45 protein-coding genes and 2 pseudogenes (1 of these 47 only partly in view) are annotated in these 57,532 nt (G+C 72.1%); 27 read left to right on the forward strand and 20 right to left on the reverse strand.

Annotated elements, in window-relative coordinates; all coding sequences use genetic code 11:
* The 3 genes and pseudogenes from BCL76_RS15490 to BCL76_RS39780 form a co-directional block, all read right to left on the reverse strand.
* Positions 1 to 831, reverse strand: the 5' portion of a protein-coding gene (locus BCL76_RS15490) for a DNA repair helicase XPB (RefSeq protein ID WP_109780082.1). Its footprint begins 813 nt before the window's first position; only the first 831 of its 1,644 coding nucleotides appear in the window; its start codon is at positions 829 to 831; its stop codon lies off the left edge, out of view.
* A gap of 402 nt (positions 832 to 1,233) precedes the next feature.
* Positions 1,234 to 2,484 (reverse strand): LPXTG cell wall anchor domain-containing protein, encoded by a 1,251-nt coding sequence (locus BCL76_RS15495; protein WP_181382564.1) that lies wholly within the window; start codon positions 2,482 to 2,484, stop codon positions 1,234 to 1,236.
* 342 nt (positions 2,485 to 2,826) lie between these two features.
* Positions 2,827 to 2,989 (reverse strand): annotated as a pseudogene (locus BCL76_RS39780) (DUF4291 domain-containing protein); the annotation flags it as partial.
* Between the two features lie 25 nt (positions 2,990 to 3,014).
* On the opposite strand from BCL76_RS39780, the gene BCL76_RS15505 reads away from it, so the two are divergent.
* The 3 genes from BCL76_RS15505 (at position 3,015) to BCL76_RS15515 (ending at position 5,861) form a co-directional block, all read left to right on the forward strand.
* Positions 3,015 to 3,440: an AhpC/TSA family protein gene (locus BCL76_RS15505; protein WP_219933952.1), complete on the forward strand. Its 426-nt coding sequence runs from the start codon at positions 3,015 to 3,017 to the stop codon at positions 3,438 to 3,440.
* A 113-nt stretch (positions 3,441 to 3,553) separates the two neighbouring features.
* Positions 3,554 to 4,096, forward strand: a complete 543-nt coding sequence (locus BCL76_RS15510) for a DoxX family protein (protein WP_109780083.1) — start codon at positions 3,554 to 3,556, stop codon at positions 4,094 to 4,096.
* Between the two features lie 136 nt (positions 4,097 to 4,232).
* Positions 4,233 to 5,861, forward strand: coding sequence for an eCIS core domain-containing protein (locus BCL76_RS15515; protein WP_109780084.1), 1,629 nt, complete (start codon positions 4,233 to 4,235; stop codon positions 5,859 to 5,861).
* A 46-nt stretch (positions 5,862 to 5,907) separates the two neighbouring features.
* Here the strand turns inward: BCL76_RS15515 and BCL76_RS15520 are convergent, their stop codons facing one another.
* Entirely contained in the window at positions 5,908 to 8,394 is a 2,487-nt protein-coding gene (locus BCL76_RS15520) for a helicase-associated domain-containing protein (RefSeq protein WP_109780085.1), read from the reverse strand.
* 86 nt (positions 8,395 to 8,480) lie between these two features.
* On the opposite strand from BCL76_RS15520, the gene BCL76_RS15525 reads away from it, so the two are divergent.
* Together BCL76_RS15525 and BCL76_RS15530 are read left to right on the forward strand one after the other, a co-directional pair.
* On the forward strand, positions 8,481 to 9,515 hold the full coding sequence (locus BCL76_RS15525) for a hypothetical protein (protein WP_109780086.1): 1,035 nt from the start codon (positions 8,481 to 8,483) through the stop codon (positions 9,513 to 9,515).
* Positions 9,516 to 9,792: 277 nt separating this feature from the next.
* Complete coding sequence (locus BCL76_RS15530) at positions 9,793 to 10,410, forward strand: HAD family hydrolase (RefSeq protein ID WP_109780087.1); 618 nt, start codon at positions 9,793 to 9,795, stop codon at positions 10,408 to 10,410.
* A 13-nt stretch (positions 10,411 to 10,423) separates the two neighbouring features.
* Here BCL76_RS15530 and BCL76_RS15535 read toward each other — a convergent pair whose 3' ends face one another.
* A complete protein-coding gene (locus tag BCL76_RS15535) occupies positions 10,424 to 10,675 on the reverse strand; it encodes a hypothetical protein (RefSeq protein WP_030727717.1) in 252 nt (83 codons plus the stop codon).
* 178 nt (positions 10,676 to 10,853) lie between these two features.
* On the opposite strand from BCL76_RS15535, the gene BCL76_RS40325 reads away from it, so the two are divergent.
* Positions 10,854 to 11,237, forward strand: a complete 384-nt coding sequence (locus BCL76_RS40325) for a cold-shock protein (RefSeq protein WP_030012939.1) — start codon at positions 10,854 to 10,856, stop codon at positions 11,235 to 11,237.
* 75 nt (positions 11,238 to 11,312) lie between these two features.
* Here the strand turns inward: BCL76_RS40325 and BCL76_RS15545 are convergent, their stop codons facing one another.
* The 4 genes from BCL76_RS15545 to BCL76_RS15560 form a co-directional block, all read right to left on the reverse strand.
* Positions 11,313 to 12,176 carry a 1,4-dihydroxy-6-naphthoate synthase gene (locus BCL76_RS15545; protein ID WP_109780088.1) on the reverse strand — a complete coding sequence of 288 codons (864 nt, stop codon included), beginning with the start codon at positions 12,174 to 12,176 and terminating at the stop codon, positions 11,313 to 11,315.
* Positions 12,157 to 12,888, reverse strand: a complete 732-nt coding sequence (locus BCL76_RS15550) for a futalosine hydrolase (RefSeq protein ID WP_109780089.1) — start codon at positions 12,886 to 12,888, stop codon at positions 12,157 to 12,159. Before BCL76_RS15550 ends, BCL76_RS15545 begins: the two co-directional genes overlap by 20 nt.
* 13 nt (positions 12,889 to 12,901) lie before the next feature.
* On the reverse strand, positions 12,902 to 13,393 hold the full coding sequence (locus tag BCL76_RS15555) for a DUF2771 domain-containing protein (protein ID WP_109780090.1): 492 nt from the start codon (positions 13,391 to 13,393) through the stop codon (positions 12,902 to 12,904).
* Positions 13,394 to 13,574: 181 nt separating this feature from the next.
* Positions 13,575 to 14,933: an MFS transporter gene (locus BCL76_RS15560; RefSeq protein ID WP_109780091.1), complete on the reverse strand. Its 1,359-nt coding sequence runs from the start codon at positions 14,931 to 14,933 to the stop codon at positions 13,575 to 13,577.
* 328 nt (positions 14,934 to 15,261) lie between these two features.
* Between BCL76_RS15560 and BCL76_RS15570 the strand changes: the two genes are divergently transcribed.
* From BCL76_RS15570 to BCL76_RS15580, 3 genes are all read left to right on the forward strand, one after another.
* Positions 15,262 to 16,185 (forward strand): DUF3027 domain-containing protein, encoded by a 924-nt coding sequence (locus tag BCL76_RS15570; protein WP_109780092.1) that lies wholly within the window; start codon positions 15,262 to 15,264, stop codon positions 16,183 to 16,185.
* Between the two features lie 62 nt (positions 16,186 to 16,247).
* Positions 16,248 to 16,490: a hypothetical protein gene (locus BCL76_RS15575; RefSeq protein ID WP_181382565.1), complete on the forward strand. Its 243-nt coding sequence runs from the start codon at positions 16,248 to 16,250 to the stop codon at positions 16,488 to 16,490.
* Between the two features lie 127 nt (positions 16,491 to 16,617).
* Positions 16,618 to 18,075 carry an SPFH domain-containing protein gene (locus BCL76_RS15580; RefSeq protein ID WP_109780093.1) on the forward strand — a complete coding sequence of 486 codons (1,458 nt, stop codon included), beginning with the start codon at positions 16,618 to 16,620 and terminating at the stop codon, positions 18,073 to 18,075.
* A gap of 262 nt (positions 18,076 to 18,337) precedes the next feature.
* On the opposite strand, the gene BCL76_RS15585 is transcribed toward BCL76_RS15580, so the two are convergent.
* The gene (locus tag BCL76_RS15585; RefSeq protein WP_181382566.1) at positions 18,338 to 19,354 is read right to left on the reverse strand and encodes a WD40 repeat domain-containing protein; all 1,017 of its coding nucleotides are present in this window, start codon (positions 19,352 to 19,354) and stop codon (positions 18,338 to 18,340) included.
* A 76-nt stretch (positions 19,355 to 19,430) separates the two neighbouring features.
* Between BCL76_RS15585 and BCL76_RS15590 the strand changes: the two genes are divergently transcribed.
* Complete coding sequence (locus tag BCL76_RS15590; protein ID WP_109780094.1) at positions 19,431 to 20,123, forward strand: GDSL-type esterase/lipase family protein; 693 nt, start codon at positions 19,431 to 19,433, stop codon at positions 20,121 to 20,123.
* A 176-nt stretch (positions 20,124 to 20,299) separates the two neighbouring features.
* On the opposite strand, the pseudogene BCL76_RS15595 reads toward BCL76_RS15590, so the two are convergent.
* A pseudogene (locus BCL76_RS15595) lies at positions 20,300 to 20,542 on the reverse strand (aldo/keto reductase); the annotation flags it as partial.
* A 128-nt stretch (positions 20,543 to 20,670) separates the two neighbouring features.
* On the opposite strand from BCL76_RS15595, the gene BCL76_RS15600 reads away from it, so the two are divergent.
* The 3 genes from BCL76_RS15600 to BCL76_RS15615 all read left to right on the forward strand — a co-directional run bounded on the left by BCL76_RS15600 (position 20,671) and on the right by BCL76_RS15615 (position 25,758).
* Complete coding sequence (locus BCL76_RS15600; protein ID WP_109780095.1) at positions 20,671 to 22,314, forward strand: recombinase family protein; 1,644 nt, start codon at positions 20,671 to 20,673, stop codon at positions 22,312 to 22,314.
* A gap of 281 nt (positions 22,315 to 22,595) precedes the next feature.
* The gene (locus BCL76_RS15605) at positions 22,596 to 24,305 is read left to right on the forward strand and encodes an AIPR family protein (protein WP_109780096.1); all 1,710 of its coding nucleotides are present in this window, start codon (positions 22,596 to 22,598) and stop codon (positions 24,303 to 24,305) included.
* Positions 24,306 to 24,768: 463 nt separating this feature from the next.
* Positions 24,769 to 25,758, forward strand: a complete 990-nt coding sequence (locus tag BCL76_RS15615; RefSeq protein WP_109780098.1) for an aldo/keto reductase — start codon at positions 24,769 to 24,771, stop codon at positions 25,756 to 25,758.
* A gap of 181 nt (positions 25,759 to 25,939) precedes the next feature.
* Here the strand turns inward: BCL76_RS15615 and thpR are convergent, their stop codons facing one another.
* The 3 genes from thpR to BCL76_RS15630 form a co-directional block, all read right to left on the reverse strand.
* Positions 25,940 to 26,494 (reverse strand): RNA 2',3'-cyclic phosphodiesterase, encoded by a 555-nt coding sequence (thpR, locus tag BCL76_RS15620; protein WP_109780099.1) that lies wholly within the window; start codon positions 26,492 to 26,494, stop codon positions 25,940 to 25,942.
* Between the two features lie 105 nt (positions 26,495 to 26,599).
* Complete coding sequence (locus BCL76_RS15625) at positions 26,600 to 27,970, reverse strand: MFS transporter (protein ID WP_375137921.1); 1,371 nt, start codon at positions 27,968 to 27,970, stop codon at positions 26,600 to 26,602.
* A 26-nt stretch (positions 27,971 to 27,996) separates the two neighbouring features.
* Positions 27,997 to 28,434 carry a MarR family winged helix-turn-helix transcriptional regulator gene (locus tag BCL76_RS15630; protein ID WP_030010566.1) on the reverse strand — a complete coding sequence of 146 codons (438 nt, stop codon included), beginning with the start codon at positions 28,432 to 28,434 and terminating at the stop codon, positions 27,997 to 27,999.
* A 130-nt stretch (positions 28,435 to 28,564) separates the two neighbouring features.
* Between BCL76_RS15630 and BCL76_RS15635 the strand changes: the two genes are divergently transcribed.
* Positions 28,565 to 28,747: a hypothetical protein gene (locus BCL76_RS15635; RefSeq protein WP_030010567.1), complete on the forward strand. Its 183-nt coding sequence runs from the start codon at positions 28,565 to 28,567 to the stop codon at positions 28,745 to 28,747.
* 6 nt (positions 28,748 to 28,753) lie between these two features.
* Here the strand turns inward: BCL76_RS15635 and BCL76_RS15640 are convergent, their stop codons facing one another.
* Complete coding sequence (locus BCL76_RS15640; RefSeq protein ID WP_109780101.1) at positions 28,754 to 30,217, reverse strand: NCS2 family permease; 1,464 nt, start codon at positions 30,215 to 30,217, stop codon at positions 28,754 to 28,756.
* 128 nt (positions 30,218 to 30,345) lie between these two features.
* Here BCL76_RS15640 and BCL76_RS15645 point away from each other — a divergent pair, with 128 nt between their 5' ends.
* The gene (locus BCL76_RS15645; RefSeq protein WP_109780102.1) at positions 30,346 to 30,654 is read left to right on the forward strand and encodes a DUF2530 domain-containing protein; all 309 of its coding nucleotides are present in this window, start codon (positions 30,346 to 30,348) and stop codon (positions 30,652 to 30,654) included.
* A 248-nt stretch (positions 30,655 to 30,902) separates the two neighbouring features.
* Entirely contained in the window at positions 30,903 to 33,368 is a 2,466-nt protein-coding gene (locus BCL76_RS15650) for a cation-translocating P-type ATPase (RefSeq protein ID WP_109780103.1), read from the forward strand.
* 70 nt (positions 33,369 to 33,438) lie between these two features.
* Here the strand turns inward: BCL76_RS15650 and BCL76_RS15655 are convergent, their stop codons facing one another.
* Complete coding sequence (locus BCL76_RS15655) at positions 33,439 to 36,570, reverse strand: sacsin N-terminal ATP-binding-like domain-containing protein (protein WP_181382568.1); 3,132 nt, start codon at positions 36,568 to 36,570, stop codon at positions 33,439 to 33,441.
* A 152-nt stretch (positions 36,571 to 36,722) separates the two neighbouring features.
* On the reverse strand, positions 36,723 to 37,841 hold the full coding sequence (serC, locus tag BCL76_RS15660; protein ID WP_109780105.1) for a phosphoserine transaminase: 1,119 nt from the start codon (positions 37,839 to 37,841) through the stop codon (positions 36,723 to 36,725).
* Between the two features lie 84 nt (positions 37,842 to 37,925).
* Here serC and BCL76_RS15665 point away from each other — a divergent pair, with 84 nt between their 5' ends.
* Genes BCL76_RS15665 through BCL76_RS15675 form a run of 3 tightly spaced genes read left to right on the forward strand, consistent with a single transcriptional unit; the run spans position 37,926 to position 42,036 of the window.
* The gene (locus tag BCL76_RS15665) at positions 37,926 to 40,655 is read left to right on the forward strand and encodes an FAD-binding and (Fe-S)-binding domain-containing protein (protein ID WP_109780106.1); all 2,730 of its coding nucleotides are present in this window, start codon (positions 37,926 to 37,928) and stop codon (positions 40,653 to 40,655) included.
* A gap of 59 nt (positions 40,656 to 40,714) precedes the next feature.
* On the forward strand, positions 40,715 to 41,680 hold the full coding sequence (locus tag BCL76_RS15670; protein WP_109780107.1) for an EamA family transporter: 966 nt from the start codon (positions 40,715 to 40,717) through the stop codon (positions 41,678 to 41,680).
* Positions 41,680 to 42,036: an iron chaperone gene (locus BCL76_RS15675; protein ID WP_109780108.1), complete on the forward strand. Its 357-nt coding sequence runs from the start codon at positions 41,680 to 41,682 to the stop codon at positions 42,034 to 42,036. Before BCL76_RS15670 ends, BCL76_RS15675 begins: the two co-directional genes overlap by 1 nt.
* A 70-nt stretch (positions 42,037 to 42,106) precedes the next feature.
* Here BCL76_RS15675 and BCL76_RS15680 read toward each other — a convergent pair whose 3' ends face one another.
* Positions 42,107 to 43,744, reverse strand: coding sequence for an alpha/beta fold hydrolase (locus BCL76_RS15680; RefSeq protein WP_258309711.1), 1,638 nt, complete (start codon positions 43,742 to 43,744; stop codon positions 42,107 to 42,109).
* Positions 43,745 to 44,079: 335 nt separating this feature from the next.
* Between BCL76_RS15680 and BCL76_RS15685 the strand changes: the two genes are divergently transcribed.
* The 7 genes from BCL76_RS15685 (at position 44,080) to BCL76_RS15715 (ending at position 53,460) form a co-directional block, all read left to right on the forward strand.
* Positions 44,080 to 44,901 carry a TIGR03084 family metal-binding protein gene (locus BCL76_RS15685; RefSeq protein ID WP_109780110.1) on the forward strand — a complete coding sequence of 274 codons (822 nt, stop codon included), beginning with the start codon at positions 44,080 to 44,082 and terminating at the stop codon, positions 44,899 to 44,901.
* Between the two features lie 68 nt (positions 44,902 to 44,969).
* A complete protein-coding gene (locus BCL76_RS15690; RefSeq protein WP_375137930.1) occupies positions 44,970 to 46,847 on the forward strand; it encodes an acyclic terpene utilization AtuA family protein in 1,878 nt (625 codons plus the stop codon).
* On the forward strand, positions 46,844 to 48,442 hold the full coding sequence (locus tag BCL76_RS15695) for an acyl-CoA carboxylase subunit beta (protein WP_109780112.1): 1,599 nt from the start codon (positions 46,844 to 46,846) through the stop codon (positions 48,440 to 48,442). Before BCL76_RS15690 ends, BCL76_RS15695 begins: the two co-directional genes overlap by 4 nt.
* An 8-nt stretch (positions 48,443 to 48,450) precedes the next feature.
* On the forward strand, positions 48,451 to 50,361 hold the full coding sequence (locus tag BCL76_RS15700) for an acetyl/propionyl/methylcrotonyl-CoA carboxylase subunit alpha (protein WP_109780113.1): 1,911 nt from the start codon (positions 48,451 to 48,453) through the stop codon (positions 50,359 to 50,361).
* A complete protein-coding gene (locus tag BCL76_RS15705; protein ID WP_109780114.1) occupies positions 50,358 to 51,518 on the forward strand; it encodes an acyl-CoA dehydrogenase family protein in 1,161 nt (386 codons plus the stop codon). The genes BCL76_RS15700 and BCL76_RS15705 overlap by 4 nt, the downstream gene beginning before the upstream one ends.
* Positions 51,519 to 52,138: 620 nt before the next feature.
* Positions 52,139 to 52,885: an enoyl-CoA hydratase family protein gene (locus BCL76_RS15710; RefSeq protein ID WP_109780115.1), complete on the forward strand. Its 747-nt coding sequence runs from the start codon at positions 52,139 to 52,141 to the stop codon at positions 52,883 to 52,885.
* Positions 52,873 to 53,460, forward strand: coding sequence for a TetR/AcrR family transcriptional regulator (locus BCL76_RS15715; protein ID WP_030774040.1), 588 nt, complete (start codon positions 52,873 to 52,875; stop codon positions 53,458 to 53,460). The genes BCL76_RS15710 and BCL76_RS15715 overlap by 13 nt, the downstream gene beginning before the upstream one ends.
* A gap of 65 nt (positions 53,461 to 53,525) precedes the next feature.
* On the opposite strand, the gene BCL76_RS15720 is transcribed toward BCL76_RS15715, so the two are convergent.
* A complete protein-coding gene (locus BCL76_RS15720) occupies positions 53,526 to 54,632 on the reverse strand; it encodes a citrate synthase 2 (protein ID WP_030009579.1) in 1,107 nt (368 codons plus the stop codon).
* Between the two features lie 200 nt (positions 54,633 to 54,832).
* Between BCL76_RS15720 and pdxH the strand changes: the two genes are divergently transcribed.
* A complete protein-coding gene (pdxH, locus tag BCL76_RS15725) occupies positions 54,833 to 55,495 on the forward strand; it encodes a pyridoxamine 5'-phosphate oxidase (protein WP_030774043.1) in 663 nt (220 codons plus the stop codon).
* A gap of 174 nt (positions 55,496 to 55,669) precedes the next feature.
* On the opposite strand, the gene iscB is transcribed toward pdxH, so the two are convergent.
* A complete protein-coding gene (gene iscB, locus BCL76_RS15730; protein WP_258309713.1) occupies positions 55,670 to 57,079 on the reverse strand; it encodes an RNA-guided endonuclease IscB in 1,410 nt (469 codons plus the stop codon).
* Between the last annotated feature and the right edge of the window lie 453 nt (positions 57,080 to 57,532).

Raw genomic sequence — 57,532 nt, forward strand, 5'->3', positions numbered from 1 at the left:
CTTCCGCTTCGTCGTCAGGACCTGGTAGGTGGCGATGGTGACGGGCCGGATCTCCTTGCGGGTGCCGGAGTACTCGCCGATCTCGTCCTCGGTCAGCGAGGTCCGCTTGACCAGTTCGTGCTTCCACTGGCGGGCCGAGACGGTGTTGGTCACCAGGATCAGCGTCGTCGCCTTGGCCATCGCCATGGCTCCGGCGCCGACCAGCGTCTTGCCGGCGCCGCAGGGCAGGACGACCACACCGGAGCCGCCGTGCCAGAAGCCCTCGACGGCCTGCTGCTGGTACGGGCGCAGCGCCCAGCCGTCCTCGGCCAGGTCGATCGGGTGCGCCTCGCCGTCCACGTAACCGGCGAGGTCCTCGGCGGGCCAGCCCAGCTTGAGCAGGGTCTGCTTGATCTGTCCGCGCTCGGAGGGGTGGACGGCCACGGTGTCGGCGTCGAGCCGCGCGCCGACGAGCGGGGCGACCTTCTTGGAGCGCAGGATCTCCTCCAGCACCGGCCGGTCGGTGCTGGTCAGCACCAGGCCGTGCACGGGGTGCTTGGAGAGGGTCAGGCGGCCGTAGCGCGCCATGGTCTCGGCGACGTCGACGAGGAGCGCGTGCGGTACGGGGTAGCGGGAGAACTCGACGAGCGCGTCGACGACCTGCTCGGCGTCATGGCCGGCGGCCCGGGCGTTCCACAGGCCGAGCGGGGTGATCCGGTAGGTGTGGATGTGCTCGGGCGCCCGCTCCAGCTCGGCGAAGGGGGCGATGGCCCGCCGGGCGGCTCCGGCGAGCTCGTGGTCGACTTCGAGAAGGAGGGTCTTGTCGCTCTGGACGATGAGGGGCCCGTTCACGCACGTCCCTTTCGGCGCGGGAGGACCGCCCGGACGCGGGCGGCCAAACCTCCAGTCTGCCGTATCGCTCCGCGGGTGGGCAGTTCTGGGCGCGCGGGGGCTGCGGAGTGCGGCATCGGGTGCGGCGCCGCTGCCGGGGCTCCGCCCCGGACCTCGCGCCTCGAACTCCCCCGGCTACCGCTGGGAGGTGCCCCCTGGCGGGGCTGGATTTCGGCCGTGCCCCACACGTCGGCGGGGACGGGTTTGGCGAAGGCGAGGATCTCGGGGGCGGCCTCGCGCAGGGTCGGGAAGTGGCGGTGGGCGGGCGGCCGGCTGGGAACACCGTAGGGGAGACGGCGCGGGGGCCCGGCACATGGTGTGCCGGGCCCCCGCGCCGTCGTGTTCCCCGTCGTACCGGTGGTACTAGCCGCGGACGGCCTTGCGGCGGCGGGCGCCGAGCCAGGCGGCAGCGCCACCGAGGGCGATGAGCGCGCCGGCGAGGCCGGTGTACAGGCCGGTGTCGGAGTCCGAGCCGGTGTGCGCGAGGGAGCCGGTGGGGGCGGGGGCGTTCGCCGTGGTGGGGGCCGTCGTGGCCGGGGCCGGGGTGGTCGCCACGGGGGAGGTCGGGGCCGGGGAGGTGGGCGCGGGGGTGGTGGGGGCCGGGGAGGTCGGGGCCGGGGTCGTCGGCGTGGTGGCGGGGGTGAGCTGGAACTGGGTGTCGGCGCCGGCGAACTGGTAGGTGTTGCCCTCGGTCAGGCCGATCGTCGCCTGCAGCTTGACGGTGGTGGCCTTCTTGAAGTCCGTGTGCGGGCCGAAGCTGGTGCGCAGGTGCAGGACCCGCTCGCCGGCGGCGGCGCTGAAGCCCTTCGGGATCGTCGGCAGCATGACGTTGTAGGGGTCGGTGGTGCCGTAGCGCACCCACTTGCCGTCGACCAGCGCCTCCACCTGGAGGTCGGGGTGCTCGGCGTTCGAGTCGAAGCCCAGGTTCAGCTTGGTGGCGAGTGCCTCGCCGAACTCGCCGTCGCCGGTGAGCCGGTAGGTCAGGTCCATCTCCTTGCACTGGGGCGACGGGACCTTGCACGCGCCGACGTTCTTGAAGGAGCTCTCCAGCTTGCCGGTCTTGACCGCCGGGGCCGTCTTGAAGGTCAGGGAGGCCGCGTTGGCTTCCGAAATCTCAGCCGAGTGGCTCGACGCGCGCAGCGTGAAGTCGCCGTTGGTGGTCGGGTAGCTCTTGCCGAGGCCGATGGTGAGCTTCCAGGTCATCTTGCCGCCGGCCGGGATCTCGAAGCCCTCGGAGGGCTTGCCTGCCGGGTGGAACATGCCCTGCCATTCGCCGTCCTGCTGACCGATCTTGTACTCGGTCGCCGGTGCGCTCAGCGGCTCGACCTTGTAGACCACGTCGCTCTGCTGGAGCGGGCTGGCGCCCGTCGGGTCGAGGAGCATCCACGGGTGGTAGGAGGAGACCTTGTCCGTGGTGTTGGTGACCGTCAGCTCGAAGGTCTCGGCCGCACCGCCGCGGGTCAGGGGGCCGCTCGGCACCGGGGCGCTCATCGTGGTCTTCAGCGCCTCGGGGTTGCCCTCGGTGGCGTGCGCCGACAGGGGCATCAGGACCGTACCGGCGATGGCGACGACGGCGGCGGAGGCGGTGCGGAAGGTGGCGATGCGAGCGGACATGGTGGACTCCCCCAGGAATCTTCAGGATCAGACGACAGTGGCGGCCGAGGCCGAGAGGCAGAGCAGAGGTTGAGCGGCCGAGCGAGGTGGCCGGCGTCGGAACTCCGGCGTCAGAACGCCGGGCCGTTGGTGCTGTTCTCGCCGGCGGTCCGGTTTCTTTCCCCCCGGTCGCTGCTGCGATGAACTGATCTTCACATAGATCACATCGCCAATCCGTCGTCGAGATGTCACCGCCGTGCAACAGGCCCCGGACTCTCTTCCGTACCCTCTGACCTGCGAAAACGGAATGCCCTCGATCTGTTTCGTCGAGGTGTCCCGGGACGGTGGACGTGACACGGGCGGCTACGCGCCCAAGTGCTCCAGCGGCCCCGCCGGACAGGGCGTCTCCACCGGGAGGAGGGTCCGCGCCGCCTCCGGTTCACCGGACCCGGACCAGCGGGGTCACGTCGCGGATGGCGACCGTCCACTCGTCGGCGTAGGCCCGTGACGCCGTTCCGGACAGGCCCTGCCATCTGCACCTGCGCTCGATCGTGCGGCGGCACGCCGAGATAGAGGCCGCCGGGATCCGGGAGGTCGTGGTCTTCCACTCCGGCGCCGACGAGCTGCGCGAGCACGTGGCCGACCTGCCGTTCGCCGTCATAGCGGACCCGCGCAAGCGGCTGTACGCGGAGTTCGGCGTCGAGTCCTCCTACCGCGCCCTGCTGGCCGCGCGCGCCTGGCGGGCGATCGCCGTCGGCACCCTCGACATCCTGCGCGGCCGGGCCAAGCCGCCGACGCTCGTCCAGGACGGCGGGCGTCTGGGGCTGCCGGCGGACTTCCTGATCGCGCCGGACGGACGTGTCATGGCCGCCGGGTACGGGGCGCACGCGGACGACCAGTGGCCGGTGGACAAGCTGCTGAGCCTGGCGGCACAGGCACGTTCACGTGCTTCACGTGTTTCAGGGCCGAACGGGTAGACGCCAAAGGGCGAGGGGAGGCGCGGCCACGTTGCGCACCGGTCGTCATCGACGTGCCGCCTAGGGTGACAGGCCCCCACAGGCGCCCACAGGCGACGTCGGAACGGACCCTCATGACGCAAGCAAGCTGGGACCGCACGCTCTTCAGCACCTCCTCGGCTCCCGCCACCACCGTCACCCACGACACCGGCCTGCTCCTGCTCCGGCTCGTCGTCGGCCTGAGCATGGCCGGGCACGGCGCGATGAAACTCTTCGGCTGGTTCGGCGGTCCCGGCCTCACCGCCACCGGCAAGGGCTTCACGATGGCCGGCTACCCCGCCGGGGACGCCATGGCCGTCATCTCCGGCCTCTCCGAGACCCTGGGCGGCCTCGCCCTGGCCATCGGTCTGCTCACCCCGCTCGCCGGAGCGGCCCTGATCGGCGTCTTCGTCAACATCCTCGACGTCCGGGGCCTCGGCGCCTACTTCCCGCCCAAGGGCGTGGAGCTCGAAGTGGTGCTGTTCGCCGCGATCGTCGCCCTCACCCTCACCGGGCCGGGCCGCTTCGCCGTCGACCACCACCTTCCGGTGCTGCGCGAGTCCCGGCCCCGCTACTCCCTGCTGGCGGTGCTGGTGGGCCTCGTCGCGGGGTTCGTCGTCCTGATCATCCGGGACTGAACCGGCCGGGTCGGCACGGTAGGCCGTGGGACGCGGGGGCGGTCGGGCTGCCCCGGCGTTGCCCCCGCGGCCCTCTCGGGCGGTGGCCCCCACGTGTTAGGAGGGAAGGACCAGACCTCCACCACCGGGAGCCACCATGAAACGTGAACGCGAACAGCCGGAGCGACCGGCCCCCGCGCCCCGGGCGCCCCTGACCCGGCCGCAGGACCGGAGCGGGTCCCCGGCGCCCGGGAGCCCCGCGCCCGGGCCGGGCGCGCTCGCCGCGCTGCAACGCACCGCGGGCAACGCGGCGGTGGCGCGGATGGTGCAGCGTTCCTCCGTGCACCGGGTACTCGATGCGCGCGGAGAGCCGCTGGAGCCCTCGCTCCGCGGCGAGATGGAGGCCCGGCTGGGCGCGGACTTCTCCGACGTGCGCATCCACACCGGCAGTACGGCCCAGCGGTCCGCCGCCGAGATCGGGGCCCGGGCCTACACCTCCGGCAACCATGTCGTGGTGGGCCGTGGCGGAGGGGACAAGCACACGCTCGCCCATGAACTCACCCACGTCATCCAGCAGCGCACCGGCCCCGTGTCGGGCACCGACACCGGCGACGGCCTCAAGGTCAGCGACCCGTCCGACACGTTCGAACGTGCGGCCGAGGCCAACGCGGTCCGCGTGATGCGGGGCACGGCACCGGCACCGGCTTCGGCACCGGCCGCAGAGCCGGCGCACGGCCCGCACGCCGCCCACGGCCCGCACACCGCCCACGCCGAGCACGGCGCGGACCCGGCCCACGCGCCCCGGCAGGGCGGCGAGGCAGCCGTCCAGCGTGCCCTGCCGATGGGGCTCGCGCCGAAGACCCCCGTCGTCAAGCACGAGGACGACGGCGACAGCACGAAGCGCTACGAGATCTCCAAATTCAATTTCGGGTCCTATCTGATCGCCGAGACGGACGACCCGCAGGCGAAGAAGCTCCGCGTGTCCCCCAGCGCCAAGGAATGGGGAACCGTCGAAGGGCGCGAGGAGTCCCGTAGGAACTACGAGGCCGCTCGCCGGCAGGAGACGGATCCGGCGGTCGTCGCCGCCGAGCAGAAGCGCAAGGACCTCGACCTCGGCGAGAACTACCTCAGCGCGGACTACCGCCGGATCAATCCCCTGCTGGCGGCCTTCGCGCAGGTCGGCTTCGCCCCCGACGAGATCGCGGACCCCGCCTTCTCCTACCGGTCGAAGGAGGACGCGGTCCTGCGGGCGTGGCGCGAGCTGGCCGTCGCACGCGGCTATGCGGACGAGGCGGCCGCGGCGTCGTGGGACTCGGAGCACCTGCGGAACACCTACGAGATCTACGCCCGGATCAACGGCGTGTGGAGCGACTTCCCGGTCCCGTCCGCGAACGCGGACGGGAAGGTGATGCGCGGCGACAGCAAGCACCTGTACGAGTCGTTCGGCGGGATCCTGAGGCCCGATGAGCATCCGGACGGCGGCTACGTCACGGTCGGCAGGACGATCGTGTGGCCCGCGATCCTGTCGACCACCTTCGGCGATCCGCTGACCCACAGCTATGTGGCGGGAAAGGAGATCGTCTGGGAGTTCGGCCTGCCGGAGGGGCACAAGGGAAGGTCGCTCGGTGCGAACAACCAGTCCGAGCAGGAGATGACCTTCCCGCTCGGCACGAAGATCCGCGTCGACCGGATCCTGGTACGGACGGGTGAGCACCGGGAGGAACAGGCGGACAAGTTCGGCAAGAGCGCCGTCGTGGTCGTCTTCGCCGACATCCTGGACGCGTGAGCAGCCCGCGCCGGGGCGCCGGTTCGCCGTCCCGCCCCGTCCGCTCCTACACCTGGTCGTCCGCCAACTCCGCGACACCGGTGATCCGGTGCAGCGCGTACGTCCGTACCTCGTCCGCCGTGTGGTCGTACCCGGTGACGAAGCCGCCCTCCACCCGGACCGGCGCGATGACCCGCTGGCTCGCCGAGCCCTCCGCGTTCACGTAGCCGATCCACACCGCCGATCCGGTCAGCGCGGCCGCCTGCACCGTCGCCAGGGTCTCCGCCGCGCTCGTGCGCGGCAGTTCGCCCGGCACCCCGGCCGGCGAGGTCACCGCCGGTTCCTTGCGCACCGCCGTCGCCGCCACGTCGCCCGCGCGGATCGCCCGCACGGCCGCCGCGAGCAGCGTGGCGTCCGGCACCGGCGGGCCCTCCGGCACCGGTACGGGTGCCGAGCGGGCCGGCGTGCGGTGCGCGTCGGCCCGCGCCACCAGCACGTCGCCGGTACGGGACTCCGCGGCCGGCGCGTACCCCATCGCCCGTAGCCCCTCCAGCAGGACGGTCGGATCCGCCTGCGCCGCCAGCACCGTCGGCGCGAGGCGGCGCAGCCCCAGCCCGGCCGAACGCTTGTCCGCCAGGATCTCGCCCAGCATCGCGTCGTCGTCGCAGCGCACGTACGAGGAGGCCGCGCCGACCCGCAGGTGCCCGTGCCGGCGGGCCACGTCGTCGATCAGGTAGGCCAGCGGCTGCGGCACCGGGGTACGGCTGTGCTCCTTGAGGAAGGCGTGCAGGTCGGCGGCGGCGTGCCCGGCGTCCAGGGCCCGGCGCACCGAGCCGGGCGTGAACCGGTACACCGTCGCCCCGCCCTTGGACTCCACGTCCGCGAGCACGGCCAGGGTGTCGCCCAGCGGGCGGCGCAGCGGACCCGGGGCCACCGCCGTCAGGTCGGCCTGCAACAGCACGTGGTCCACCGGCTCCGGCAACAGCGGGGCCAGCAGCGGCGCCGGGTCGCGGCCCTCCAGCAGGGCCCGGCCGGGCCCGGACAGGGCGCCCCGGCCGGTCACCCCCAGGACCTCGGCCTCGGCCAGCGTCCAGCGCGCGAGCCGCGCCCGCAGATCGCTCGCCCCGCGTACGGGACGCTCCCAGGCGAGCCGCGCCAACAAGGTCTCCGGGTCGGGCGAGGCGCCCTCCGGCAGCTCACCGAGCAGTTCCAGCACCCGCCGGCGCACCTCGGGGGCGGCGGAGCGGTCGAGTTCGGGGCCGAGCGCGGACAGCGTGCGCCCCTTGGTGTCCTGCTCGCCGACCAGCGGGGCCGTGCGGGTGGCCGCCAGCCAGGCGGTCGCGAGGTGCGACCAGCGCTCGGCGGGCGGCAGTTCGACCCAGTCGTCGAAGGCCGGGGTGGGCGCGTATCTCTCGTCCGCCTCCCCGTCACCGGCCAGCAGCCCGGCCGCGTAGGCCAGTTCGGCCCAGAAGGCCGCCTGCTGCTCGGTCGTGTCCAGCAGGGCCGCGGTCCGCTTCAGGTCCCGTACGGAGAGCCCGCCCGCCCGCAGCACCGGCGGACCGGCGTGCTCCCAGGACTTCACCAGCTCCTCGACGGTGGCCGGCGCGGCCAGCGCCTGCCCGGCGGCGTTCGCGTCCACAAGCTGTGGACGGTGCTCGCGCAGCGCGGGCACGGGCGGCGCCACCGGCGCGGTGTCCCGGTGCGCGAGCCCGCCGCGCAGGTGCAGTGCCACCTCGCGGGGCAGCACCACGGTCCGGGCCGTCGCGGGCAGCAGCAGCCCCCGGTCGCGCAGCCAGCGCACCGGCGGCGTCGGATTCGGGGTCACCTCCCCGTACGGCGGCCCCCACACGAGCCGGCCCAGCACCTGATGGGCCTCCGCCGGAGCCTCGTCCAGCAACGCCGACATCCGCTCCGGGTCGGTGAACAGCCCGGTCAGCGCCGTCACCGCGGACACCGGGTCATGGGTGGCGGGCAGCCCGACGGCCGCCACGATCTCCTGCACCCGGGTCGGCGACATCCCGGCGGTGGCCTCGGCGACGGTGGGACCCAGCCCGGTGGGGGAGGGGCGGGAGGCGGAGGGGGCGAGCAGCTCGCGGGCCGTGCGGACCAGCCGCAGCCGGTCCTCGTCGCCCCACAGCAGGGCCTGGTCGCGCAGGGTGGCCACGGCTTCGGGGAGCGCGGCGCGGGCCCGTTCGTCCTCACCACCCGTCAGCAGCCCCTCCAGCACCGGGTACGGGCACGGGTCCGGGCCCACCGCGAGCGCCTCGGCGGTCTGCAGGGCGAACCGGTCCAGCCGGTCCAAGGCGCGCACCACCGAGGCCCGGGTACCCGCCCGGGTGGCCAGCTGCGTCACATCGCCCGGCACCGGGCCGAGCAGGTCCGGGCGGGCGCGCAACAGGGCCGCGAGCGCCGCGTCGTCACGGGCGCGCAGCGCCTCGGCGAGTGAGCGCGGGGAGCTTCCCGCCGGGCTCCCGCCGGCGGATCCCGCCGCAGTGCTTGCCTCGGGCACAGTCGCCTCCTGGTCGCGTCGGCCGGTCAGTCGGCCGGTCCCCATCCGGTCAACGGTATCCGCTGCGCCCGCAGCAGCTCCACGGGCGCACGCGCTACCTTCGGGACAGGCGGTAAGGGAGGAGCCTGGGCGTGGGGATCGAAAGCGACCATCTGGTCTACGAATATCTGAGCCGCGTCGGGGACTTGGCGCAACAGCGGCAGCTGTCCTCCGGCGACCGGATGCGGTTGGTGTCGGGGCTGCGGGACGAGATCGACCGTCGGCGCGCCAAGTACGACCCGGACACCCCGGCCGCCGTACGCCGCATCCTGGAGCGGATCGGCACGCCGGAGGAGGTCCTGGACACCCTCGGCACCCTCGGCGCCGCCGGGTCCCGGCACGGCGCGGCCCCGACCCCGACCCCGGCCCCGGCGGCGCCCGCCGACCCCGGCCTGTCGGTCCCCGTCCAGCGGGGTCCGGGCCGCCTGCGCGGCCGGACCACGCCCCCGGTGCGCGCCGCGGAACCGGAGAACGTGCCGCCGCACCTGGCCGGCCTGGACGACCTCGGCCCCTCCGGCGGGGCCGAGCCCGACTGGTGGCGGATGAGCCCGGGGACGCACGGGGCGGGCCCCCAGGTCGAGGGCTTCGCGGGCGGCATCGAGATCCCGGACCTGTTCAAGGAAGGCCTGGAGGAGGAGTCGGCGGAGGCCGGCAAGGGCGGGTCGGCTCCGCCCGCGGCGGACGAGAAGGGCGCGCAGAGCCTCGTACGGTTCCTGCGCGAGCGGCGGCGCGCCAAGAAGGAGGCGGCGGCAGCCGCCCCCGGAGCCGAGGCCGCCGTGGCCGTGGCGGGTCGGCCGCGGCCGAACGCCTTCCTGCTGCTGGCCGCGGCCGTACTCGTGGTCGGCGTGCTCACCGGCTACTGGCTGCTGCTCGTGGTGGGCTGGCTCCTTCCGTACGCCTCGCGCGTGCTGGGGCCCACCGAGCGGAAGTGGGCCGTCTTCGGCCCGCCCGGCGCGGTGCTGGCGGGGGCGGTGCTGTGGGTGTGGGGCCGGATGAACGGCAAGTGGGGTGAGACCCTGGCCGACGACCAGCTGAGCGGGGCGCTGCACGGGATGTGGCCGTGGGTGCTGCGGGGCGCGGCGCTGGCCTCTGCCGGGTACCTGGTGTGGCGGGCGCGACGTCGGTAGCCGAGTGCGGCGCCGTTGCCGGGGGCGCTGCCCCCGGACCCCCCGCGCCTCAAACGCCGGCGGGGCTGAAAGAGCGCCTCAAACGCCGGCGGGGCTGAGAGAGCGCCTCGAACGCCGGCGGGGCTGAGAGAGCGCCTCGAACGCCGGCGGGGCTGAGAGAGCGCCTCGAACGCCGGCGGGCCGAAAGAGCGGGCGTTCTCCTGATGTAGGCCCGCAGGTCGGCCCGTGGCCGGCCCTCGGTCGGTCTGCCGTCCGGCCGCCTCGGCACAATGGGGGCATGAACCTCACCGTCGGCTTCGACCTCGACATGACCCTCATCGACTCGCGCCCGGGTATCAAGGCCACCTACCAGGCCCTCGCCGCCGAGACGGGAACCTTCATCGATGCCGACGAGGCGGTCACCAGGCTGGGCCCGCCGCTGGAGGAGGAGCTCGCGCACTGGTTCCCCGAGGCCGAGATCCCGGCCATGACCGACCGCTACCGGGAGATCTACCCCACGTACGCCATCGCGCCCACCCCGGCGATGCCGGGCGCCCGTGAGGCGATCGAAGCCGTCCAGGCCCTGGGCGGCCGCGCGATCGTGGTCACCGCCAAGCACGAGCCCAACGCCCGCCTGCACCTGTCGCACCTCGGCATCGAGGCCGACGCGGTCGTCGGCTGGCTCTGGGCGGAGGCCAAGGCCGGTGCGCTGCGCGAGTACGGGGCGCAGGTCTACGTCGGCGACCACGTCGGCGACGTACGCGGCGCCCGGACCGCCGGCGCGCTGTCCGTGGTGGTGCCGACCGGCCCGTGCCCCGAGGAGGAACTGCGCGAGGCGGGCGCCGACGTGGTCCTGCCCGACCTCACCGCACTGCCGCAGTGGCTCGCCGGGTACCTCGCCGCGCAGCCCGTCTAGGCGGCGGCACGGCCTAGGCCTGCGAGGCCCGGGCCGCCCTGCGCTGCGCCGCGGCCGAGCGGAGCACGCCCGCCGCGGAGATGGCGAAGCCCACGCCCATGAGCATGCACACCGCCCATGCGTACGGCGGGAACGGGTCGACGTCGAGGAAGAGCGGAGCCATGGTCGCCAGCGTGGCCACGGCCCCGGCGATGAACACGATGCCGCCGGCCTTGACGAGTCCGTCACCGGGCCGCGCTTCGTCGGAATGAGGAGTAACAGTCACCTCACCAGGGTAGTTGCCTGGCCGAAGGCAGCCGACGGCGAAGGACCGGGGAACGTCTTGTCACCCGGCCCCTGACCATTAGCCTTGAGGTGGCGGGTCACACATGGCCCGCTGCGCTGTTGTCCGGAGCCGTTCACGGCCCTTCGGACCCCGACGAGCACAAGGACAGAGGACGGACGTGCCTACCGGCAAGGTCAAGTGGTTCAACAGTGAGAAGGGCTTCGGCTTTCTCTCCCGTGACGACGGCGGCGACGTCTTCGTCCACTCGTCGGTGCTCCCTGCCGGGGTGGACGCTCTCAAGCCCGGCCAGCGCGTCGAGTTCGGTGTCGTCGCGGGCCAGCGCGGTGACCAGGCGCTTTCTGTGACGGTACTCGACCCGGCACCCTCCGTCGCGGCGGCGCAGCGGCGCAAGCCCGACGAGCTCGCCTCGATCGTGCAGGACCTCACGACCCTGCTGGAGAACATCACTCCGATGCTGGAGCGCGGCCGCTACCCCGACAAGGTGCACGGCACGAAGATCGCCGGACTGCTGCGCGCGGTGGCCGACCAGCTCGACGTCTGAGCCTCACCGGCACGCGTCCACGACCGCGCCCCGCCACTCGCAAGAGCGGCGGGGCGCGGTCGTGCGTGCGGGGCATCAGCCCCGCGGGAAGTCCAGCGAGCCGGGCGCGATGGCCGGTACCAGTCCCTCGGCCGCCGCCCGGGTGAGCAGCCCGCGCACCGCCGCGTAGCCGGAGTCGCCGAGGTCGGCGGTGAACTCGTTGACGTAGAGCCCGATGTGCTGGTCGGCGACGGCCGGGTCCAGCTCCTGGGCGTGCGCGCGGACGTACGGGCGGGAGGCCTCCGGGTCGTCCCAGGCCATCCGGACCGACGTACGGGCCGACTCGGCCAGCGCGCGCAGCCGCTCCGCGCCCAGCGAGCGCCGGGCGATGATCGCGCCGAGCGGGATCGGCAGGCCGGTCGTGGACTCCCAGTGCTCACCCATGTCGGCCAGGCAGTGCAGCCCGTAGTCCTGATAGGTGAACCGGGCCTCGTGGATCACCAGACCGGCGTCCACCCGCCCGTCGCGGACCGCCGGCATGATCTCGTGGAACGGCAGGACGACGACCTTGCCGACGCCCTCCGGCAGCACGTCCGCCGCCCACAGCCGGAACAGCAGGTAGGCGGTGGAGCGTTCGCTCGGCACCGCGACCGTCCTCCCCGTCAGGTCGAGCCCCGGCTCGCGGGTCAGGACCAGCGGGCCGCAGCCGCGCCCCAGCGCCCCGCCGCAGGGCAGCAGCGCGTACTCCTCCAGCACCCACGGCAGCACGGCGTACGACACCTTCAGCACGTCCAGCTCACCGCGCTCGGCCATGCCGTTGGTGAGGTCGATGTCCGCGAAGGTGACGTCGAGGGCGGGCGCGCCCGGGACCCGACCGTGCGCCCACGCGTCGAAGACGAACGTGTCGTTCGGGCAGGGCGAATAGGCGATCCTCAGCGGTTCACCGGTGGTCGTGCTCATGGCGTTCTCCCCAGTTCGCGAGTACGGGCCCCAGCACGCGGAAGCCGTCGGCGAGCGCGGTGAGCGCCTCCCCGATCCGCCAGGCGGCACGGTCACGAGGGCCCACGGCGTTGGACACGGCGCGGATCTCCAGTACGGGCAGCCCGTGCGCGGCGGCCGCCTCCGCGACCCCGAACCCCTCCATGGCCTCGGCCCCGGCCATCGGGTGCCGGGCGGCGAGCGCGGCGGCCCGGGCGGCGGTCCCGGTCACGGTGGAGACGGTCAGCACGGGCGCGAGCAGCGCCCCGGTCGCCTCGGCGGCGCGCGCGGCGAGCTCGGCGGGCGGCAGGTGCACGCTGTGCCCGAAGCCGAGCTCCGTCACGTCGAGGAAGCCGTCGGGGGTCTCGGCCCCCAGATCGGCGGCGACGATCGCGTCGGCGACCACGAGGGAACCGAGCGGGGCGGCGGGCGCGAACCCGCCGCCGATACCGGCACAGACGACGAGCGCGTAGTCGGCGAGGGCCAGGGCGGTGGCGGTCCCGGCGGCGGCCGCCGCCGGACCGACGCCCCCGACGAGCACGTCGAAGGCGATGCCCGGAAGGTCCCGGCGGTCGATGAGGTAACTGCCGGGCAGCGTGCGCGGTTCAGGACCGAAGGCATCCGGATGAGGGGTCAGCCCGGTGGTGACGGAGTCTGCCTCCGCCGCCACCGCGGTCACGACGAGCGCGCGCACCTCTGCCGCCCGGTTACTTGAGCTTGAGGTTGAAGGACCAGACGGCGAGCGGCTTGCCGTCCTCGGCGATCTGCAGGAACGCCAGCTTCTTCGAGGAAGGCGCCTCACCCTCGCCGCCGGTCGCGAAGACGTCGGCGCCCGGGAAGCTGCGGTAGGTGTTCGAGGAGGGCTCGGTGATCGGCTGGCCGTCCAGGACCGCCGACCAGCGCCTGCCGTCCTCGACGACCTCCGGCTCGACCCCCAGACGCAGGGTGTCACCCCGGGCGTACTCGACGGTCTTGGGGTTCTTGATGTTGGTGAGGCACTCCTGGACCTGGTCCAAGGAGAGCTCCTTGCCGTCGTTGTGGCAGGAGGCTTCGGCGGACACCGACGAGGTGCCGACCGTCACGGTCGCCAGCGGCGTCGGCTTCTCGCCGCAGGCGGAGAGGAGGAGGAGGCCGGCGGACACGGCTCCGAGGGCCGCGACGCTGCGGCGGGCCCTACCCGAGAAAAGCGGTGCGGTCATGAGCCGAAGGCTATCGGGCCCCTGGGCTGCGCCGCTGCATGGGGTCCCGGTGGCCTGCGGCGCGGCGTTGCTCCGGTTGCGCGAAGCCGTCACCCGGGCTTCCCGGGGCTCCGCCCCGGACCCCGCGCCTCAAACGCCGGCGGGGCTGTCTTTCAGCCCGCCCGGCCCCCGCACGGGAAGGTCACGCCACGCGGGGCCGGGAGGTGCCCGCGTGTGGGCGGGGGGAGGTCAGGACGCCGCGCAGGGCCATCGTCGTACCCAGGGCCACGATCGCCGCGGCCACCGCCATGCCCAGTACGCCGTTCAGCGGCAGCACGATGCCGATCGCACCGCCCAGCACCCACGCCACCTGGAGCAGCGTCTCCGAACGGGCGAACGCCGAGGTCCGTACCGACTCCGGCACGTCCCGCTGGATCATCGCGTCCAGCGACAGCTTCGCCAACGCCTGGCAGAAGCCCGCCGTCGCGCCCAGCACGGCCATGAACACCCCGCTGAAGAACACCGCCGCGAGCACCGCCACCGCCAACGTCAGGCACAGCACCGCCGCGATGATCGCCTCCGGTGCCCGCGCCCGCAGCCACGCGCCCGCCGCCGTGCCACAGGCGTTGCCCACGCCCGCCGAGACGCCCACGATGCCCAGCGACACCGCCGCGCTCTGCCCCGCCAGCGGATGCTCGCGCAGCAGGAACGCCAGGAAGAAGATCAGGAACCCGGACAGCGCACGCATCGAGGCGTTCGCCAACAGCCCGCACAACACCGAACGGCTCACCGTCCGCAGGCCCGGACGCTTCGAATGCGCCTCGTGCGTGGACAACCGCGCCCGGCGCTCGCCCTTGGCCTCGTCCACCTTGTGCGGCAGCGTGAACGCCGCGACCGTGCCCCACACGAAGACCAGGCACGCCCCGTACAGCGGCCACTGCGGCCCGATCAGATTCAGCGCGGCACCCACCGGCGCCGCCACGCCCGTGGCCAGCAGACCGGCCAGCGTGACCCGCGAGTTCGCCTTGACGAGTGAGAATTTCGGCGGCAGCAGCCGGGGCACCACCGCACTGCGCACCACCCCGTACGACTTCGACGCCACCAGCACGCCGAGCGCCGCCGGATACAGCTGGATGCCCCCCGTGGCCACCGCCCCCGACATCAGCAGCGCCAGCAGCGCGCGGGCCAACATCGCGGCCGCCATCGAAGCCCGACGGCCGTGCGGCAACCGGTCCAGGAGCGGGCCGATCACCGGGGCCAGCACGGTGAAGGGAGCCATCGTGATGCCGAGGTACAGGGCCACCCGGCCCCGTGCCTCGTCCGTGGGAACGGAGAAGAACACCGTCGAGGCCAACGCCACCGTGATCAACATGTCGCCGGCGCCGTTGATGGCGTGCAGCTCGATCAGCTTGCCGAGGCCCGATTCACCGGCCCCGTGCGCGTGCGTGGCCCGCCGGATCCCGCGCGCCGGAAGGTGCAGCGCACGCCCGACAGCCCGGCCGGCCCGCCTGGCCGGTCCCGAGCCGTCGTCGGACGACCGTACGGGTGCCACACTCGACATAGTGCCCCACCCGGCCCTCCCGGGGCGCCTCCCGGCGCGTCGCGCACCCGGTGGCTTGTCCGCGAATCGGACCTTGCATGTGTGCCCGAGGCTTAAGAAGAGGTAGCGTGCGTAGCGCGCCACCGGCGGTTGCTCCTGGCCGCGCGCCTCTTCGTGATCCCGCAGAATGGGTCGCAGTGAGGTGCGCCCGGAGTCCGATCGGGTGCGGACGTCGACGCGGCCCTCTGGTCCGCTCCGCCCGTGCCACGTACGGACAGCACCGACGGGTCGTTGTGGACGACAGTACGGACGGCGCACACGTGAGACGGCGTAGGAGAGAACGAGACCAGTGAGTGCTGCGACGACGCGAAGCCGTACCCCGCGTACCCCCGACCGCCTGTGCGTCGAGGCGGTAGAACTCGCCCGCGCGGCGGCCGAGGAGGCCGCCTTCCCCGGAGTGGTCGGCGCACACGTCTCCGCCGTGGCGGAGGGCGACCGCGTCGTCACCCACTTCTTCGAGTCCAAGGAACCGGGCTACCGCGGCTGGCGCTGGGCCGTCACCGTGACCCGCGCCTCCCGCGCGAAGAACGTCACCCTCGACGAAACGGTGCTGCTGCCCGGCGACGACGCGCTGCTGGCCCCCGAGTGGGTGCCGTGGAGCGAGCGGCTGCGCCCCGGCGACATGGGCCCGGGCGACCTGCTGCCGACCGACGCCGAGGACCTGCGCCTGGAGCCGGGCTGGTCGGGCGAGGACACCCCGCCGCCGAACTCCGTGGTCTCCACCGAGATGGCCGAACTGGTCGAGGCCGAGGACGCCGACGTCACCGACCGCGCGGTGGTCCCCGTACGCGGCTCCATCACCTCGGTCGCCGAGGAACTGGGCATGCGCCGGGCGCGCGTGCTCTCCCGGTACGGGCTGCACACCGCCGCCGACCGCTGGGACGAGTCCTTCGGCGCCAAGACCCCGATGGCGCAGGCCGCGCCCGCCTCCTGCGTCTCCTGCGGCTTCCTGGTGGCCATCGGCGGCTCGCTCGGCCAGGCCTTCGGTGTCTGCGCGAACGAGTTCAGCCCGGCCGACGGCCGGCTCGTGTCGCTGTCCTACGGCTGCGGCGGCCACTCGGAGGCCGCGGTCATGCCGGCGCCGCTGCGACCCGCCCCGCCGGTGCTCGACTCGATGGCCTCGGACGAGTTCACCCTGCGACCGACCCCCGACAGCGGATCGGTCCCGGACGCGGAGTCCGACCTGCCGGCCGCGGACCTCGGCCACTCGTAGGACGCCCGTAGCCCACTCGTAGGCCACTCGTAGGGCGTACGCGTCCGGCGTACCCTCGACCCATGGGGGACAGGGGCGCGGACACGCACGCGGACACGGACATGGTGGGAATGACCGGCCGGGTGACCGGTACGGTCGGCCCCGGCCTGGTGGGCGAGGTCATCGTCCGGATCCGGGGCGGGGCGGAGCACTTCCTCGCCCATCCGGTCCACGGGACCGGCCGGCTCGCCGTCGGAACGGTGGTGACGGTGGTCGAGTACCTGCCGCCGCGCACGGTGTACGTGATGGCCGCCTACGACAACTGACGCCCCGTCCCACCTGTACGTATCAGGATGGCGACAAGACGCGGCCCGCATCTTCCGGCCGGGGCCGTACGGGCGCAGACTCGGCCTCGTCGGTGCCGAACGGCACCGCGCTAAGGGGGCGTTGCCGATGGCTATCGGCGTCGTGGCGGGACTCGTGCTCGCCGCAATCGTGGCTCTGATCGGCCTGTTCAAGCTCATGTGGCGGGTGGCCGAACCGAACGAGGCACTCGTCATCTCCGGCTCCACGCACAAGACCGAGGGCCTCGGGCAGGGCATGGGGTTCCGGATCGTCACCGGGCGGGGGACGCTCGTACTCCCGGGCGTGCAGGCGGTACGGAAACTGTCCCTGGACCTCAACGAGACCCAGCTGTCCGTGGACTGCGTCACCCACCAGGGCATCCCGCTGCGGGTGAAGGGCGTCGTCATCTTCAAGGTCGGCGACGACCTCGTGTCGATCGCCAACGCGGCCCGTCGCTTCCTGGACCAGCAGAAGATGATGCCCGAACGCGTGCACATCGTCTTCGCGGGCCATCTGCGATCCATCGTCGGCGGATTGACGGTCGAGGACATGATCCGCGACCGGGAGAAGCTGACGGGCCAGACCCGGATGGCGTGCGGTACCGAGATGGAGAAGCTCGGCCTGATCGTCGACTCGCTGCAGATCCACGAGATCGAGGACCCGACCGGCTACATCAAGAACCTGGCGATGCCGCACGCGGCGGCCGTGCAGCGGGACGCGAGGATCGCGCAGGCCGAGGCGAACCGGCTGGCCACGGAGGCCGAGCAGGCCGCCTTCGCCCGGATGGCCGAGGCGACGCGCGACAGCGAGATCCTGCAGGCCGGCTACCAGGCCGAACGGGACAAGGCGGCGGCGACGTCCCGTCAGGCGGGTCCGCTGTCGGAGGCGGCCGCCCGCCAGGAGGTCGTCGTCCAGGAGACCCGGGTCGCGGAGCTGGAGGCGCACCGGCGCGAGCAGCAGCTGCAGGCGGACGTACGCAAGCCCGCGGACGCGGCGGCGTACGAGACCCGCACCCGGGCCGAGGCCGAGCGTGACGCCCGGATCTCGGCTGCGCAGGCGAAGGCGCGGGAGACCGAGCTCGCGGCGGCCGCCGAGGCGACGCGGGTGACGACGGCGGCGACGGCCGACGCGCAGGCCGTGGAGGCGCGGGGCATCGCGTCGGCGAAGGCCACGCGGGCCACGGGTGAGGCGGAGGCCGCGGCCACGCAGGCGCGGGGCCTTGCGGAGGCCGAGTCGGCGAAGGCCCGCGGTCTGGCCGAGGCGGAAGCGATCAAGGCGCGGGCCGCCGCGCTGGCGGAGAACCAGGAAGCGGTGGTCGCGCAGCAACTGGCCGAGAACTGGCCGGCGATCGTGGAGGCGGGCGCGGGGGCCTTCGGGAACGTGGAGCACATGGTCCTGCTGAACGGGGCCGAGGGCATGTCGGAGATGTTCGCGAAGGCGCTGACGATGGGCGGCACGGGCCTGGGCGTGGCCCGCCAGCTCCTGGCCTCGATGGGCCAGACCCCGCCACCGGCGTCCCCGCCCGCCGCACCGGTGAACGGCCGCATCCCGATCCGCGAGGAGTAACGGGCCGCCATTTCAGCCCCGCCGGGTGGGCCCTTCACGCCCTCCCGGCGGGCACTTCAACGCCTCCGGCCGCCATCTCAGCCCCTCCGGCGTTTGAGGAGCGGGGTCCGGGGCGGAGCCCCGGCAACGGCGCGGGCGCCGCACCGCTCGGCTTCCGGCGCGGCGCCGTTGCCGGGGGGGCGCTGCCCCCGGACCCCCGCGCCTCAAACGCCGGCGAGGCTGGTGGTGGGCGCCAGTCCGGATCGGCTCGGCGCAGCCGGGGTCAGCTGCTGCCGCCGCGGCGGCGGAGGAGGCGTTTGGTGCCCAGGACCAGGATCAGGCCGCCCGCCAGGACAAGGGCTCCCTTGCCGAAGCCCGCCGGCGGTTCCGGCAGGGCGGACGCGCCCGGCGGGGAGCCCGGCTGCGGTGAGGTCGACGGAGCGGAGGCGGCGGCGACCGGGACGGCGATGACCCGGCTGCCCTCTCCCTCCGCGCCGAACATCAGCGTGGAGCCGTCCGGCGTGTACGTCACCGACTCCGCCTGCCCCTGCCACGGCGCGTCCACCCGCTCGCCCTCGCCCACCGGCAGGCCGTCCTTCCACGGGTAGGTACGGGCGATGAAGTAGCCCCGTAGCGTCAATCGGGTCCCGTCGGGGGAGAACGCCCCGTCCGTCACCCACGGCACGTCGGCGACCCGCCGGAACTCGTTCGTGCCGCCCGTCGACAGCTGCGCCGGGCCCTCGTACAGGCCGCCCTTGCTCTCGTCCTTGCTCGCGATGTAGACCCGGCCCGTCACCGGATGGACCATCAGGGACTCCGCGTTGCGCGGGCCGTCCGCGTACTTCACCGTGAACTGCGCGGCCTCGACCGTGACATCACCCAGTTGCTTCGGTTCCGGGAAGCGGTAGATCCACACGTGGTCCCAGGTGCCGCCCCGGTTGTCGCCGATGTCCCCCACGTAGAGCTGCCCGTCCGGGCCCAGCGAGATCGCCTCGACGTCGCGCGGCTTCCCGATCCCCTTCAGCGTCACGCGGGCCACCGTGCGGCCCGTGGCCGAGTCCACCGCGTAGATGAACGGGCCGTCGTCGCTGTCGTTGTGCGTCCAGTACACGCCCGGGTGGATCCGGCTGGCGGCCAGGCCGCTCGACTCCTTGATCCGCGGGTCGGAGATGGTGAAGGAGGACCCGGTGGGGGTCTCCGCCGCGTGGGCCGGGCCCGGCAGCACGGCGAGTGCGGCGGCGACGGCGGCGGTGACGGCAACGGCGGCGGACGCGGCGGCGGACGGCATGGGCAGGCGCATGCCCCCAGCCTGCCAGTACGTGCCGCGTGTCCGGCGTCACAGGGGTTTCTGTCGCGCGATCCGCGATGATGACCGGATGCGTTTCATGTTCGTCGGTGACTCCATGACCATCGGACGCGCCGGCGACTACACCTGGCGCTACCGGATGTGGCAGCACCTCAGCTCGACCTTCGGCGGGCCCTACCGGATCGTCGGTCCGCGCTGCGAGCTGTACGACACCGTCGCCGACACGCCCACCAGCCACGCGTACGCCGACCCGGCCTTCCCGGAACGCGCCCGCCGCCACCTGGCCGGCTGGGGCGAGGGCTGGCAGCACATGGCTCCCCTCATAGGCCCGGCCGTCGCCGACACCGGCGCCGACGTGCTCCTGGTGTCCCTCGGGCTGATCGACCTCGGCTTCTACACCGACGCCGAGCAGACCGCCGCCAACGCCCGCCTGTTCGTGGCGCAGGCCCGCGCCGCCCGGCCCGGCGTCCGGATGGTCCTGCTGCCGGTCATCCCGAACAGCCGGGCCGAGGAGGACGCCCCCTTCGCGGCCGAGGTGGCCCGCTTCAACGAGCTCCTCGCGAAGGCGGTCGCCGACCTGACGACCGATGCCTCGCCGATCCTGCTGGCCGCGCGCCCGGACGCGTACGACATCCACCGCGACACCTACGACGGCACTCACCCGAACGCCGCGGGCGAGCACCGGCTGGCGGGTGAGTTCGCGGCCGTCCTGCACCAGGCGTGGGGGCTCGGCGGCCCCTACCGGCCCGCGCAGGGGCTGTAACACGCCCTTCACGGCGGGGTCTTGCTTCGAGCGCACTCCAAGGTGGCCGCCGCCCGGCGTGAAGGGGCGACGACCACCGGACGTAGCGCTACGCGAACACCAGACGAAAGCCTCCGGGCCGGGGAAGATCTCGTCCAGGTCGTCGTACGCCTGCACCTGTGCCCGTACGGGACCATCCCGCGTCGGGCGGCCGTCTCGCTGGCCTCGGCGATCTTGTAGCCGGGGAAGTCGGAGGAGCCCGAGTAGAGAATCCAGCCCTGCTGGATCAGTGCCTCGACTGCCTGCCGGATGTTCAGCGCCGGCAGACGGTCGTAGTTGGGTCAGGTGTCGGCGTCGCGGTACATGGAGCCGTACACCTTGGTGGCGAGGGCCGTCTTCTCGCGGCGGTCGCCGCCCTGGGCGAACCAGGTACCGATGATCTCCTCGGTGCGGCCCTTGTTCTCACCTCATCCCTACACGTTGGCCACGTCGAACAATCCATTTTGACGCCCTGCCCAACAGGGCCCTAGCGTCGATCCCCAAGCACCACAGGGGAGGGGAAGAGCACGTGGCAAGAGTCCTGGGAGTGGTCCGCCTGTCGAAGGTGTCGGACGAGACCACATCGCCGGAGCGCCAGCGCCGATCGATTCAACGATGGGCCGACCAGGAAGGGCACGTCGTCGTCGGATGGGTTGAGGACATCGACGTTTCCGGTGGCGTCGAGCCGTGGAAGCGTCCGGAGTTCGGCAAGTGGCTGCCGTCCACGATCGGCAAAGAGGTCAGCGACATCGAGCACCGGATCGCGCTGCAGGAGTCCCGTGCCGACGAGTACGACATCATCTGCGCGCTGAAGATCGACCGCCTCTCACGGCGTGTACTCCACGTCCACACACTCGTGGAGTGGTGTGAAAAGCACGGCAAGGAGGTCGCCACCGTCGAGGACGGGATCAACCTGAACACGCAGATGGGCAAGCTCCTGTTCAGCCTGATCGCTTCCTTCGCCGAAGGGGAACTCGAAGCCATCAAGGCCAGGGCGAAGTCCTCGTACAACCATCTGGTGAAAGAGGGCCGCTGGCGTGGTGGCCGCATCCCGTACGGCTACCGGGCGGAGAAGCAGGACACCGGTGACGGTTGGCGGCTGGTCCCGGACGACTACGGAACGGACACCGCTGGGACGCTGCGCGAGATCGTCCGTCGGCTCATCGAGGGCGAGTCGGCGAACAGCATCGCCCAGTGGCTCAACGAGGACCCGGCCAATACCCCGGTGTCGCTGGATGCCCAGCTGATCAGGAGCGGCAAGCCTCCGAAGGGCGGCCGGTGGACCGCCGCGAACACGGCCAAGGTGGTGCGCTCCCTGAACGTTCTCGGCCAGATGGAGGTGACGGAGGAAGTCGTCGTCGACGGCCGGAAGACGAAGCGAACCCGCGTCGTCCGTGACGCGGAAGGGAGCCCCCTCCAGCGGGCGGATCCGCTGATCACCCAAGAGGATTGGGAGCTGGCGAACAAGAAGCTGGACGAGAACATCAGCAAGCGCAACGGCAATCGGAAGGGCGGCTCCCCGATGCTCAGGGTCGCCTTCTGCACCTGCGGAGAACCGGCGTACCTCAGCCCGGGACGGAACTGGCCCTACTACCGCTGTGCATCCCGGACCACGCACAAGCCCTGCAGTACGGGCAGCAAGGGCATTGCGGCTCATGTGCTGGAGGAAGCCGTCGAGGAGGTCTTCCTGCGCGCGGCCGGCGATGTCGAGATCGTGCGGAAGGTTTTCCGCCCCGGCGTCGACTTCACGCGGGACATCGAGGAGGTGAACCGCGCTCTCGCAGAACTCCGGGAGGACCGTGAGGCCGGCCTCTACTCCAGTGAGCTGGGCAAGCGGGAGTACCGGGAGACGTACAAACGGCTGGACGCGCGACGCGAGCAACTCATGACCCAGCCCACCCGGCCGGACGGCTGGGACGAGATCCCGACGAATGAGACCTATCGCGAGCGCTGGGCAAAGCTGTCGACCCAGCACGAGAAGGGCAAGGAGCTCCGGGCAGCCGGAGTCAGGGCGGTCATCCACGCCGAGCCGCCGATGACCACTATGGAGGCCATGTCCCAGGAAGGAGATGACGCCATGTGGCAGGAACGAAAGGGCCGCGTTCAGGTCTTGATCCCGATGGACTTCAAGTGTCGGGTCCGGGACTTGGCGGCGGTCCACAGCGAGAGCTGACCGCATCCTCCTTGGACGACGGGAGGCCCCGCTATGTGGTCGGGGCCCTTGAGCCTGGGTGCCCTGTGAGGACCATGGCGGCTGGGGCTGGTCCACCCGCTAGGTCTCCGCAACGGGAAGCCCAGACCTCGCCGCAGGCCGCTAGCGGGACCGTAACGCTGGCCCCACATCATCACCGAGTGCCAGATCGTGAAACCACTCCCCGCAATCCGATCTTGCCACCATAATGTGACACAACTGCACGAGTGGCATGCGAGCGACGAGTTTGAGGTGGACCGTTCATGAACCCTCTCATCCAGGGGCTTTTCAAGAAGTTTCGCGAGGAAGAAGAACTCCTGAAACTCAAGGACTCGGACGCCTTCGAGCTGTTCGCCGCAAGCTTGATCCTCCCGAACGATCTGATTTCGCAAACACAGAAGAGCGACCTACTGCTCGACAAGGGCACAGCCGGAGTCGACGTCATCGCACTCGAAATCAACGGCCAACTGGCATGGGACCTCGACGATGTCAAGGAGATCTGTGACGCTTCAGCCAAAGTCGAGGTTTCACTCCACTTCATTCAGGCGAAGCAGTCCGGCTCGGTCTCAGGGTCCGAGATCCTTAACTTCGGAGACACTGTTCGAAAATTTCTCAAGAATGAAGGGTTCCCCGGATACCCTCGAATTGAATCACTGGCCAAATCGCTTGGTTCCGTGTTCGAGGGCTACGCAAGCCGACTCAAGGCCTCCCCAGCAGTCACGCTGTCCTTTGTGACGACTGCCCCCAAGCCGTCGACAGCGGCCGAAAGTACTAAGGATAAGATCGCCACTGTAACCAGGCACATCTCCGACCTCGGATTTGTCGGCAAGGTGACGGTGTCCGTCCTGGGTGCGGACGACATCCACGACGCATGGGTCAAGAGGAATCATGCCAACGAGGTGGAGATTCAACTCGAGAAGCAGGTCAACCTCCCCAAGATGCCCGGCGTAGACCAGGCAATTCTCGGAGTCGTCTCGGTATCAGAACTCTTGAAGTTGATCGAGAACAGCGACGATGGATCCCTTGATGAGCGGGTCTTCTACGACAATGTCCGCGGGTTCAAGGGAGAAGACAACCCCGTCAACAAGCAGATCATGACCACGTTGACGTCAGCAGAGCGGAACCTGCTTCCCGTCCTCAACAACGGTGTCACGGTCGTGGCCTCGGAGTACTCGCCGAAGCCTGGCGACGCCGTTGCCGTATCTGGCTACCAGATCGTGAATGGCTGCCAGACCAGCCATTGCCTTCACCTCTCCAAAGAGTCTCTCGGCGAGGCAATTTCCACTGTGTACGTTCCCATCCGTTTGGTTGTAACGGGTGATGAGGAAGTCGCGACGCAAATCATCCGGGCAACCAATTCTCAGACCGCAGTCCAAGAAAACGACCTAGTGGCTCTGACGAAGATCCAGAAGAAACTTGAAGACTTCTATCTCCTGGACACGGCCGACGTGAAGCTCACCTACGAACGACGCTCGGGTCAGTTCTACAAGAAGGAAGTAACCAAAACAAGGGTCGTCACCATCGCGGATCAGATGCGAGCGATCACCGCAATGTTCCTTGACTCGCCTCACGCTGCGGCACGGTATGCGCACCGGCTCTACGGTGACGTAGGGGATTCCATCTTCCGGGATGACCACAGGCTCCTCCCCTACGTGGCGAGCGCTTTCGCGGCATACAAGCTCGAGAACGCATTCCGAACAGGACTGGACTCCATCTTCAAGCCCGCGCGATACCACATCCTTATGGCATATAAATACCACGTACTCGGCAAGAACTCTGCGCTTCTTGATGACAAGAAGTGCGAAGAGCAGAGCTTGGAAATTATCGCCGCGCTCAAGAAGCCCGATCAGGTGCCCGTTTTTCGCACCGTGGCAGAGATGGTGGCTGCGGCTGGTGGAGGTCAACTCCCGACTCCAGACCGCCTTAAGCGTCAGCCGTTCACACAAGACCTAATCCGCACCTTCCTCAAGTAGCTGATGGCCCGACCAGCCTGCCGAATGGACATGAACAAGCCGGTCCGCGACTTTCCCCATGAGGCCGCGGGCCGGTCCGCTCCGCTGAGCCAGTCGGCATGCGGGAGGTAGACCCGAGCGCCCGAGGCCGCGAACTCCGCGGACTTGTGGAGCACGCCCTCTACGATCTCTGCCTCCGACAACGCTGGCTCGTCTCCGCCGGACTTCTCGGCGATGCTTCTGCTGATCTTCACAAGCTTCGCCGGCTGCCAGCGGCGAGAACTGAACAGCCGTTGACACGACGATGAAGGAGCCGGAGGCGGTGCGGTACACGTTAAGGCTGGCCAGGGACGACCACCAAGACCGTCCGGAGGGGTAGTCAGCCGTCCATACGTCGACGCGACTATGCGCGTTGACGCAGAAACCAGTGGGTTCGTGGGGCGCTCTTGCTTGGAGTGGACTCGAAGCAGTTGGCTTGGGGCTCATGAAGTACACGCAGCTCGGACGCACGGGACTCAAGGTCAGCCGACTCGTTCTCGGCACGATGAACTTCGGTCCTCAAACAGACGAACCCACCAGCCATGGCATCCTGGATGCCGCGCTCGACTCGGGTCTGAACTTCGTAGACACGGCCAATGTCTATGGGTGGGGTGAGAACAAGGGCCGCACCGAGGAGATCATCGGCACCTGGTTCGCCCAGGGCGGCGACCGCCGCGAGAAGACGGTCCTCGCCACCAAGGTGTACGGCTCCATGTACCGCGACGCCGACACCTGGCCCAACTACGACCGTCTGTCGGCGCTGAACATCCGGCGGGCCGTGGACGCCAGCCTCAAGCGGCTCCAGACCGACTACATCGACGTCTACCAGTTCCACCACGTGGACCGACTGACCCCCTTCGAGGAGATCTGGCAGGCCGTCGAGGTCCTGATCCAGCAGGGCAAGATCCTCTACGCGGGCTCCTCGAACTTCCCCGGCTACAAGATCGCCCAGGCCAACGAGATCGCGGCCCGCCACGGCCGGCTCGGCCTGGTCAGCGAGCAGTGCATCTACAACCTCGCCGAGCGGCGCGCGGAGATGGAGGTCATCCCGGCCGCGCAGGAGTACGGGCTCGGCGTCATCCCGTGGTCCCCGCTCCACGGGGGCCTGCTGGGCGGGGTCATCAAGAAGGAGGTCGAGGGCGGCCGCCGTGCCTCCGGCCGGTCGGCGGACGCGCTGGCGAACACCGCCGTACGGGCGCAGGTGCAGGCGTACGAGGACCTGCTGGACAAGCACGGCCTGGAGCCGGGCGAGGTCGGGCTGGCCTGGCTGCTGACGCGTCCCGGGGTCACCGGGCCGATCGTCGGGCCGCGTACGCAGGAGCAGCTCGACTCGGCGCTGCGCGCGGCGGAGCTGGAGCTGTCGCAGGAGGTCCTGGCGGGCCTGGACGAGATCTTCCCCGGTCCCGGGGCGTCGCCGGAGGCCTTCGCCTGGTAGGTCCGGCCCCGGGCGAGGAGGCTACTGGCCGACGGCGGCCGCCACGGCCACGACGACGAACATCAGTACGAGTACACCGGCCATGACGCGGTTTCTGGTCTTGGGATCCACCCGTCGAGCCTAACGCGGGCCGCCGGCTCTCCCGCACGCCCCCCGGCCCGGGCCGGGGGGCGTGCGGGTTTCAGCCTTCGAGCGGCCAGGCGCCGACGGTCTCGTAGCGGGGCTGCTCGCCGGGCACCCCGCTGACGGGGAGGTTGCTGCGGACCAGGCTGAGCGTGTCGACCTGCCAGGGCGTGCCCTCGAAGCCGGCGAGGGCGTCCAGGTAGGGGCGCAGCGGGGTGGTGGCGCTGCGGCTGCGGGCCAGGGTGAGGTGCGGGTTGTAGCGGTGGTGCTGCTGCATCGGTACGCCGGCCCGCCGGGCGGCGGCGTCGGTCCGTTCGGCGAGCATCCGCAGGGCGGCGAGTTCCCCGGCGGCGCCGGCCCACAGGGCGCGCTCCCCGAAGTGGCCGGAGCCGTGCAGCCGCAGGGTGAAGGGGGCGGTTCGGTGGGCGGCCCGCTCCAGGCGGGTGTGCAGCTCCGGGAGCACCTCGTCCCGTACCTCGCCCATGAAGGCGAGGGTGAAGTGCCAGCCCGCTCGCGCGGTCCAGGTGAGGTGGTCGTCGTGCAGGGGGTCGACGGCCCGAGCCAGCTCGGCGACGGCCGCGTCCGGCGGGAGGACGGCTGCGAACAGTCTCATGCGGGGAGCGTAGCCGGGCGTGGCGCCGTTGTCGGGGGCGCTGCCCCCGAACCCCCGCGCCTCAATCGCCGGCGAGGCTCTGTCTCAGCCTCGCCGGCCGCGGGGTCAGGCGACCGTCACCAGTTCGCGGGGGCGCGAGACGGCCGGGACGAACGTCACACCGCGGCGGCTCAGCCGGACGCGGAGGTTGCCGACGCGGGCCAGGACCACGGCGATGGCGAGGGAGGCGACCAGGGAGATCACGCCGCCCGCGGCCATGCCGATGCGGGCGCCGTAGGTGTCCGTGATCCAGCCCAGCAGCGGGGCGCCCAGCGGGGTGCCGCCGGTGAAGACCATCATGAACAGGGCCATGACCCGGCCCCGCATCTCGGGGTCGGTCGCCATCTGCACGCTGGAGTTGGCGGTGACGTTGACCGTCAGGCCGAAGATCCCGATGGGTACGAGCAGGGCGGCGAACAGCCAGAAGCCGGGTGCGAAGGCGGTCACCAGGAGCAGGGCCGAGAACAGCACGGCCGCGGCGACCAGCACCCGCAGGCGGGACTGTCCGCGCCGGGCCGCGAGCAGGGCGCCCGCCAGGGAGCCGGCCGCGATCAGGGTGTTGAAGAGTCCGTAGGTGCCCGCGTCGCCGTGGAAGACGTCGCTGACGTACGCCGAGAGCCAGATCGGGAAGTTGAACCCGAAGGTGCCGATGAAGCCGACGAGCACGATCGGCCAGATCAGCTCCGGGCGGCCGGCCACGTAGCGCAGGCCTTCGCGCAGCTGCCCCTTGGCGCGGGGCCGCGGCTCGACGGGGTGCAGTTCGTGCGTCCGCATCAGCAGCAGGCCGGCGAGGGGCGCGGCGAAGGACAGTCCGTTCAGCAGGAAGGCCCAGCCGGAGCCGACGGCGGTGATCAGCACACCGGCGATCGCCGGGCCGACCAGCCGCGCGGACTGGAAGTTGGCCGAGTTCAGGCTGACGGCGTTGGCCACCTGGTCCTTGCCGACCATCTCGGACACGAAGGTCTGCCGGGCCGGGTTGTCGACGACGGTGACCAGGCCGATCGCGAAGGCGGCGAGGTAGACGTGCCACACCTGGACGTGTCCGGCCAGGGTGAGGACGGCGAGGGCGATGCCGGTCAGGCCCATCGCGCTCTGGGTGGCGAGGAGCAGGGGCCGCTTGGGCAGCCGGTCGGCGAGTACGCCGCCGTAGAGGCCGAACATCAGCATCGGCAGGAACTGCAGGGCGATGGTGATGCCGACGGCGGAGGCGGAGCCGGTCAGCGACAGGACCAGCCAGTCCTGGGCGATGCGCTGCATCCAGGTGCCCGTGTTGGACACGACCTGGCCGGTGGCGAAGAGCCGGTAGTTCCGGATCTTCAGCGAGCTGAACATGGAGCCTTTGCCCGCGGGTGCTGCGACGGCCCGGTCGGCGGTCGCGGCGGTAGAGGGGGTGGATATGTGGCCGGGTGCGGAGTCTGCTCCGGTTCCCGTACTCAAAAGCGTTCGCCTCCTGGCGTCGTTCCTTACAGGTGCGCGAGCTTCTCCAGGACGGGGGCGGCCGCGCGGAGCTTGGCCCATTCGTCCTCGGTCAGCTCGGCCGCGAGCCCGGCCAGGAAGGCGTTGCGCTTGCGGCGGCTCTCTTCGAGCATCGCTTCGGCCTCCTCCGTCTGGCGGACCACCTTCTGGCGGCGGTCGTCGGGGTGCGGTTCCAGCGTGACCAGTCCCTTGGCTTCCAGCAACGCGACGATGCGCGTCATCGACGGCGGCTGGACGTGCTCCCGCCGCGCGAGCTCGCCGGGTGTGGCCTGGCCGCAGCGGGCGAGGGTGCCGAGGACCGACATCTCGGTCGGGCTCAGCGACTCGTCGACGCGCTGGTGCTTCAGGCGCCGCCCCAGCCGCATGACGGCGGAGCGGAGGTCGTTCACGGCGGCTGCGTCGTCACCATGGGAAAGGTCATGCATGTATTTAGAGTAACTCATTACTCTCCCTAAGGAACACCACTTTTCCGGCTCACACCTGGGGTCACTCATACGGGTGAGTCGGCGGCTGAAAGTGACACGCGTACGCACCCTGTGCCCCGACTCTTTCGGCATGGGGACACATGTGCTGAGCATGCGCATAGACGGGGAGCTCCTCGACAGGCTCCGGATCCATGCCGCCAAACGCGGAATGAGCGTCCAGGACTATGTGGTCCGGACGCTCATTCGCGATGACTTCGACGAGCGCTTCAAGGCGGCCGTCGACGAGACAGAGAAGTTCTACGGGCTGACGTGAGCCGAGCTACTGCCCGAGGCCCAGTGCGGGCATCGCGTAGTAGAAGACGAACACCGCCGACACCACGTACATGGCCACCGGGACCCCGCGTCCCCGGCCCGTCGCCAGGCGCAGCGCGCAGAAGCTGATGAAGCCGATGCCGATGCCGTTGGTGATCGAGTAGGTGAAGGGCATCATCACCATGGCCAGGAAGGCCGGGACGGCGATGGTGTAGTCGCTCCAGTCGATGTCCTTGACCGAGCCCGCCAGGATCATGAAGCCGACCGCCACCAGGGCGGGCGTGGCCGCCTGGGACGGGACCATGGTGGCCAGCGGGGTCAGGAACAGCGCCACGGCGAAGAGGCCGCCCGTCACGATGTTCGCCAGGCCCGTACGGGCGCCCTCGCCGACGCCGGCCGTGGACTCCACGAAGCAGGTGGTCGCGGAGGAGGAGGTGGCGCCGCCCGAGGCGACCGCCAGGCCGTCGACCAGCAGGACCCGGTTGATCCCGGGGAACTCGCCGGTCTTCTTGTCGATCAGCTTCGCCTCGTCGCCGACGCCGAGGATCGTGCCCATGGCGTCGAAGAAGCAGGACAGCAGCACGGTGAAGACGAAGAGGATGCCGGTGAGCATCCCGACCTTGTCGAAGCCGCCGAACAGGCTGACCTGGCCCACGAGGCCGAAGTCGGGCGCGGCGACCGGGGTGCCGGGCCACTCGGGAACGGTGAGGCCCCAGCCCGAGTCGGGCACGTCCGCGATCAGCTGGACCGCGACGGCGACCAGGGTCATGGCCACGATGGAGATCAGGATCGCGCCCGGCACCTTGCGGATCAGCAGGGCGAAGGTGAGCAGCACGCCGAGCGCGAAGATCAGGACCGGCCAGCCGTCCAGGTGACCGGTGCCGCCGAGCTGGAGCGGGACCGTGGTGTGCGCGGCGTCCGGGATCCGGGAGACGAAGCCCGCGTCGACCAGGCCGATCAGCATGATGAACAGGCCGATACCGATGGCGATGCCCTTGCGCAGGCCCAGCGGGACGGCGCTCATCACCCGTTCGCGCAGGCCGGTGGCGACGAGCAGCATCACCACGAAGCCGGCCAGGACCACCATGCCCATGGCGTCGGGCCAGCTCATGCGCGGGGCGAGCTGGAGCGCGACCACCGTGTTCACGCCGAGGCCGGCGGCGAGGGCGATCGGGACGTTGCCGATCACACCCATGAGGAGGGTGGTGAAGGCGGCCGTCAGGACGGTGGCCGTCACCAGCTGCCCGGAGTCGAGCTGGTGCCCGTACATGTCCTTCGCGCTGCCCAGGATGATCGGGTTCAGCACGATGATGTAGGCCATGGCGAAGAAGGTCGCGAGGCCGCCGCGGATCTCGCGGGCGACGGTCGAGCCGCGCTCGGAGATCTTGAAGTAGCGGTCCGTCGCGCCGGAGGGTTCTTGGGGGGAAGGCTCCGGGGAGGTGGCCTCGGGGGCGGGGGCCGGGGTGCTCATACGGTCCTCATTGGGTGGTTCATACGAAGAAAATGGGCCGCGCCCAAACCGTTTCAGTATGAACACATGAACGAAAGGGCGTCCATCTCCGCGCGTAGATGGCGTTTCGCGACGCCTAGACTTACCGCATGGCGAAATGGACTGCGAAGCACGAGGCGCCCGAGCCCCTGGAGGGCCCGGTCGTCGCCACCGTCACAGGTGGCACGATCCTGTGGTTCGCCCTCTTCCTGGTCCAGCTGCCCTTCTACGGGTGGTTCGCCGACCGCGGCCAGTTGTGGTGGGTCTGGACCTGCGCGGCCGGCGGCTTCCTCGGCCTGATCGGCATCTGGTACGTCCGCGGCCGCGACGCGGCCCTTGCCCGTCACGCCGAAGCCGCTGCGCAGGCCGAGCGGGACGAGCAGCCGGGCGCGGGCCCGAGCCCCGGCCCGCAGGCGTAGGCGCCCCCGGGGGAGTGGCTTCGGGTGGGGCGGTGCCCCTCCGGGACGTCTCCTCGGCTCGCGAACCCTTGGCCGGATCGGCCCGTGGCCCGGCAGTGGGTTCGCTCGGCCTGCGGGGACGTCCCGGAGCGTCCCCGCCCCACGGCGCGACGCACGGCGCTACCAGGGGACGATTCGGGTCATCCTGAGGTCGGATCTTCCCGCTGCTCGGCGGGTGAACAGTTCGAACCCCGCTTAACGTCGAAGGCATGACGCAGCGGGCTGGAACCGAATCCGACGGGCCGGAGCCGGGCGGCGGCACGGCCGCCCCCGCCATCGACGCGGGAGCGGAGCTGGACCCCGTACATCCGATGCGACCGCCCGCGCCCCGCTTCAAGCCGGGCGGGCTCAGCACCGCCGAGGTCGCCGAGCGCGTCGCGCGCGGCGAGGTCAACGACGTTCCCGTCCGGAGCAGCCGCTCCACCGCCGACATCGTCCGCGCCAACGTCTTCACCCGGTTCAACGCGATCATCGGCGTGCTCTGGGCGATCATGCTCGTCGTCGCGCCGATCCAGGACAGCCTCTTCGGCTTCGTGATCGTCGCCAACACCGGCATCGGCATCATCCAGGAACTGCGCGCCAAGAAGACCCTCGACAGCCTCGCCGTCATCGGCGAGGTCAAACCCAGCGTGCGCCGCGACGGCCGGACCGCCGAGATCTCCACCTCCGAGATCGTCCTCGGCGACGTCATCGAACTCGGCCCCGGCGACAAGGTCGTCGTCGACGGGTCCGTCGGCGAGGCCGACGGCCTGGAGATCGACGAATCGCTGCTCACCGGCGAGGCCGACCCCGTCCTGAAGAAGCCCGGGGACCCGGTCATGTCCGGATCCTTCGTCGTCGCCGGCGGCGGCGCCTTCACCGCCACCAAGGTCGGCCGCGAGGCCTACGCCGCCCAGTTGGCCGAAGAGGCCTCCCGCTTCACACTCGTCCACTCCGAGCTGCGCTCCGGCATCTCCACCATCCTCAAGTACGTCACCTGGATGATGATCCCGACCTCGATCGGCCTGATCATCAGCCAGCTCCTCGTCAAGGACAACAACCTCAAGGACTCCATCGCCCGGACCGTCGGCGGCATCGTCCCGATGATCCCCGAGGGGCTCGTCCTGCTCACCTCCGTGGCCTTCGCGATCGGCGTCATCCGGCTCGGCCGCAAGCAGTGCCTGGTCCAGGAACTGCCCGCCATCGAAGGCCTCGCCCGCGTCGACGTGGTCTGCCTCGACAAGACCGGCACCCTCACCGAGGGCGGCATGGACGTCACCGAGCTCCGCCCCCTCGGCGGCGCGGACCCGACCTACGTCAAGAAGGTGCTCGGCGCCCTCGGCGAATCCGACCCGCGCCCCAACGCCAGCCTCCAGGCGATCATCGACGCCTACCCCGACATGGCGGAGTGGCGCTGCACCGAGTCCCTGCCCTTCTCCTCCGCCCGCAAGTACAGCGGCGCCAGCTTCAGCGAGGGCGACGGGGAGAACAACACCTGGCTGCTCGGCGCCCCCGACGTCCTGCTGCCCGCCGGGGACCCGGCCCTCGACGAGATCGACGACCTCAACGAGCAGGGACTACGCGTCCTGCTGCTGGCCCGCTCCGCCCGTGAACTCGACGACGCGGCCGTCGCCACCGGCGTCCGGCCGACCGCCCTGATCGTCCTGGAACAGCGGCTGCGCCCCGACGCCGCCGACACCCTGCGCTACTTCGAGGACCAGGCGGTCAAGGCGAAGGTCATCTCCGGCGACAACGCGATCTCCGTCGGCGCGGTCGCCGGCAAGCTGGGCCTGCCGGGCGCGGAGAACACCGTGGACGCCCGGGGGCTCCCCACCGACCAGGCCGACATGGCGAAGGTCCTCGACGACAACTCCGTCTTCGGGCGGGTGAGCCCGCAGCAGAAGCGGGACATGGTCGGAGCACTCCAGTCCAAGGGCCACACGGTCGCCATGACGGGCGACGGGGTCAACGACGTCCTCGCCCTCAAGGACGCGGACATCGGCGTGAGCATGGGCTCGGGCTCGGAGGCGACGAAGGCGGTGGCCCAGATCGTCCTCCTCAACAACAGCTTCTCGACCCTTCCCTCGGTGGTCGCCGAGGGCCGCCGGGTCATCGGCAACATCACCCGCGTGGCCACCCTCTTCCTCACGAAGACGGTCTACTCGGTGCTGCTGGCCATCCTGGTGGTCTGCTCGCAGGTCGAGTACCCCTTCCTGCCCCGCCACCTGACCCTGCTGTCCACGCTCACCATCGGCATCCCGGCCTTCTTCCTGGCCCTGGCCCCGAACAAGGAACGCGCGAAACCGCACTTCGTGAAGCGGGTCATGCGGTACGCCATCCCCGGCGGCGTCATCGCGGCCGTGGCCACCTTCGTCTCGTACCTGGTCGCCCGCCACCACTACACCGGCCAGGGCGCCCTGGAGGCCGAGTCCAGCGCGGCCACGCTGACGCTGTTCCTGACGTCCATGTGGGTACTGGCGATCATCGCCCGCCCCTACACCTGGTGGCGGGTGGCCCTGGTCGGGGCGATGGGCGGGGCGTTCCTGATCGTCCTCGTCGTGCCGTGGCTGCAGGACTTCTTCCAGCTCAAGCTGGTGGGCGTGACGGTGCCGTGGATCGCGGTGGGCATCGCCGTGGGCGCCGCGTTCCTGATCGAGTTCACCTTCAGGTGGGTCGACCGCAAGTTCCCGGCCTGACCGGCGGCGGTCGCCGCCGGGGACGGCCGGCGACCGCTGCACGAGGAAGCCGTCGGCGGCCCGCTTCCGGTCAGTCGAACCAGCGGTCCCGGGCCAGTTCCGCCGTACGCGACGGGTCCTCCAGCAGGGCCGCCACCTCGAAGCGGCGCGGCCACTGGCCCGCCGACCAGGCAAGGGCGGCCGCGACGCCCTCCAGCGTCGACGCGTGGAGCGTGCCGTCGGGGGTGCGGCGCCAGTCGAGCTCCGTGCCGCCCGCGACGAGCTCCTCGTGCTCGACGTACGTCGTCGCCGTGGCCGGACCCAGCAGCGCGAGCACCGACTCCGGGACCTCGTGCTCCTCGCCGGGCGTGGTCACCTCCGCCGGAACCGTCTCCGAGAGCCGGCGCACCTGGAGCAGCTCCGCGAGATCCGCCGCGCGGGACGGGGGGACCGGCAGCAGCGGCAGCCCCGCCGTCAGCGGGAGCAGGTCCGGGGCGTCCGCGATCACCGCGTCGGCCGCGTCCACCACGAGCACCTCGCCGTCCACCACCGCGCGCAGCTCGTCCGGCAGGGTGACCTGATCGGGGTCCAGATCGGCCAGCGCGCCGTACAGGCCGTGCAGCTGGTGGCCGGTGACCTCGCGGTCCGGGTCGGCGAGGCGGGCCAGCAGTTCGGCGGCGCCGCCGGGCTCGTCCAGCAGGGCCGCCACGGAGGTCCGTACGCCGAGCGCCCGCAGGACCTGCTCGTCCTCGAAGCCCGTGGCGTCCGCCGAGGTGTAGAGGCCGGCCAGCAGCGGGTCGCCGCCCGCCGCGCGCAGACCCGCCGGGCGGCGGCCGTCGAGCACCGGGTGGTCGCGCAGCCACCAGGCGGTGTACGGGCGCACCGACTGCGTGGTGCCGTCCGGCAGCAGGATGTGCACGGGTTGGGTCAGCGCGTCGCGCAGCGGCGGCTGCGCGAGCAGGGCGAGGGCCTGCGGCCAGCAGTCGTCGTCGACGAGGTCGAGGTCCCGGACGGCGACCAGCTCGGTCGCCACCGGCGGGACCGGCAGCTCCGGCAGCTGGTCCAGGACGTCCTCGCACCACACGTCGACCGCGTCCAGCAGGCCCGCGTCGTCGGGCTCGGCGAAGTCGCCCTCGCGCGGCTCCAGCTCGTCCGGGTCCAGGACCACGTCGGTCGCGCGGACCAGTTGGAAGGTGGCCAGGACCCCGCACGCGGTGAGCGGGCCCGCGCCCCACCGATCGGCGAGGTCCGCGTCCACGTACGGGACCTCGTCCTCGCGGATCACCGAGGCCAGCGGGCTGCCCGGCAGCAGCAGCTCGCCCGCCGGGACCAGTTCGCCGTCCTCGTCCGGCAGGGCCAGCGCGCCGAGCCACGGCTCGTCGCCCGGCGCCAGATCGGCGTCCCGGACCAGGCCCAGGACCACCTCGGCCAGCTCGTCGGCGTCCAGGGTGTCGGCGTCCTCGTCCCAGATCTCCCCCGCGTCGAGGGAAGCGGCGACGGCCGCCCGCACCTGCGGGGTCGTCAGGACCGCGCGGGCCGTGGCCGGCAGGGCGCCGAGCTTCTCCAGCAGCGGGTGCGCGGCCTCCGGGTGGGCGACCTTCAGGCCCAGCCGGGCCAGGCTCGACGGGGTGTCCGCGCCGGGCAGCAGGATGTGTCGGGGGCCGATCGAGGTACGGCCGTCGGCGAGCGGCACGGGCAGCCCGGACAGCCGGTCCGGGTCCACCCCGGCGAGGCTGTCGTAGAGCCGGTGCCACCACTCGGGGGTCCGCTCGATGCCCGCGATCCGCTCGATGGCATCGCCCAGCGGCAGCCGGCCCACCCCCAGGGTGCGCAGCTCGGCCCGACGCTCCAGGCCCGCCGGCAGCAGCGTCGGCAGGACCTCGGCGAGGACGCGTACGGTGTCGGCGCCCGCGCCCTCCACCACCTCGGCCTCGAAGGGGCGCAGGGCGGCGCGCTCCTCCGCGTGCTCGGGCGGCGCGGCCGGCGCGAGGAAAGCGGTACGGGGCAGGCGCCGCAGCACGGCGGCCCGCAGGGCCCCGTCCAGCTCGCCCTTGCCGAGCGGGCCGGGCACCAGGTCCACCAGAGCGGTGGTCACCGGGTCCCAGTCGCCGAGGAGTTCGGCGTAGGCGTCGGCCGCGCGCTCCACGAGGAAGTCGAGCAGCGGTCCCGGCGCGGGGTGCCGGCGGGTGGTGTCCAGCGGCAGGGTCGCGATGAGCAGCGCCGGGATGCCCAGCGGCTCGTCGGTGGGGGTCGGCGCGTGCACCACCGGGGCGGTGACCGGGCGCACCGGGGCGCCGTCGGAGTCGACGGGCACGGCCCAGGACACCGCCCAGGCGGGCCGCAGCCGCTCCTCGACGGGCCGGTCGGCGAGCAACGCCCGCTCGATGGGGCCGCCGTGCCGGACGGTGCGCCAGCGGTGGGTGACCGTGCCGGAGGCGGTGGTGTCCTCGATGACCGTGTACGGGCCCTCGTCGCGCCGGTACAAGGTGCGCGTGCCGTCGGTCGGGGTCTCCACGACGACCTCGCGCAGCCCGGGCAGGGTGAGCAGCAGGGCGTCGTCGACGCCCGCCAGCAGCCGCTCCACCAACCCCTCGGCGGCGGCGTCGCGCAGCGGGAGGACCACGACGGTGTCGTAGCCCTCGGGGGCGGTGCCCTCGGCGGGCAGCGGGAGGCGCAGCAGCGGAACGTGCCCGTCGCGGCGGCGCAGTTCGTCGCCGAGCCCCGGGCTGCCGACGGCGGCGCCCCGGGCCAGTTCGCGGGCCTCGGCCAGGGACCAGCGCACCCCGCCGTGCCGGCCGAGCACCGCCGGTTCGTCGCAGACGGCCAGGACGGCCGCGAAGCCGACGCCGAACCGGCCGACGCTGTCGCCGGAGGACTCCCGCTTGGCGGAGGCGCGCAGGGTGCTCAGCGACTCCACGCCCGTCGCGTCCAGCGGGGCACCGGTGTTGGCGACGGCCAGCAGCGCGTGCCCGCCCTCGCCCTCGTGCAGCGTCAGCCGGAGCCGGCCGGGCACCTTGGCCCGGGCCGCGGCGTCGGCGGCGTTCTGCGCCAACTCGATGACGAGCCGGTCCCGGTAGCCGCCGAGCGCGAGGTCCTCCTCGGCGTTGGCGTCCTCGCGGAAGCGGGCCGGGCCCGCACCCCACGCGTCGAGCACCCCGCGCCGCAGCCGGGCCGTGCCGAAGGGGTCCACACCGCTCTGGGCCGCCGTCACTCGCACGCTCACGCCGCTGCCTCCAAGAATCGCCGCCGGAGCCCTGAAGGTACCGCGTGCGGGAGAACCCCCACGCCGGTGGCCTGCGGGGTGTCCGGGGAACGCCGAAGCCCCCGGCGACAACAGGTCACCGGGGGCTTCGCGTCGTACCGGGCGGGTGGTGGTCAGAGCTTCTCGATCACGTGGTCGATGCAGGCCGTCAGGGCCTGCACGTCCGCCGGGTCGATCGCCGGGAACATCGCGATACGGAGCTGGTTGCGGCCGAGCTTGCGGTACGGCTCGGTGTCCACGATCCCGTTGGCGCGCAGCACCTTGGCGACGGCCGCCGCGTCGATGTCGTCCGAGAAGTCGATCGTGCCGATGACGGACGAGCGCTTGTCGGCGTCCACGACGAACGGGGTCGCGTACTTGGACGCCTCCGCCCAGCCGTACAGGTTGCGCGCGCTGGCCGCCGTACGGCCGGTGGTGAACTCCAGGCCGCCCTGGCTGTTCATCCAGCGCAGCTGCTGGTCCAGCAGGAACAGGGTGGACAGCGCCGGGGTGTTGTACGTCTGGTTCTTCAGCGAGTTGTCGATCGCCGTCGGCAGCGAGAAGAACTCCGGGATGTGCCGGCCCGACGCGTGCACGCGGGCGGCGCGCTCCAGGGCGGCCGGAGAGAACGCGGCCAGCCACAGGCCGCCGTCCGAGGCGAAGGACTTCTGCGGGGCGAAGTAGTAGACGTCCGTCTCGGTGATGTCCACCGGCAGACCGCCGGCGCCCGAGGTCGCGTCCACCAGAACGAGGGACCCGGCGTCGGCGCCCGCGACGCGCTTGATCGGCGCCGCCACACCCGTCGAGGTCTCGTTGTGGGTGTACGCGTACACGTCCACGCCCGCCTCGGCCACCGGCTCCGGGTGCGTACCCGGCTCCGAGGAGATCACGGACGGCGCGTCCAGCCACGGCGCGAGCTTCGCGGCCGTGGCGAACTTCGAGGAGAACTCGCCGAAGGTGAGGTGCTGGGACTTCTGCTCGATCAGACCGGCGGTCGCGATGTCCCAGAAGGCGGTGGAGCCGCCGTTGCCCAGGATCACCTCGTACCCCTCGGGGAGGGAGAAGAGGTCCCGGAGGCCCTGGCGCACCGAGCCGACCAGGTTCTTGACCGGGGCCTGGCGGTGTGAGGTTCCGAGCAGGGAGGTACCGGTGGCGGCGAGGGCGTCCAGCGCCTCGGTCCGCACCTTGGAGGGGCCCGCGCCGAAGCGTCCGTCGGCGGGCTTGATGTCAGCGGGAATCTGGATCTCAGCCACGAGCGGAGCGTATCGGGTCCCGGTCCGCGCCCTGGACGCGCGTCCACCCGATGAGACGGGTCCGGCCGGTGGGAGGCTGGGGCCGTGACGTCACCCGGTGAACTCGAACGGACATTGCGGGAGAAGCTGCGCGGGGAGGTCGACTTCGGCGCCGCCGCACGCGCCCTGACCACCATGGACGCCTCGAACTACCGGCGCGTCCCGGTGGGAGTGGTCGCCCCGCGCGACGCCGACGACGTGGCGGCCGCCCTCACGGTGTGCGCCGCGGCCGGGGTCCCGGTCGTACCGCGCGGCGGCGGGACCTCCATCGCGGGCCAGGCCACCGGGGTGGGCGTGGTCCTCGATCTCACCCGGCACCTGAACGCCCTTGTATCGGTGGACCCGGAGGCCAGGACCGCCGTCGTCCAGCCCGGGCTGGTCCTCGACCGCCTGCGCGACGCGGTGCGCCCCTACGGGCTGACCTTCGGACCCGACCCGTCCACCCACTCCCGCTGCACCCTCGGCGGCATGATCGGCAACAACGCGTGCGGGGCCCACTCGGTCGCCTGGGGCACCACCGCGGACAACGTGACCGAACTGGCCGTGACGACCTACGGGGGCACCGCGCACCGGATCGGCACCGGCTGGGCGGGCACCCCCACCGGCCTGCGGGAGCTGGTCACCGCGAACCTCGGGCTGCTGCGCACCGGGATGCCGCCCGGCTTCTCGCGGCGGATCTCCGGCTACGGCTGCCTCGACGCGCTGCTGCCCGAGCACGGGGTGGGGGCGGCGCGGGCGTTCTGCGGCAGCGAGGGCACGCTCGGGGTGGTGACGGAGGCGGTGGTGCGCCTGGTGGAGGCGCCCCGCGCGCCGGTCCTCGCGGTCCTCGGCTACGCCGACGAGAGCGCGGCGGCCGAAGCGGCGGCGGGGCTGCTGCCGTACGGACCGCTGACGGTGGAGGGGATGGCCCAGGACCTGGTGGGCGACACGGCTTCGCAACTGCCCCGGGGCGGCGCGTGGCTGTTCGTGGAGATGCCGGACGAGGGTGCGGCGCGGGCCCTGCTGCGGGCCGCCGACGCGCTGGACCGGTTGCTGGTCACCGACCCGGCGGCGCAGCGCGCGCTGTGGCGGATCCGCGAGGACGCGGCGGGTACGGCGACCCGGATGCCGGGGGGCACGATGGCCTGGCCGGGGTGGGAGGACTGCGCGGTGCCGCCGGCCCGGCTGGGGGCCTACCTGCGGGAGTTCCGGGCCCTGCTCGCGGCGCACGGGCTGCGCGGAACCCCGTACGGACACTTCGGCGAGGGCTGCGTGCACGTACGGATCGACTTCGACCTGGTGTCGGCGCCGGGCATCGCCCGGTTCCGGGCCTTCTCCGGTGAACTGGCCGATCTCGTCGTCGCGCACGGCGGCTCCCTGTCGGGGGAGCACGGGGACGGCCAGGCGCGCGCGGAACTGCTGCCCAAGATGTACGGGGCGGACATGATCCGGCTCTTCGGCGCGTACAAGGACGTGTGGGACCCGGCGGGCGGCATGAACCCGGGGATCCTGGTCAGGCCGGCGCGGCTGGACGAGAACCTGCGCTTCGCGGTGCTGCCCGCCACCGCGTTCGCGGGCGAGGTCGCGCGCTGCGTGGGCGTCGCGAAATGCCGGACCACGGATGCGGGTGGCGGTGCCGGTGTCGGTGCCTCGGTGATGTGCCCCTCCTACCGGGTCACCGGAGAGGAACGGCACTCCACGCGCGGCCGGGCCAGGCTGCTGCACGAGATGCTGGCCGGGGAGATCGTCACGGAGGGCTGGCGCTCGGCGGAGGTCGCCGAGGCGTTGGACCTGTGCCTGGGGTGCAAGGGCTGCCGCAGCGACTGCCCGGTGGGCGTGGACATGGCCGCCTACAAGGCGGAATTCCTGCACCACCACTGGGCGGGCCGGATCCGCCCGCTGTCCCACTACACACTGGGCGGCCTGCCGGGCTGGCTGCGCCTGATCTCCCGCCTGCGGGCGGCCGGCGCGGTCAACGCCCTGGCCCGGCACCTCCCCGTACCGGGGCTGGACCGGCAGCGGGGCGGCCGACCGCCGGAACTGGCCCGCGAACCCTTCACGCGGTGGTGGGGGCGGCAACCCCGGTCCGCAGAACCCGCAAGGTCCGTCACCCTCTGGCCGGACACCTTCACCGAGTACCTGAACCCCGCGGTCGGCCGGGCGGCCGTACGCGTGCTCCGCGCGGCCGGGCTGGGCGTCGAAGTGCCCCCGGCCGGCCGGGTCTGCTGCGGACTGACGTACATCTCCACGGGCCGGCTCGACCGCGCCCGCACCGTCCTGCGCCGGACACTGGACACGCTGGGCGACGTAACCGGTCCCGTCGTGGTGCTGGAGCCGAGCTGCGCCGCGGCCCTGCGTGCCGACCTGCCCGCCCTGCTCCCCGACGACCCCCGCGCGGCCCGCCTCGCGGGGGCGGTACGGACCTTCGCCGAGACCCTGGAGGAGTACGCCCCGGCCTGGCGGCCACCGCGCCTGGACCGGCAGGTGGTCGGCCAGACCCACTGCCACCAGCACGCGGTGCTCGGGGACGGCCCCGACTGCAGGCTGCGCGAGCGGGCCGGCCTGACGGGCGAGCTCAGCGGGGGCTGCTGCGGCCTCGCCGGGAACTTCGGCTTCGAGCCGGGACACCACGAGGTGTCGGTGGCCTGCGCGGAGGAACAGCTGCTCCCGTCGCTGCGCGCGGCCCCGCGGGACGCCGTGATCCAGGCGGACGGATTCTCCTGCCGCACCCAGATCGCCCAGCTGGGCGGGGTCCGCGCCCGGCATCTGGCGGAACTCCTCGCGGAGGGGTTGTGACCCTCAGTTGTAAGGCAGGAAATGCGGCAACACTCCTTACGGCCCCTTAGTCTGGGTAGATGCCCGCACCTTCCTCTTCGTCCTCACCGACGACCTCGTCGGCCGTCGCCGCAACGGCGCCGGACCCGTCACCCACCCAGGGCTCCGGTTCCGGTTCCCGCCTCGGTTCCGGCCTCGGTCCCGTCGCGCTGGTGATCTCGGCGGGGATCTCGGTGCAGTTCGGTGCCGCCCTCGCGGTCATGATCATGCCGAGGGCGGGCGCGGCGGGCGTGGTCACCCTGCGCCTCGCGGCCGCCGCGATCGTGCTGCTGATCCTGTGCCGCCCGAAGGTGCGCGGCCACTCCCGTTCCGACTGGGGCACGGTGCTCGCCTTCGGCGTCGCCATGGCCGGTATGAACGGCCTCTTCTACCAGTCCATCGACCGGATCCCGCTCGGCCCGGCCGTCACCCTGGAGGTCCTCGGACCGCTCGCCCTGTCCGTGATCGTCTCCCGGCGCCTGGTCAACGTCCTGTGGGCCGGCCTCGCGCTCGGCGGCGTCGTCCTGCTGTCCGGGCACGGCGGCGGCGGACTCGGCTTCGGCTCCCTCGACCCGCTGGGCGCGGCCTTCGCGCTCGGAGCGGGCGCGATGTGGGCGGTGTACATCGTGTTCAGCGCGCGTACGGGCCGCCGCTTCCCGCAGGCGGACGGGCTCGCGCTGGCGATGGCGGTGGCCGCGGTCATCTCGCTGCCGCTGGGCGTCGCCGAGGCGGGCTCGGACCTGCTGGTCCCGAGCACCCTCGCCCTCGGACTGGGCGTGGCCGTACTGTCCTCCGTCCTGCCGTACACCCTGGAACTGCTCGCGCTGCGGCGGATGCCGGCCCCGACCTTCGCGATCCTGATGAGCCTGGAGCCGGCCATCGCCGCCACCGCGGGCTTCCTCGTCCTGAACCAGGCCATGTCCGCCGTGGACGCCTTGGCCATCGCCCTTGTGATCGCGGCCAGCATGGGCGCGGTCCGCTCGCAGATCCGGAAGAAGGCCGCCTGATGGATGTCGCCACCTACCTGGCCGCGGTACCCGACGCCCGACGCGAGGCCCTCGTGCGGGTGCGGGAGCTGTGCCTGCGGGAGCTGACCGGGTTCGAGGAGTACATCGCGTACGGGATGCCGGCGTACCTGCGGCCGGGCGAGACGGTCGGCGAGATCGCCTGGGCGAACCAGAAGCAGTACATCTCGTTCTACCTGCTGCGCACGGACGTCCGGGACGCCTTCGCGAACCGCCTGGCCGCCCACGACATGGGCAAGGCCTGCCTCCGCTTCCGCAACCCCGCCAAGGTCGACTTCGACCTCCTCCGGGATCTCCTGCGAGCAACGGCCCGAGCGGGGCAGGGCAAGGCCTGCTGAGGGCGCACCCCCACGGGCGGGGCGGCCCGGCCCGTCGCGGGGGGACGGGCCGGGCGGGCGTGCTGCCGGGTCAGCCGAGCGGGAGGTCCAGGTAGGACGGGGTGGCCTCCGGGGAGGTGAATGCCAGGGTCGCGCGGGGCAGGTTGGCGTCGCCGTAGAACGGGTCGCGGGCGTCGATCACCAGCATCAGCCGATGGCCGCGCGGCACGTCGTACGCCGTGGCCTGGAGGTCGATGTCCGCGCTGATCAGGCTGTCGGGCGGGGAGCCGAGGTCGGTGTACGGGGCGTGCGTGACGAGGTGGGCCGTGCCGTCGGGTGCCGTGTCGAGGAGGTACGCGACGAAGGTGGATCCGGGGTTCGCCGCCCGGTACGTCACCCGCAGCCGCGGTATGCCGCGCAGCCGGGTGGTCTCGGCGGCCGGTTCCGCGGTCCATACGGCGGCGACGGTGCGGTCGATGTCCTGGGTCCGGTAGACCTTCGGGCGGCCGGCGATCTCCGCGTACCCGGACCGCACCACCTGATCGGCGACGGTCGCGGGGGTGTCCATCCCGCACAGCACGGTGGACGTCCAACCGGCCTGCGGCTCCTCGCCGAGCTCGCCGTCGTCCGCCAGGTGCAGCCGTTCCAGGCGTTCGGTGAGGGAGGGCCAGGTGGGCCGGGGTTCGAGGGTCTTGCTCCACATGACCTCGCCGAGCACCTGACCCTCGGCGTCGATGCCGTTGTCGACGTCCCCCAGGTGGTGGTCGAGCCAGCGGTGGGCGTCCGTCCAGATCCGGTTGGGCAGGCCGAGCATGCCGGTCATCTCGGGGCCGGAGTGGTCGCCGATGGAGACGGCGAGGCGCTTGGGCCCGGTCAGTTCGTTGAACATCTTCAGCGTCTGGTTGGGCGGGAAGAGCGTCTCGTGCCAGGCGTGCGAGAAGAAGACGGGCACCTGGCGGCGGTTGAGCTCCTTGATGTGGGTGAAGGGTGAGCGGGTCTCCGCCCACCGCAGGGTGCCCTGGACGTCGCGGTCGGCGAGGACGTTGTCGAAGACGCTCTGCGTCTGCGGGCTCAGCCGGGCCTTCGCGGCCGCGTCGAGCAGGGCCCGTACGGCCGCGATGTGCCGGGTGGAGTTCTCGTAGAAGGCCTCGCCGAGGTCGCCCCAGGTGCTGAGCGCGACCACGGCGTCGACGCGGGTGTCGTGCGCGGCGACGAGCTGGCTGATCCCGGAGCCGTACGAGTCCCCGACGAAGCCGATCTTCGTCACCGGGCCGGTGCTGCGTTCGAGCAGGTGGTCCAGGGCCCGGCTGCCGTCGGCCACGTCGAGCGGGCCCGCCACGTCGACCTGGCCCTCGGAGCCGCCGAAGCCGCGGGCGGAGTAGGCGAGGACGTTGTAGCCGCGGGCGGCGAGGAGGGAGGCCTGGACGGCGTACGGGAGCCAGCCCAGGCCGGTCCACGGCGAGGGCATGACGATCGCGGGGCGCGGCTGGGTGCCGGTGTGCCGCCAGAGCGCGGCGTCGAGGAGGTCCCCGTCGGCGCCGGTCACCTTGCCGCGGGTGAAGACGGCGACCGAGCGGACCTCGGCGATCTCGGCGGCGCGGGCGGGGGCGAGGCCGGTGACGTCGCCGCTCTCCAGGGCGGTGACGAAGGCGGTCAGGGCGGTCGTGTCGAGTTCGGGATAGAGCGAGAAGGGAGTACGGGAGAAGGGGGTACGGGCGGCTGGAGTCACGTCGGTCCATCCTCTTCGTCGGCTTCGTCGTCTTCGGCGAGTGACAGGAACGTGTGCGCCCGCCCGGGCCCGGAGCGGAGGGTTCAGTATCGACGGGACATCCGGTGACGTATCGCGAGTTTCCGGCTTACGGCCTGAATCGCCCCCTCCGTTCCCGCGGGCCGCCGCGCGGCGGGACCTGCGGCCGCCGCACCGCATGACAACTGCCTTTCGGGCGGGGTGGTTTGACTCCGGTGGCGGGAAGGTGACGCCGCTCGAGAAAATCATGCAAGCATGCTTGATTGTTTTGCCGGGTGCTGCCAGTCTTCCCCTCACGCCGAGAAGGGGAGCGCACCGTGCCCGATCCGTCCGCCGCCGACGCAGCCGTCGCCGTCTTCGCAGATCTGCGCGAGGAGGGCCGTGAACTGGACTCCCTGGTAGGGGATTTGACCGATCCCGACTGGGCCAGGGCCACCCCCGCGCCCGGCTGGACCATCGCCCACCAGATCGCCCACCTGCACTGGACCGACCGGGCATCGCTGCTCGCCCTCACCGACCCCACGGGCTTCGGCCACATGGTCGAGGAAGCCCTCAAGGCCCCCGACACCTTCGTCGACGAGGGCGCCCGCGAGGGCGCGGAGCTGGCCCCCGCCGAGCTGCTCGCCCGCTGGCGCACCACGCGCGCCGCCCTCGACGAGGCGCTCGTCGCAGCCTCGCCCGACACCCGCTTCCCCTGGTACGGGCCGCCCATGAAGGCCGCCTCGATGGGCAGCGCCCGCTTGATGGAGACCTGGGCCCACGGCCAGGACGTGGCCGACGCGCTCGGTGTGCGCCGCACCCCCACCGCGCGGCTGCGGCACGTGGCGCGGATCGGCGTACGGGCCCGCGACTACGCCTACGCCGTGCACGCACTGCCCGCGCCCACCGAGGAGTTCCGGGTGGAGCTGACGGCTCCCGAAGCCGCCGACGGCGCGCGGGTATGGACCTACGGTCCGCCGGACGCCCCGCAGCGGATCACCGGCCCGGCGCTCGACTTCTGTCTGCTGGTGACCCAGCGGGCCCACCGCGCCGACCTGGCCCTGACCGCGACCGGCCCCGACGCCGACCGCTGGCTGGACATCGCCCAGGCCTTCGCCGGCCCGGCGGGAACCGGCCGCGAGCCGGGGGCCGCGCGGTGACCCGGCGGCCGCTCGTCATCGGCAACGCCTCCGGCTTCTACGGGGACCGCTCGGGCGCCCTGCGCGAGATGCTCACCGGCGGGCCGCTGGACGTGCTCACCGGCGACTACCTGGCCGAGCTGACCATGTTGATCCTGGGCCGCGACCGCCTGAAGAACCCGGACCTCGGCTACGCCAAGACCTTCCTGCGCCAGTTGGAGGAAGGCCTCGGGCTCGCGCACGAACGTGGCGTACGGATCGTCGCGAACGCCGGCGGCCTGAACCCGGCCGGACTCGCCGATGCCGTACGGGCTCTGGCGGCGAAGGTGGGTGTCCCGGTCCGGGTCGCCCATGTGGAAGGCGACGACCTCACCGCGCGGGTGGACGGGGCCCTGACGGCCAACGCCTATCTGGGGGGCGCCGGGATCGCGGCCTGCCTGCGGGCGGGCGCCGATGTGGTGGTGACGGGCCGGGTCACGGACGCGGCGCTGGTCAGCGGCCCGGCCGCCTGGTGGTTCGACTGGGCCCCCGACGACCACGACCGGTTGGCGGGGGCGGTGGCCGCGGGCCACGTCCTGGAGTGCGGCACCCAGGCCACCGGCGGCAACTACTCCTTCTTCGCCCGGCACGACATCCGCCGCCCCGGCTTCCCGCTGGCGGAGATCGCCGAGGACGGCTCCGCGGTCATCACCAAACACCCCGGCACGGGCGGCGCCGTCACCACCGGCACCGTCACCGCCCAACTCCTCTACGAGACGCAGGGCGTGCGCTATCTCGGCCCGGACGTGACCACCCGGCTGGACACCGTCCGGCTGACCGACGAGGGCGCCGACCGGGTACGCGTCACGGGAGTGCGCGGCGAGGCCCCGCCGCCCTCGCTGAAGGTCGGGGTCACCCGGATCGGCGGCTGGCGCAACGAGATCGTCTTCGTCCTGACCGGCCTCGACATCGAAGCGAAGGCGAACCTCGTCCGCACCCAACTCGCCGAGGTCTTGGAGGGCGTGGCCGACACCACCTGGACCCTGGCCCGCACCGACCACGAGGACGCCGACACCCAGGAGACGGCCGGTGCGCTGCTGCGGCTGGTGGTCCGCGACCCGTCCCCGGACCGGGTGGGCCGCGCCTTGACCTCGACGGCGATCGAACTGGCCCTCGGCAGCTACCCGGGCTTCCACGTCACCGCCCCACCCGGCCCGGCCCAGCCCTACGGCGTCTTCACCTCGACCCTGATCCCGTCGACGGAGGTCCCCCACACGGCGGTCCTCCCGGACGGCACCCGCGTACCGGTGACCGCCCCCTGTCCAGCCTCGCCCCGCCCTTCCGCCGTTTCCCTGGGCTCCGCCCCGGACCCCGGTCCTCGAACGCCGGACCGGCTGACGTACCTAGCCACCCCGGCGGAGCCCTCCCCCTGTCCAGCCCCGCCCCGCCCTGTCGCCGAGGCGGAGCTCGCCGCACACCCAGCCCCGCCGGCAATCCTTCCCGCACGTCCGGTCCGGTCGACGGAGCCCACCGCACTCCCAGCCCCGCCGGCGTTTGAGGCGCGGGGGTCCGGGGGCGGAGCCCCCGAAGGGGTCGGGGGCGCAGCCCCCGCCGGGTCCGGGGCGGAGCCCCGGGGGACCGTCCGCGCGCCCCTGGGGGCCGTCGCCGGGGCCCGTAGCGGCGACAAGGGCGGCGACGCCAACGTCGGCGTCTGGGTCGAGACCGACCCCGCCTGGGAGTGGCTGCACCGCACCCTCACGGTGGACGCCTTCCAGGCCCTGCTCCCCGAGACCGCGCGCCACGCCGTGACCCGGCACGAACTGCCGAACCTCCGCGCCCTCAACTTCACCGTCACCGGCATCCTCGGCGACGGCGTCGCCTCCGGCCACCGCTTCGACCCCCAGGCCAAGGCGCTCGGCGAATGGCTCCGCGCCCGCCACCTCGACATCCCCGTCGCCCTCCTCCCGGCCCCGGAGGCCACCTCATGACCCGCCTCGGTTCCACCGTCGACCCGCACGCCCCCGATCACGCGCAGGCCCGTACCGCCGCCCTGGAGCGCCTCACCGCCCTCGACGCCGAGCACGCCAAGGCCCTGGAGGGCGGCGGCGAGAAGTACACGGCCCGCCACAGGAAGCGCGGCAAGCTGCTGGCACGCGAGCGCGTCGAGCTGCTCCTGGACCCCGACACCCCGTTCCTGGAGCTGTCCCCGCTCGCCGCCTGGGGCAGCGACTACCCCGTCGGTGCCTCCATGGTCACCGGCATCGGCACCGTCGAGGGCGTCGAGTGCCTGATCACCGCCAACGACCCCACCGTCCGCGGCGGCGCCTCCAACCCGTGGACGCTGAAGAAGGCGCTGCGCGCCAACGAGATCGCCCGGCAGAACCGCCTCCCCGTCATCAGCCTCGTGGAGTCCGGCGGCGCCGATCTGCCCTCCCAGAAGGAGATCTTCATCCCGGGCGGCGCGATCTTCCGCGACCTCACCCGGCTCTCGGCCGAGGGCATCCCGACCGTCGCCGTCGTCTTCGGCAACTCCACCGCCGGAGGCGCGTACGTCCCCGGCATGTCCGACCACACCATCATGATCAAGGACCGGTCCAAGGTGTTCCTCGGCGGTCCGCCCCTGGTCAAGATGGCCACCGGCGAGGAGAGCGACGACGAGTCCCTCGGCGGCGCCGACATGCACGCCCGCACCTCCGGACTCGCCGACCACTACGCCCTCGACGAGTACGACGCGATCCGCCAGGCCCGCCGCGTCGTGGCCCGCCTGAACCACCGCAAGCCGCACCGGGAACCGCCGAAGGCCGAGGAACCCCTCCACGACCCCGAGGAGCTCCTCGGCATCGTCCCGCCCGACCTCAAGACACCGTTCGACCCGCGCGAGGTCATCGCCCGGATCGTCGACGCCTCCGACTTCGACGAGTTCAAGCCCCTCTACGGCCCCAGCCTCGTCACCGGCTGGGCCACCCTGCACGGCTACCCGGTCGGCATCCTCGCCAACGCGCAGGGCGTGCTGTTCAGCGCCGAGTCCCAGAAGGCCGCCCAGTTCATCCAGCTCGCCAACCAGCGCGACATCCCCCTCCTCTTCCTCCACAACACCACCGGCTACATGGTCGGCAAGGAGTACGAACAGGGCGGCATCATCAAGCACGGCGCGATGATGATCAACGCGGTCTCCAACTCCCGCGTCCCCCACCTCTCCGTCCTCATCGGCGCGAGCTACGGCGCCGGCCACTACGGCATGTGCGGCCGCGCCTACGAGCCCCGCTTCCTCTTCGCCTGGCCCAGCGCCAAGTCCGCCGTCATGGGCCCCCAGCAGCTGGCCGGAGTGCTCTCCATCGTGTCCCGCCAGTCCGCCGCCGCCAAGGGACTCCCGTACGACGAGGAGGCCGACGCCGGGATGCGCGCCTTCGTCGAAGCGCAGATCGAGTCCGAGTCCCTGCCGATGTTCCTGTCCGGGCGGATCTACGACGACGGGGTCATCGACCCGCGCGACACCCGTACCGTCCTCGGCCTGTGCCTGTCGGCCGTCCACAACGCCCCCGTCGAGGGCGCCCGTGGCGGCTTCGGCGTCTTCCGGATGTGAGCCCGCACATGACTCAGCAGCCCATCACCTCCCTCCTCGTCGCCAACCGCGGTGAGATCGCCGTCCGAATCTTCCGCACGGCCCGCGCCCTGGGCCTGGCCACCGTCGCCGTCCACTCCGACCCGGACGCCGACGCCCTGCACGTCCGCGACGCCGACGCGGCCGTACGGCTGCCAGGCGCCGCCCCCGCCGACACCTACCTGCGCGGCGACCTGATCATCAAGGCCGCCCTCGCCGCCGGCGCCGACGCCGTGCACCCCGGCTACGGCTTCCTCTCCGAGAACGCCGACTTCGCCCGCGAGGTCCTGGCCGCCGGACTGACCTGGATCGGCCCGTCCCCCGAGGCCATCGAGGCCATGGCCTCCAAGACCCGGGCCAAGGAACTGATGCGTGCCGCCGGCGTGCCGCTCCTCGACCCCGTCGACCCCGCCACCGCCACCACCGCCGACCTGCCCCTCCTCCTCAAGGCCGCCGCCGGCGGAGGCGGCCGCGGGATGCGCGTGGTCCGCGACCTCGACGGCCTCAAGGAGGCCCTCCACGCCGCGTCCGCCGAGGCGGCCTCCGCCTTCGGCGACGGCGAGGTCTTCGCCGAGCCCTACGTGGAGCGCGGCCGCCACGTCGAGGTCCAGATCCTCGCCGACGCCCACGGCGCCGTCTGGGCCCTCGGCACCCGCGACTGCTCCCTCCAGCGCCGCCACCAGAAGGTCATCGAGGAGGCCCCGGCGCCCGGCCTGCCGGACACCCTCCGCGAAAGCCTCCACGCCGCGGCCGTCGCCGCCGCCCGCGCGGTCTCGTACGAGGGCGCGGGCACCGTCGAGTTCCTCGTCACCGCCGACGGACGGCCGTACTTCCTGGAGATGAACACCCGCCTCCAGGTCGAACACCCCGTCACCGAAGCCGTCTTCGGCCTCGACCTCGTCGCCCTCCAGCTACGCGTCGCCGAGGGCGCCGCCCTGCCACCGGCGCCCCCGCAGCCCACCGGACACGCCGTCGAGGCCCGCCTCTACGCAGAGGACCCCGCCCAGGACTGGCGCCCCCAGACCGGCGCCCTGCACACCCTCGCCATCCCCGGCGAGGTCCGCGTCGACACCGGCTTCACCGCCGGGGACACCGTCGGCATCCACTACGACCCCATGCTCGCCAAGGTCGTCGCCCACGCCCCCACCCGCGCCGAAGCCGTCCGGGCCCTCGCCGCCGCCCTCGCCGGAGCCCGCATCCACGGACTCACCACCAACCGCGAGCTCCTCGTACGGTCGCTGCGCCACCCGGAGTTCGCCGCCGGGCAGCTCGACACCGGCTTCTACGACCGCCACCTCGACACCCTCACCGGCGGCGCCCCCGACGCCACCGCGGCCGCCCTCGCCGCCGCCCTCGCCGAAGCGGCCCCCGGCCCGGACGCCCCCCTCGCCGCCCGCATCGGCGGCTGGCGCAACGTCCGCTCCCAGTCGCAGACCCGCCGCTACACCGAGGCCGGCACCGAGTACGAGGTCCGGTACCACCCGGTGAACCACCCCGGAATCCGGGTCCTGGCCGCCACCCCCGACCTCGTCACCCTCGAAGTCGAGGGGATCCGCCGGGCGTTCCACGTGAAACACAATTCGAACAAGATCTACGTGGACTCCGCCCTCGGAGCCCACACCTTCACCCGCGTCCCCCGCTTCCCGGACCCCCAGGACCGCACGGAACCGGGCTCGTTGCTCGCCCCCATGCCCGGCACCGTCGTCCGCACCGCCGAAGGCCTGGCCCCCGGCAGCCCCGTCACCGCCGGCCAGCCCCTGCTCTGGCTGGAGGCCATGAAAATGGAGCACCGCATCCTCGCTCCCGCCTCCGGCACGCTCACCGCGCTCCACGTCGCCACCGGCCAACAGGTCGAGTTCGGCGCCCTGCTCGCCGTAGTCCAGGAGGAACCGCAGCCATGAGCTCCACCATCGAAACCGTCGAACACACGGCCCTGCGCACCGCCGTCGCCGCCCTCGGGCAGCGCTACGGCCGCGAGTACCTCGCCCGCGTCGCCCGCGAAGGAGGCCACCCCGACGAGCTGTGGGCCGACGCCGCGAAGCTCGGCTACCTCGGGGTCAACCTCCCCGAGGAGTACGGCGGAGGCGGCGGCGGTATCGCCGAACTCTCCATCGTCCTGGAGGAACTCGGGGCCGCCGGCTGCCCCCTGCTGATGATGGTCGTCTCGCCCGCCATCTGCGGCACGGTCATCGCCCGCTTCGGCACGGAGGCCCAGAAGCAGACCTGGCTGCCCGGCCTCGCCGACGGCAGCCGCACCATGGCCTTCGGCATCACCGAACCCGACGCCGGATCCAACTCCCACCGCATCACCACCACCGCCCGCCGCGACGGCGACGACTGGATCCTCACCGGCCGCAAGGTCTTCATCTCCGGCGTCGACATCGCCGACGCCACCCTCGTCGTCGGCCGCACCGAGGACGCCCGCACGGGCAGCCTCAAGCCCTGCCTGTTCATCGTGCCGCGCGACGCCCCCGGCTTCGGCCGCACGGTCATCGACATGGAACTGGCGGCCGCGGAGAAGCAGTTCGAACTCACCCTGGACGAGGTGCGCCTGCCGTCCGCCGCCTTGGTCGGGGACGAGGACGCGGGCCTGCTCCAGCTGTTCGCCGGCCTCAACCCCGAGCGGATCATGACCGCCGCCTTCGCCATCGGGATGGGCCGCCACGCCCTCGCCAAGGCCGTCGACTACGCGAAGACCCGCCAGGTCTGGAAGCAGCCCATCGGCGGCCACCAGGCGGTGGCCCACCCGCTGGCCCAGGCGCACATCGAACTGGAACTGGCCCGCCTGATGATGCAGAAGGCTGCCCGCCTGTACGACGCGGGGGACGACATGGGGGCGGGCGAGGCGGCGAACATGGCCAAGTACGCGGCCGCGGAGGCCTGCGTCCGGGCGGTGGACCAGGCGGTCCACACCCTCGGCGGCAACGGCCTCACCCGCGAATACGGCCTGGCCTCCCTCATCACCGCCTCCCGCGTGGCCCGCATCGCCCCGGTCAGCCGGGAGATGATCCTGAACTTCATCTCCCACCAAACCCTGGGCCTCCCCAAGTCGTACTGACGTTGCCCCTGCGGGGCGCTCGGCGGTGCGGACGGTACCCCGCTGCTCCGCCCGGCCCCCGCGCCTCAATCGCCGGCGGGGCTGGATTTGGCGGGCCCGTGCCTGTGCGGTCCGGGTCGGGCTGCGCCGGGCCCTGCGCCTCAATCGCCGGCGGGGCTGGATTTGGCGGGTCCGTGACTCGGTGTCGGTGGGGGGTCGGGGCGGGGGGCCGGGGTGGGGTGTCTCCTCGGCTCGCGCCTTACTGGTTTGTCTCGGTTGTGGGGCGGGGTTGTGCGCTCGTCCTGCGGGGACACCCCACCCCGTCCCCCCGCCCCTTGGGCCGTCGCTGTCGTAGCCCTGCCGTGGGGCGGGGACACGGAGGAGGGTCCCCGCAGGACGAGGCGCGACCATGGCCGTCTTGCCGTGACAGGCCAGCACGCGCCGAGCCGAGGAGATCCTCCTGCGGGGCCCCGCTCCACACCACCAGCCCCGCCGGCGCTTGAGGCGCAGCCCCGGGCGCAGCCCGAGCAGTACCGCACACCGCCGAGCACCCCGCAGGGACACCGCCGGGGACACGTACCCTCCCCGGAGGGGCCTCGGCTTCCGAAGTACCCCTATCCGCACACCACTCCGGAGGAGACATGGCCCCACTCGTGCACGCCGCCCAGGCGACCGGCATCGCCACCCTCGCCCTGGACTCCCCGGGCAACCGCAACGCCCTCTCCGCCGACCTCGTCGCAGAACTCCGCTCCGCACTCGCCACCGCATCCGCGGACCCCGCCGTCCGGGCCGTCGTCCTCACCCACACCGGCAACACCTTCTGCGCCGGGGCCGACCTCAAGTCCCCCTGCGATCCCGCCGACTTCCTCGCCCTGCTCCGCGAGATCGCCGAGCTGCCCGAGCCCGTGGTCGCCCGGGTCACCGGACACGTGCGGGCCGGTGGCCTCGGGCTGCTCGGCGTCTGCGACATCGCCGCCGCCGGACCGCGGTCCTCGTACGCCTTCACCGAGACCCATCTGGGCCTGGCTCCCGCCGTGATCTCCATGCCACTGCTGCCGCGCCTCGACCCGCGCGCCGCCTCCCGCTACTTCCTCACCGCCGAGGCGTTCGACGCCGCCGAGGCCGCCCGGATCGGCCTGCTCACCCTGCACGCGGCCGAGGGCGAGGACGTGGACGCGGCCCTGGAGCCCGTACTGGCCGGCCTGCGCAAGGCCTCCCCGCAGGGGCTGGCCGCGACCAAGGCGCTGACCTCGGCAGCCGTACGCGAGGCCCTCACCCGCGACGGCGCCCGGCTCACCGAGCTGTCCGCCGGGCTGTTCGCCTCCGACGAGGCCCGCGAGGGCATCACCGCCCGCTTCGAGCGCCGGGAACCGTCATGGTCGCTGTGACGGGCCCCAAGCAGGCGCGCAGCCGCGTCACCCGCCGCCATCTCCTGGAGGCGGCCGTGTCCTGCCTGGCGGAGCACGGCTGGGCCGGGTCGACCGTCTCCGTCGTCGCCGAACGGGCCGGGGTCTCCCGCGGCGCCGCCCAGCACCACTTCCCGACCCGCGAGGACCTGTTCACCGCGGCCGTCGAGTACGTCGCCGAGGAGCGGTCCACCGCCCTGCGCGACCTCTTCCACGCCGGCCCGGCCGCCCGCCCGGTCGTCGTGGAGGCACTGGTCGACCTCTACACCGGCGCCCTCTTCCGGGCCGCGCTCCAGTTGTGGGTGGCCGCCTCCAACGAGGAGCAGCTGCGCCCCCAGGTCACCGAACTGGAGGCCCGGGTCGGCCGCGAGACCCACCGCATCGCCGTCGAGCTGCTGGGTGCCGACGAGTCGGTGCCGGGCGTACGGGAGACCGTGCAGGGCCTGCTGGACATGGCGCGGGGGCTCGGCCTGGCCAACGTGCTCACCGACGACACGGCCCGCCGGGCCCGGGTGGTCGCCCAGTGGTCCCGGATCCTGGACGCGGCCCTGGGCTGAGGCGGCGGGAACGCGAAGGGCGCCGCACCCCGCACGCGGGATACGGCGCCCTGCACGTGCACCTGCTAGGCGGTCTCGGCGATGTCCGCGTAGCCCTCGATCTCCTGCGGGTTGCGCCGGCCCGGCCCGATGTAGCGGGCCGAGGGCCGCACCAGGCGGCCCGTGCGCTTCTGCTCCAGGATGTGCGCGGACCAGCCGGCGGTCCGGGCGCAGCTGAACATCGACGTGAACATGTGCGCCGGCACCTCGGCGAAGTCCAGCATGATCGCGGCCCAGAACTCCACGTTCGTGGCCAGCACCCGGTCGGGGCGGCGCGCGTGCAGCTCCTCCAGCGCGGCCTTCTCCAGCGCGGCGGCCACCTCGTAGCGCGGCGCGTCGAGCTCCTTGGCCGTGCGCCGCAGGACGCGGGCGCGCGGGTCCTCGGCGCGGTAGACGCGGTGCCCGAAGCCCATCAGCCGCTCACCCTTGTCGAGGGCCTTCTTCACGTACGCCACGGCGTCGCCGGTGCGCTCGATCTCCTCGATCATGCCGAGTACGCGGGAGGGCGCCCCGCCGTGCAGCGGACCCGACATGGCGCCGACCGCGCCGGACAGCGCGGCGGCGACGTCCGCGCCGGTCGACGCGATCACCCGCGCGGTGAAGGTGGAGGCGTTCATGCCGTGCTCGGCGGCCGAGGTCCAGTACGCGTCGACGGCCTTGACGTGCCGCGGGTCCGGCTCGCCCCGCCAGCGGATCATGAACCGTTCGACGACGGACTCGGCCTTGTCGATCTCCCGCTGCGGCACCATGGGCAGGCCCTGGCCGCGGGCGGACTGGGCGACGTACGACAGTGCCATCACGGCCGCGCGCGCGAGATCGTCGCGGGCGGTCTGCACGTCGATGTCCAGCAGCGGTTTCAGACCCCACACGGGGGCGAGCATCGCGAGCGCGGACTGCACGTCGACACGGATGTCACCGGAGTGGACCGGGATGGGGAAGGGCTCGGCGGCCGGCAGGCCGGGGTTGAAGGCACCGTCGACCAGCAGGCCCCAGACGTTCCCGAAGGAGACGTGGCCGACGAGGTCTTCGATGTCGACGCCCCGGTAGCGGAGCGACCCGCCTTCCTTGTCGGGCTCGGCGATCTCCGTCTCGAACGCGACGACCCCTTCGAGCCCGGGTACGAAGTCGGACATCAGGCGGCTCCTCAGATAGTGCGAACACGCGCGGCTCCCGGCGTGACTCGCGGTCCGGCGCGGTCATCCCCGTTGATGCCCGGCACGGCCGTCGGTCACCCGCTCGGGGACCTTCGGACCGGCCCCAAGATTTTGGCCGTTCCGCCCCGACTGCGGAAGCGTGACATACGGCACACCGTCACCGGTCCGGCTGCGGCAGGATGGCGAGCGTGACCGATCAGGACATTGACCCCGCCATGATGCGCAAGCAGTACCGCTCGGAGATCGTCGACGAGGGGAGTCTCGCCGAGAATCCGATGGACCAGTTCGCCCTCTGGTTCCAGCAGGCCGCCGACTCGCACCTCTTCGAACCGAACGCGATGGTCGTATCGACGGCCACCCCCGACGGGCGGCCCAGTTCGCGGACGGTGCTGATGAAGCAGTTCGACGGCCGGGGCTTCGTCTTCTTCACCAACTACGCCTCCCGCAAGGGCCGCGAGCTGGCCGAGAACCCGCACGTCGCCCTGCTCTTCCCCTGGCATCCGATCGCCCGCCAGGTGATCGTCACCGGTACGGCGGCCCGGATCGGCCGCGACGAGACGGCGGCGTACTTCCGCTCCCGCCCGCACGGCTCCCAGCTGGGCGCCTGGGCCAGCGAGCAGTCCAGCGTGATCGACTCCCGCGCGGAGCTGGACCGGCGTTACGCCGAGCTGGAGGCCCGCTACCCGGAGGGCGAGCAGGTGCCGGTCCCGCCGGAGTGGGGCGGCCTGCGCGTGGTCCCGGAGGCGGTGGAGTTCTGGCAGGGCCACGAGAACCGCCTGCACGACCGGCTGCGCTACGTCCTGGACGGCGACAAGTGGCGCCTGGAGCGGCTCTGCCCGTAGGTCGGCAGAACGCAGGCGACCCGCGGGCTCGGGTTTCTCTCCTGCAGTGAGAGAAGCCGGCCGGACGTACCGGCGAGCCCGCGGGTCGGGTGACTGCTTGGGATTGGCGCCGGGCGATCCGCCGGGCACCGCACTGGGTGCGCTACTGACGACGGGCCCTAGCCCGCAGCCACCTCACGCGTCCGGAGTTCGTACATTTCCGGGATCACCTCCTTTCAGTGTGGGTCCACTGTAGGCAGGCCCGCGCCGTCCGCTCAATCGAATTTCGTGGGCGAATCCGTAGGTGTATCCATCGGCTCTCTGAAGTAGTCGCACATTCCGGTGGGAGACATCGAAGCGGCTGGTCAACGTCGTGATGCGATGCTGACCACCGGTTCGGACCGCGATGCGCCCCACCCAGCGGCCGGCCCACTTTCCCTTGGGTACGACGGCGGATACCAGATCCCCGGTCGCGTACCCGTGCTGGATCTTGCGGCGTGGTCGTCGTAGGCGGGGGAAGCCGAAGCGGTCAGGGGTGGTCCTGGCGTACGAACCACGGCCCGTCGACCCCACCACCAGGACCTGCGCAGGTATGCGGACGAGGGAGTCCCCTCGCTCGTGGTCGAAGAATCCGGTGACCAGGGCATCGAGCGTGTGGCTTTTCGGTAGGCCCATCGCGACCCGGTTCCAGTGGGTACGCCCGCCGGACCACGTATGCACCGGGACACCCTGCGCTGCGAGCGCTGTCACGAGCTGGAGCCGGGTGGCGTTCGTGGCGGCAACGTCCTGCAGAGGTCTCCTCAGCTGGGCAATCACGCGTTCCAGACGGGCCGGCCGGTCGGCCAGGAACGCGTGGACGGATGTCGTGCCCTTCGCCTGATTGCAGGGAACACAGGCGAGGACGAGGTTGGATACCCGATCCGATCCGCCGCGGCTTCGTGCGCGGACGTGATCGATATTGAGCGGCACCCCCGTGGCGTCGCAGTACGCGCAGGACCTCTCCCATTTGGCCAGAAGGAACTCACGGATCTCGGACGCCCCGTGCGTCGATTCGCCTCCCTGCGCGCCGGAGGGCATGACTTCGGTGAAGGCGCTGGTGTCGAACGCGACGTGTTCCACGTGGATCTCGAGCACCGGTGCGTACCGGCACAATCGCACGACGACGGCCATGGTCGAGTCGATGCGATGGCGCAGGGACGGGGGGAGCCAGCCGTGCGGACGTGGGCGGTTGTCGTGCCGGGGTGCCCGGTACCGGAGATTTGCCGAGCGCCTTCGGCGGCGATAGGCGGCGCGGCGCATCATGCCGCTGTGGATCTTTTGTCCCCGGTGCCGGAGTTCGATGGTGATGAGCCCCCGGCGTGCAATTGCGGATCGGCCCTTCGGGCCGTTCCGGTGCTGCTCTTCCGTGATGGCGATGCCAGTCGCCTTGGAGCCTGGATCAATACGCAGTTGTACGCCTTCGACGGTCGACTCCGCCCGGGTCCGCTGCCTCAGCCGGATGGTGAACGGAGCCCGCCGTGCCACGACGGCCCGTCCGCCGGCGAGCAGCTCGCGCGCACGGGCCGGATGGCAAGGCATCAGCGGCTCGCCTGCCTTGGCCGGCACGAACACCCGGCTTGCGGCCAGGCGGGGAGCGTCACCGCTCCCGGTCTCTGCCGTCTCCGCTGCCGTAGCGTCGGATCGGGCGTGTCGCCGGCGGGTCCTGGTGCGGACTCCGCCGGTCTCCCCTCGCCCATGTTCCACACCGGTGCCCGGCCTGACGGCCGGGAGTCCGTGAGCCGTTTCGTCCCTGCTCCCAGGGGTGTCTGCGCTCCCGGATTCCAGAGCAGGCTGCTGAGGAAGCACAGCCTGGTGGGTCTGCGCGCCTGTGCGAAACGTAGTCATCGAGGCACCTCATTCGATCCGGGGATCGTGATGACTGGGGCTGGTCACTCGGCGTAGGGAGCGAGTGACCTCCCTTCTCGTGGTTCTTGGGACGGTACGCAACGTGGACGCCGCAGTGTGGACGGATGACGCCAGGTCACTCGAACGTGTGGCCGTTATGGCCGTGCTTTCCCA

Source organism: Streptomyces sp. CG 926 (genome assembly GCF_003148825.1).
Lineage (GTDB): Bacteria > Actinomycetota > Actinomycetes > Streptomycetales > Streptomycetaceae > Streptomyces.

Excerpts from the sequence above, each read along its gene's own strand:
- BCL76_RS15690 (WP_375137930.1), top strand. The coding sequence starts at position 44,970 with ATGCTCACCGGCGGGCCGCTGGACGTGCTCACCGGCGACTACCTGGCC.
- BCL76_RS15495 (WP_181382564.1), bottom strand. The coding sequence starts at position 2,484 with ATGTCCGCTCGCATCGCCACCTTCCGCACCGCCTCCGCCGCCGTCGTC.
- BCL76_RS15695 (WP_109780112.1), top strand. The coding sequence starts at position 46,844 with ATGACCCGCCTCGGTTCCACCGTCGACCCGCACGCCCCCGATCACGCG.
- BCL76_RS15585 (WP_181382566.1), bottom strand. The coding sequence starts at position 19,354 with ATGCGCCTGCCCATGCCGTCCGCCGCCGCGTCCGCCGCCGTTGCCGTC.
- BCL76_RS15705 (WP_109780114.1), top strand. The coding sequence starts at position 50,358 with ATGAGCTCCACCATCGAAACCGTCGAACACACGGCCCTGCGCACCGCC.
- BCL76_RS15635 (WP_030010567.1), top strand. The coding sequence starts at position 28,565 with ATGGGGACACATGTGCTGAGCATGCGCATAGACGGGGAGCTCCTCGAC.
- BCL76_RS15520 (WP_109780085.1), bottom strand. The coding sequence starts at position 8,394 with ATGGGGACCGGCCGACTGACCGGCCGACGCGACCAGGAGGCGACTGTG.
- BCL76_RS15645 (WP_109780102.1), top strand. The coding sequence starts at position 30,346 with ATGGCGAAATGGACTGCGAAGCACGAGGCGCCCGAGCCCCTGGAGGGC.
- BCL76_RS15580 (WP_109780093.1), top strand. The coding sequence starts at position 16,618 with ATGGCTATCGGCGTCGTGGCGGGACTCGTGCTCGCCGCAATCGTGGCT.
- BCL76_RS15630 (WP_030010566.1), bottom strand. The coding sequence starts at position 28,434 with ATGCATGACCTTTCCCATGGTGACGACGCAGCCGCCGTGAACGACCTC.
- BCL76_RS15590 (WP_109780094.1), top strand. The coding sequence starts at position 19,431 with ATGCGTTTCATGTTCGTCGGTGACTCCATGACCATCGGACGCGCCGGC.
- BCL76_RS15700 (WP_109780113.1), top strand. The coding sequence starts at position 48,451 with ATGACTCAGCAGCCCATCACCTCCCTCCTCGTCGCCAACCGCGGTGAG.
- pdxH (WP_030774043.1), top strand. The coding sequence starts at position 54,833 with ATGGCGAGCGTGACCGATCAGGACATTGACCCCGCCATGATGCGCAAG.
- BCL76_RS15515 (WP_109780084.1), top strand. The coding sequence starts at position 4,233 with ATGAAACGTGAACGCGAACAGCCGGAGCGACCGGCCCCCGCGCCCCGG.
- BCL76_RS15510 (WP_109780083.1), top strand. The coding sequence starts at position 3,554 with ATGACGCAAGCAAGCTGGGACCGCACGCTCTTCAGCACCTCCTCGGCT.
- BCL76_RS15710 (WP_109780115.1), top strand. The coding sequence starts at position 52,139 with ATGGCCCCACTCGTGCACGCCGCCCAGGCGACCGGCATCGCCACCCTC.
- BCL76_RS15720 (WP_030009579.1), bottom strand. The coding sequence starts at position 54,632 with ATGTCCGACTTCGTACCCGGGCTCGAAGGGGTCGTCGCGTTCGAGACG.
- BCL76_RS15615 (WP_109780098.1), top strand. The coding sequence starts at position 24,769 with ATGAAGTACACGCAGCTCGGACGCACGGGACTCAAGGTCAGCCGACTC.
- BCL76_RS15560 (WP_109780091.1), bottom strand. The coding sequence starts at position 14,933 with ATGTCGAGTGTGGCACCCGTACGGTCGTCCGACGACGGCTCGGGACCG.
- BCL76_RS15650 (WP_109780103.1), top strand. The coding sequence starts at position 30,903 with ATGACGCAGCGGGCTGGAACCGAATCCGACGGGCCGGAGCCGGGCGGC.
- BCL76_RS15575 (WP_181382565.1), top strand. The coding sequence starts at position 16,248 with ATGGGGGACAGGGGCGCGGACACGCACGCGGACACGGACATGGTGGGA.
- BCL76_RS15605 (WP_109780096.1), top strand. The coding sequence starts at position 22,596 with ATGAACCCTCTCATCCAGGGGCTTTTCAAGAAGTTTCGCGAGGAAGAA.
- BCL76_RS15530 (WP_109780087.1), top strand. The coding sequence starts at position 9,793 with ATGAACCTCACCGTCGGCTTCGACCTCGACATGACCCTCATCGACTCG.
- BCL76_RS15545 (WP_109780088.1), bottom strand. The coding sequence starts at position 12,176 with ATGAGCACGACCACCGGTGAACCGCTGAGGATCGCCTATTCGCCCTGC.
- BCL76_RS15675 (WP_109780108.1), top strand. The coding sequence starts at position 41,680 with ATGGATGTCGCCACCTACCTGGCCGCGGTACCCGACGCCCGACGCGAG.
- thpR (WP_109780099.1), bottom strand. The coding sequence starts at position 26,494 with ATGAGACTGTTCGCAGCCGTCCTCCCGCCGGACGCGGCCGTCGCCGAG.
- BCL76_RS15555 (WP_109780090.1), bottom strand. The coding sequence starts at position 13,393 with ATGACCGCACCGCTTTTCTCGGGTAGGGCCCGCCGCAGCGTCGCGGCC.
- BCL76_RS15640 (WP_109780101.1), bottom strand. The coding sequence starts at position 30,217 with ATGAGCACCCCGGCCCCCGCCCCCGAGGCCACCTCCCCGGAGCCTTCC.
- BCL76_RS15715 (WP_030774040.1), top strand. The coding sequence starts at position 52,873 with ATGGTCGCTGTGACGGGCCCCAAGCAGGCGCGCAGCCGCGTCACCCGC.
- BCL76_RS15670 (WP_109780107.1), top strand. The coding sequence starts at position 40,715 with ATGCCCGCACCTTCCTCTTCGTCCTCACCGACGACCTCGTCGGCCGTC.